This window comes from Streptomyces sp. RLA012 (genome assembly GCF_056270325.1).
Genome location: NZ_JBWDPA010000002.1, coordinates 1026059 through 1083729, shown reverse-complemented (window position 1 = coordinate 1083729; position 57671 = coordinate 1026059). Strand labels below are relative to the sequence as shown.

51 protein-coding genes and 1 pseudogene (2 of these 52 running past the window's edge) are annotated in these 57671 nt (G+C 68.6%); 38 read left to right on the top strand and 14 right to left on the bottom strand.

Annotation, left to right across the window (positions count from 1 at the left end):
- On the top strand, positions 1-966 hold the 3' portion of the coding sequence (locus tag RV986_RS05375) for an acetyl-CoA hydrolase/transferase family protein (RefSeq protein WP_475916279.1). 306 nt of this gene lie to the left of the window's left edge; 966 of the gene's 1272 nt are visible here — the last part of the coding sequence; its start codon lies off the left edge, out of view; its stop codon occupies positions 964-966.
- A gap of 14 nt (positions 967-980) precedes the next feature.
- On the opposite strand, the gene RV986_RS05370 is transcribed toward RV986_RS05375, so the two are convergent.
- The 3 genes from RV986_RS05370 to acuI form a co-directional block, all read right to left on the bottom strand.
- Positions 981-2648: a class I adenylate-forming enzyme family protein gene (locus RV986_RS05370; RefSeq protein WP_475916278.1), complete on the bottom strand. Its 1668-nt coding sequence runs from the start codon at positions 2646-2648 to the stop codon at positions 981-983.
- Positions 2649-2798: 150 nt separating this feature from the next.
- Positions 2799-3995, bottom strand: a complete 1197-nt coding sequence (locus RV986_RS05365; protein ID WP_475916277.1) for an FAS1-like dehydratase domain-containing protein — start codon at positions 3993-3995, stop codon at positions 2799-2801.
- 63 nt (positions 3996-4058) lie between these two features.
- Positions 4059-5042, bottom strand: coding sequence for an acrylyl-CoA reductase (NADPH) (acuI, locus tag RV986_RS05360; RefSeq protein WP_475916276.1), 984 nt, complete (start codon positions 5040-5042; stop codon positions 4059-4061).
- A 194-nt stretch (positions 5043-5236) separates the two neighbouring features.
- On the opposite strand from acuI, the gene RV986_RS05355 reads away from it, so the two are divergent.
- The 12 genes from RV986_RS05355 to RV986_RS05300 all read left to right on the top strand — a co-directional run bounded on the left by RV986_RS05355 (position 5237) and on the right by RV986_RS05300 (position 20652).
- Positions 5237-6385, top strand: a complete 1149-nt coding sequence (locus RV986_RS05355) for an acyl-CoA dehydrogenase family protein (RefSeq protein ID WP_475916275.1) — start codon at positions 5237-5239, stop codon at positions 6383-6385.
- Positions 6382-7344: an acyl-CoA dehydrogenase family protein gene (locus tag RV986_RS05350; RefSeq protein WP_475916274.1), complete on the top strand. Its 963-nt coding sequence runs from the start codon at positions 6382-6384 to the stop codon at positions 7342-7344. The genes RV986_RS05355 and RV986_RS05350 overlap by 4 nt, the downstream gene beginning before the upstream one ends.
- A complete protein-coding gene (locus RV986_RS05345) occupies positions 7338-8117 on the top strand; it encodes an enoyl-CoA hydratase/isomerase family protein (protein ID WP_475916273.1) in 780 nt (259 codons plus the stop codon). Before RV986_RS05350 ends, RV986_RS05345 begins: the two co-directional genes overlap by 7 nt.
- Positions 8118-8119: 2 nt before the next feature.
- Positions 8120-9382 (top strand): acyl-CoA dehydrogenase family protein, encoded by a 1263-nt coding sequence (locus RV986_RS05340; RefSeq protein WP_475916272.1) that lies wholly within the window; start codon positions 8120-8122, stop codon positions 9380-9382.
- Positions 9382-10578, top strand: coding sequence for an acyl-CoA dehydrogenase family protein (locus RV986_RS05335; protein ID WP_475916271.1), 1197 nt, complete (start codon positions 9382-9384; stop codon positions 10576-10578). The genes RV986_RS05340 and RV986_RS05335 overlap by 1 nt, the downstream gene beginning before the upstream one ends.
- Before the next feature lie 175 nt (positions 10579-10753).
- Positions 10754-12361 carry an SMP-30/gluconolactonase/LRE family protein gene (locus RV986_RS05330; protein WP_475916270.1) on the top strand — a complete coding sequence of 536 codons (1608 nt, stop codon included), beginning with the start codon at positions 10754-10756 and terminating at the stop codon, positions 12359-12361.
- Complete coding sequence (locus RV986_RS05325; RefSeq protein ID WP_475916269.1) at positions 12361-13206, top strand: SDR family NAD(P)-dependent oxidoreductase; 846 nt, start codon at positions 12361-12363, stop codon at positions 13204-13206. Before RV986_RS05330 ends, RV986_RS05325 begins: the two co-directional genes overlap by 1 nt.
- Before the next feature lie 18 nt (positions 13207-13224).
- Positions 13225-14652, top strand: a complete 1428-nt coding sequence (locus RV986_RS05320) for an aromatic ring-hydroxylating oxygenase subunit alpha (RefSeq protein WP_475916268.1) — start codon at positions 13225-13227, stop codon at positions 14650-14652.
- A gap of 65 nt (positions 14653-14717) precedes the next feature.
- Positions 14718-16544, top strand: a complete 1827-nt coding sequence (locus RV986_RS05315; protein WP_475916267.1) for a flavin-containing monooxygenase — start codon at positions 14718-14720, stop codon at positions 16542-16544.
- A gap of 42 nt (positions 16545-16586) precedes the next feature.
- Entirely contained in the window at positions 16587-17510 is a 924-nt protein-coding gene (locus RV986_RS05310; RefSeq protein ID WP_475916266.1) for an SDR family NAD(P)-dependent oxidoreductase, read from the top strand.
- Positions 17507-19213, top strand: coding sequence for a thiamine pyrophosphate-binding protein (locus RV986_RS05305; RefSeq protein ID WP_475916265.1), 1707 nt, complete (start codon positions 17507-17509; stop codon positions 19211-19213). The genes RV986_RS05310 and RV986_RS05305 overlap by 4 nt, the downstream gene beginning before the upstream one ends.
- A gap of 2 nt (positions 19214-19215) precedes the next feature.
- Positions 19216-20652, top strand: coding sequence for an aldehyde dehydrogenase family protein (locus tag RV986_RS05300; protein WP_475916264.1), 1437 nt, complete (start codon positions 19216-19218; stop codon positions 20650-20652).
- Positions 20653-20697: 45 nt separating this feature from the next.
- On the opposite strand, the gene RV986_RS05295 is transcribed toward RV986_RS05300, so the two are convergent.
- Together RV986_RS05295 and RV986_RS05290 are read right to left on the bottom strand one after the other, a co-directional pair.
- A complete protein-coding gene (locus tag RV986_RS05295) occupies positions 20698-21393 on the bottom strand; it encodes a type 1 glutamine amidotransferase domain-containing protein (protein WP_475916263.1) in 696 nt (231 codons plus the stop codon).
- Positions 21394-21537: 144 nt separating this feature from the next.
- Complete coding sequence (locus RV986_RS05290; RefSeq protein ID WP_475916262.1) at positions 21538-22101, bottom strand: PadR family transcriptional regulator; 564 nt, start codon at positions 22099-22101, stop codon at positions 21538-21540.
- 93 nt (positions 22102-22194) lie between these two features.
- On the opposite strand from RV986_RS05290, the gene RV986_RS05285 reads away from it, so the two are divergent.
- Positions 22195-22632, top strand: a complete 438-nt coding sequence (locus RV986_RS05285; RefSeq protein WP_475916261.1) for a nuclear transport factor 2 family protein — start codon at positions 22195-22197, stop codon at positions 22630-22632.
- A 65-nt stretch (positions 22633-22697) separates the two neighbouring features.
- A complete protein-coding gene (locus RV986_RS05280; RefSeq protein WP_475916260.1) occupies positions 22698-23078 on the top strand; it encodes a four-helix bundle copper-binding protein in 381 nt (126 codons plus the stop codon).
- A gap of 319 nt (positions 23079-23397) precedes the next feature.
- On the opposite strand, the gene RV986_RS05275 is transcribed toward RV986_RS05280, so the two are convergent.
- Positions 23398-23976, bottom strand: coding sequence for a histidine phosphatase family protein (locus RV986_RS05275; RefSeq protein WP_475916259.1), 579 nt, complete (start codon positions 23974-23976; stop codon positions 23398-23400).
- 241 nt (positions 23977-24217) lie between these two features.
- Here RV986_RS05275 and RV986_RS05270 point away from each other — a divergent pair, with 241 nt between their 5' ends.
- Complete coding sequence (locus tag RV986_RS05270) at positions 24218-24439, top strand: CbtB domain-containing protein (protein ID WP_475916258.1); 222 nt, start codon at positions 24218-24220, stop codon at positions 24437-24439.
- A gap of 164 nt (positions 24440-24603) precedes the next feature.
- Complete coding sequence (locus tag RV986_RS05265; protein ID WP_475916257.1) at positions 24604-25794, top strand: acyl-CoA dehydrogenase family protein; 1191 nt, start codon at positions 24604-24606, stop codon at positions 25792-25794.
- A 68-nt stretch (positions 25795-25862) separates the two neighbouring features.
- On the opposite strand, the gene RV986_RS05260 is transcribed toward RV986_RS05265, so the two are convergent.
- Complete coding sequence (locus RV986_RS05260; protein WP_475916256.1) at positions 25863-26369, bottom strand: hypothetical protein; 507 nt, start codon at positions 26367-26369, stop codon at positions 25863-25865.
- Positions 26370-26778: 409 nt separating this feature from the next.
- Positions 26779-28031 (bottom strand): IS3 family transposase gene (locus tag RV986_RS05255; RefSeq protein WP_475916255.1). Its coding sequence is split into 2 segments (ribosomal slippage): positions 26779-27749 and positions 27749-28031, totalling 1254 coding nucleotides; the frame shifts between segments, so codons are not numbered across the junction.
- Here RV986_RS05255 and RV986_RS05250 point away from each other — a divergent pair.
- Positions 28030-28881 (top strand): class I adenylate-forming enzyme family protein, encoded by an 852-nt coding sequence (locus RV986_RS05250; RefSeq protein WP_475916254.1) that lies wholly within the window; start codon positions 28030-28032, stop codon positions 28879-28881. The genes RV986_RS05255 and RV986_RS05250 overlap by 2 nt on opposite strands.
- Before the next feature lie 376 nt (positions 28882-29257).
- Here RV986_RS05250 and RV986_RS05245 read toward each other — a convergent pair whose 3' ends face one another.
- The gene (locus RV986_RS05245) at positions 29258-30061 is read right to left on the bottom strand and encodes a maleylpyruvate isomerase family mycothiol-dependent enzyme (RefSeq protein ID WP_475916253.1); all 804 of its coding nucleotides are present in this window, start codon (positions 30059-30061) and stop codon (positions 29258-29260) included.
- Positions 30058-30672 carry a TetR/AcrR family transcriptional regulator gene (locus tag RV986_RS05240; protein WP_475916252.1) on the bottom strand — a complete coding sequence of 205 codons (615 nt, stop codon included), beginning with the start codon at positions 30670-30672 and terminating at the stop codon, positions 30058-30060. Before RV986_RS05240 ends, RV986_RS05245 begins: the two co-directional genes overlap by 4 nt.
- 72 nt (positions 30673-30744) lie before the next feature.
- Between RV986_RS05240 and RV986_RS05235 the strand changes: the two genes are divergently transcribed.
- The 4 genes from RV986_RS05235 (at position 30745) to RV986_RS05220 (ending at position 37169) form a co-directional block, all read left to right on the top strand.
- Positions 30745-31533, top strand: a complete 789-nt coding sequence (locus RV986_RS05235; RefSeq protein WP_475916251.1) for an SDR family NAD(P)-dependent oxidoreductase — start codon at positions 30745-30747, stop codon at positions 31531-31533.
- An 85-nt stretch (positions 31534-31618) separates the two neighbouring features.
- Positions 31619-33046 (top strand): coniferyl aldehyde dehydrogenase, encoded by a 1428-nt coding sequence (locus RV986_RS05230; RefSeq protein ID WP_475916250.1) that lies wholly within the window; start codon positions 31619-31621, stop codon positions 33044-33046.
- 1091 nt (positions 33047-34137) lie between these two features.
- Entirely contained in the window at positions 34138-34869 is a 732-nt protein-coding gene (locus RV986_RS05225) for a flavin reductase family protein (protein WP_405512525.1), read from the top strand.
- Between the two features lie 608 nt (positions 34870-35477).
- On the top strand, positions 35478-37169 hold the full coding sequence (locus RV986_RS05220) for a GMC family oxidoreductase N-terminal domain-containing protein (RefSeq protein ID WP_475916249.1): 1692 nt from the start codon (positions 35478-35480) through the stop codon (positions 37167-37169).
- Between the two features lie 211 nt (positions 37170-37380).
- Here RV986_RS05220 and RV986_RS05215 read toward each other — a convergent pair whose 3' ends face one another.
- Genes RV986_RS05215 through RV986_RS05205 form a run of 3 tightly spaced genes read right to left on the bottom strand, consistent with a single transcriptional unit; the run spans position 37381 to position 40375 of the window.
- Positions 37381-38148: an SDR family NAD(P)-dependent oxidoreductase gene (locus RV986_RS05215; protein WP_475916248.1), complete on the bottom strand. Its 768-nt coding sequence runs from the start codon at positions 38146-38148 to the stop codon at positions 37381-37383.
- Positions 38145-39185: a phosphotransferase family protein gene (locus RV986_RS05210; protein WP_475916247.1), complete on the bottom strand. Its 1041-nt coding sequence runs from the start codon at positions 39183-39185 to the stop codon at positions 38145-38147. Before RV986_RS05210 ends, RV986_RS05215 begins: the two co-directional genes overlap by 4 nt.
- On the bottom strand, positions 39182-40375 hold the full coding sequence (locus tag RV986_RS05205) for an acyl-CoA dehydrogenase family protein (protein WP_475916246.1): 1194 nt from the start codon (positions 40373-40375) through the stop codon (positions 39182-39184). The genes RV986_RS05210 and RV986_RS05205 overlap by 4 nt, the downstream gene beginning before the upstream one ends.
- Between RV986_RS05205 and RV986_RS05200 the strand changes: the two genes are divergently transcribed.
- The 12 genes and pseudogenes from RV986_RS05200 (at position 40374) to RV986_RS05145 (ending at position 51974) form a co-directional block, all read left to right on the top strand.
- A complete protein-coding gene (locus tag RV986_RS05200) occupies positions 40374-41087 on the top strand; it encodes a TetR/AcrR family transcriptional regulator (protein ID WP_475916245.1) in 714 nt (237 codons plus the stop codon). The two genes, RV986_RS05205 and RV986_RS05200, sit on opposite strands and share 2 nt — an antisense overlap.
- A 401-nt stretch (positions 41088-41488) precedes the next feature.
- Positions 41489-41977, top strand: coding sequence for a DUF6841 family protein (locus tag RV986_RS05195; RefSeq protein WP_475916244.1), 489 nt, complete (start codon positions 41489-41491; stop codon positions 41975-41977).
- Positions 41970-42875, top strand: a complete 906-nt coding sequence (locus tag RV986_RS05190; protein ID WP_475916243.1) for an alpha/beta hydrolase — start codon at positions 41970-41972, stop codon at positions 42873-42875. Before RV986_RS05195 ends, RV986_RS05190 begins: the two co-directional genes overlap by 8 nt.
- Complete coding sequence (locus RV986_RS05185; RefSeq protein WP_475916242.1) at positions 42872-43708, top strand: alpha/beta fold hydrolase; 837 nt, start codon at positions 42872-42874, stop codon at positions 43706-43708. The genes RV986_RS05190 and RV986_RS05185 overlap by 4 nt, the downstream gene beginning before the upstream one ends.
- 147 nt (positions 43709-43855) lie before the next feature.
- On the top strand, positions 43856-44740 hold the full coding sequence (locus RV986_RS05180; protein WP_475916241.1) for an MBL fold metallo-hydrolase: 885 nt from the start codon (positions 43856-43858) through the stop codon (positions 44738-44740).
- 57 nt (positions 44741-44797) lie between these two features.
- Positions 44798-45226, top strand: coding sequence for a PaaI family thioesterase (locus tag RV986_RS05175; protein WP_475916240.1), 429 nt, complete (start codon positions 44798-44800; stop codon positions 45224-45226).
- 53 nt (positions 45227-45279) lie between these two features.
- Positions 45280-46269: an LLM class flavin-dependent oxidoreductase gene (locus RV986_RS05170; RefSeq protein WP_475916239.1), complete on the top strand. Its 990-nt coding sequence runs from the start codon at positions 45280-45282 to the stop codon at positions 46267-46269.
- Between the two features lie 103 nt (positions 46270-46372).
- Positions 46373-47062, top strand: a complete 690-nt coding sequence (locus tag RV986_RS05165; RefSeq protein WP_475916238.1) for a winged helix-turn-helix transcriptional regulator — start codon at positions 46373-46375, stop codon at positions 47060-47062.
- A 42-nt stretch (positions 47063-47104) separates the two neighbouring features.
- Positions 47105-48613: a long-chain-fatty-acid--CoA ligase gene (locus tag RV986_RS05160; protein WP_475916237.1), complete on the top strand. Its 1509-nt coding sequence runs from the start codon at positions 47105-47107 to the stop codon at positions 48611-48613.
- Between the two features lie 151 nt (positions 48614-48764).
- Positions 48765-50513: an AMP-binding protein gene (locus RV986_RS05155; protein ID WP_475924182.1), complete on the top strand. Its 1749-nt coding sequence runs from the start codon at positions 48765-48767 to the stop codon at positions 50511-50513.
- Positions 50416-51207, top strand: a pseudogene (locus tag RV986_RS05150) (transposase); the annotation flags it as partial. The gene RV986_RS05155 and the pseudogene RV986_RS05150, both read left to right, overlap by 98 nt.
- On the top strand, positions 51204-51974 hold the full coding sequence (locus tag RV986_RS05145; RefSeq protein ID WP_475916236.1) for a transposase: 771 nt from the start codon (positions 51204-51206) through the stop codon (positions 51972-51974). The pseudogene RV986_RS05150 and the gene RV986_RS05145, both read left to right, overlap by 4 nt.
- A 148-nt stretch (positions 51975-52122) precedes the next feature.
- On the opposite strand, the gene RV986_RS05140 is transcribed toward RV986_RS05145, so the two are convergent.
- On the bottom strand, positions 52123-52740 hold the full coding sequence (locus RV986_RS05140) for a TetR/AcrR family transcriptional regulator (RefSeq protein ID WP_475916235.1): 618 nt from the start codon (positions 52738-52740) through the stop codon (positions 52123-52125).
- A 151-nt stretch (positions 52741-52891) separates the two neighbouring features.
- On the opposite strand from RV986_RS05140, the gene RV986_RS05135 reads away from it, so the two are divergent.
- The 4 genes from RV986_RS05135 to RV986_RS05120 all read left to right on the top strand — a co-directional run.
- Positions 52892-54298, top strand: a complete 1407-nt coding sequence (locus RV986_RS05135; RefSeq protein ID WP_475916234.1) for an aldehyde dehydrogenase family protein — start codon at positions 52892-52894, stop codon at positions 54296-54298.
- Positions 54299-54468: 170 nt separating this feature from the next.
- The gene (locus tag RV986_RS05130) at positions 54469-54882 is read left to right on the top strand and encodes a YhgE/Pip domain-containing protein (protein ID WP_475916233.1); all 414 of its coding nucleotides are present in this window, start codon (positions 54469-54471) and stop codon (positions 54880-54882) included.
- A gap of 271 nt (positions 54883-55153) precedes the next feature.
- On the top strand, positions 55154-55993 hold the full coding sequence (locus RV986_RS05125; protein WP_475916232.1) for a TnsA-like heteromeric transposase endonuclease subunit: 840 nt from the start codon (positions 55154-55156) through the stop codon (positions 55991-55993).
- Positions 55990-57671: the 5' portion of a transposase gene (locus RV986_RS05120; RefSeq protein ID WP_475916231.1), read on the top strand. Its footprint extends 592 nt past the window's final position; the window shows 1682 of its 2274 coding nt (coding positions 1-1682); it begins with the start codon at positions 55990-55992; its stop codon lies beyond the right edge, outside the window. The genes RV986_RS05125 and RV986_RS05120 overlap by 4 nt, the downstream gene beginning before the upstream one ends.

Below are 57671 nucleotides of genomic sequence, written 5' to 3'. Positions count from 1 at the left end.
GAAGCGGGGGTCATCGGGTGCGATGTCGCCTTCGTACAGGTCAGTCCGGCCGACGCGAGCGGAGACCACAGCTTCGGTCTCGTCAGCGACTATGTGCGGGCCGCCGTCGCGAAGGCCCGGGTCGTCATCGCGGAGGTCAACGACCGGATTCCCTTCACCCACGGTGAACTGCTGGCCGCGGCCGAGATCGATTGCGCGGTGCATGTCTCGCGTCCTCCCGTGGAGGTGCCACCAGGGAGAATCGGCGCGACCGACGTGGCCATCGCGGAGCACGCGGCCGCGTACATCGAGGACGGTTCCGTCATCCAGACCGGGGTCGGCGCTGTGCCGGATGCCCTTCTTCGTCTGCTGCACGACCGCAAGGACCTCGGCGTGCACTCCGGAATGCTGGGTGACGGCCTGGTCGAGCTGGTCGAGGCGGGCGTCGTCACCAATGCGCGCAAACGCATCGACCGCGGGGTTTCGATCAACGGCGCCCTGATCGGCACCAAGCGCCTGTATGAGTTCGCCCACCGAAATCCGCAGATCCGCATGTGCGCCACGTCGTACACCCATGACGCGGCCGTGCTCGCACAGCTGGACAAACTGGTGACCATCAACTCGGCGATGGAGGTCGATCTGACGGGCCAGGTGAACGCCGAACAGAGCGGTTCGGCCTACCTCGGCGGCACGGGCGGCCAGGTGGACTTCGTTCGCGCGGGTGCCCGCTCACCCGGTGGTCACGCCGTCATCGCCCTGCCCGCCACGGCCAAGGGCGGCACGATCAGCAGGATCGCCGTCACTCTGTCGGGACCGGTCACCACCGCGCGCAGTGACGTCGACGTCGTCGTCACCGAATACGGGGCGGCCGAGCTCAAGGGCCGGACGCTGGCCGAGCGCACCCACCGTCTGATCGCCATCGCGCACCCCGATTTCCGGGAAGAGCTGGCGCGGGCGGCCCGTACCGTTCAGCAGCGAGGTTTCTAGGTTCTGTGCCGCCCTCAGGCCCGTTCCCGCAGCCGCTCGGCGGCCAGTTCGCGAAGATCGCTGGTCTTGATCTTCGCGCTGCCGGTGAGTGCGAGTTCTTCGTCGCGGAAGAAAAGCACATGGCGCGGCACTTTGTAGCTCGCCAGGCGTTCCTGCAGAAAGGCGCGTATCTTCTCCGGTTCGAGGACCGCGCCTTCATGGGGGACGACGCAGGTGGTGACGGATTCACCGAGTGTTGCGTGCGGCACGCCCACGGTGCGTGTCACTTTGATGCCGGGATGGCCGACGAGGGCCTCGTCCACCTCCAGCGGTGAGACATTCGCCCCGCCCGTCTTGATGATGTCGGTGAGCCTGCCCTCCCAGAAGAGCCGGCCGACCGCGTCGAGATGGCCGCCGTCACCGGTGTGGAAGAAGCCTTCGGCATCGAGGGTCTCATCGAGCGGTTGGCCGAGGTAGCCCAGCATGAGGGTGGGGCTCTTGACGCATATCTCGCCGCGCTCGCCGCGTGGCACGACGACGCCCGTGAGCGCGTCGACGATTTCGACGGTCACGCCCGGCAGCGCCGCGCCACTGCTGCCCGCGGTCACCTGCGGCGGGGTGTTGGCGGGGAAACACGTCGTGATCGTGAAGGTCTCCGTGTTGCCGTAGGCGCTGCCGGGCTCGGACCAGGTGGTCGACACGGTGGGGTGGCGTGCGACGGAGGTGGTGAGATCCGCGAACCGTATGGCGCTCAGGTCCACCTGGCCCCAGTTGGGCGCGCTCTCGAACTGCGCCCACTGGTGCGGCCAGGCGAGCGGGAAGTTCACCCGCTCCTCCTGCATGAGTTCGAGCGCCTCCGTGGCGACGAAGGTGGATTGCAGCACCAGGGTCCCGCCGCTGGCGAAGGTCGTACCCAGACCCATGGCGAAGTTCCCGGACCAGAAGAAACCGTTGGCCGTCCAGCAGCGGATGTGGTCCTCCGGGCCGAATCGGTACATGCGCCTGAAGCGCCACAGCTGGATGGCGACACCGCGATGCGCGCTCAGGATGCCCTTCGGCCGGCTCGTGGAGCCCGACGAGAAGAAGAGCACGGCCGTGTCGCTCGGCCGCACCGCCGCGGCCGTCTCCTCGACCAGTTCGCGCGGCTCGGCATGGCCGCGTTCCAGGAAGGCGTCCCAGGTGTCGATCGTGCCGCCCGGCACGGCCTCGCCGACCAGGGCGAGACGGCGCAGGAACGGGAACCTCGCCGATCGCAGGGTGCCGGGCGCCGCCTTGCCGATCTCCGGCTCCAACTCGGTGAGAACGGCGGCGATGTCCTTCTTCAGCACCTTCCGCTCGAACAACAGCACAGAGACACAGGACTCCTGGAGCAAGTGCTCCAGCTCGGGCGGCGTCGAGAACGTGCTGAGCGTGACCGCCACCCCGCCGGCGAGCGAGGTGCCGAACACCGCCGCGATCCATTCGGCGCGATTGGTCATCAGCACGCCCACGCGGCTGTCCTTGCCCACGCCGCACGCGCGCAGCGCGCGTGCCACGTCGACGGCGCGCTCCCAGAGTTCGGCGTACGACCAGCGGACGGTACCGTCCGCCGTGCGCATCACGAGCGCCTCGCGCTCGCCGTACAGGGCTGTCACCTCGCGCAGGAAACCGGGCAGGGTGAGCTGCCCGAGCCCCGCTTCGGCGCTCAGCGGTGGGCCCGACACGATCGAAAGGGTTCCCCCGGATTCGGCGTTCGTCCCGGCGCCCATCGCTTCCCGCCCCATCGCTCCTCGCCCCCATCACCTCTGGTTCGCGCCGAAGCGCCCGTCACTCCCGAGCCGTTGCCGGCCCGGCGCCCGTCTCCCGAGCCGTTGCTAGTACGGCAGCTCGACCTCGGCCGTGCAGGTCACCAGCAGGCCACCGTTCTGGTCGGTGAGGCGCAGCTTCACCTGGACGAGCGGCACGCCCCACGTCGATTCCGGTTCCTTGCCGACGACCTCGGCGTCGAAATAGGTGGCGTCGCCCTCGAAGGCGGGGCCGCGGAAGTCCGCCTTGGAATGGCGCACCATGCCGTCGTGGCCGGCCCAGTAGGAGAGGTGGTCGGTGCACCAGGCGCCCAGGGTGGCGCCGTAGCCGTAGGCGCGTCCCATCCCGATCTCGCCGGCCTTGTCGCTGTCGATGTGGCCGCGCGAGGGGCCGACGTAGAGCCCGTCGCGCTTGCGCGGGTCGATCTTGGCGCCTTCCTCGTCGAAGCCGAAGCCGTCGACCCACCCGGGGTCCTGGTTGATCCAGGGATCCTTGACGCCGGGCGGCGCGACCCAGTGGAACGTGCCCCAGATGTTGAAGAGGAAGGCACGGTACTCGGTGGTGAAGCTGGCGATGCTGTGCGGGCCGATCACCCGGCGGGGCAGCTTGTCCCCGACGCGTACCTCCTCGAAGTGCGGTGAGACGCCCAGCCGGTTCGACAGGAGCCACTCGTGGCGCAGCTTCTCGATCTCGTTCAGCTCGCTGTCCGACCAGCGCTTCACCACCATGCCCTGGTCCTGGTACATGCCGCGCTTCTCCGCTTCGAGGGCGAGATAGCGGATCGCGGTGGACCGTTCACGTGCCACCAGTGTGCCGTGCTGGTTGGTGTGGGTGGTGTCTCCGCGCGAGAACATCGTGGGCCCGGCGAACTTCGTCTCCGTCACTTTGTAGTCGTGGAAGCGCCGCTCCTGGAAGAGCTTGTCCCCGGCGCGCACCGGGCAGCCGTAGAACCACCATTCCTCGCCGCCGAAGATCAGATGGCTGCCGGGGATGTGTCCCACGCACGCGGGCTGGGCGCCGTGCCCGTAGTCGAGGCCGACCGCGATGGACTGCGGTGCGACCAGGCCCCCGAACCTGGACGCGCGCGCGAACTCCTCGTCCCAGTGCAGCGGATTGGGATAGTCCATCGCCATCACCCAGCGGCGGATGTCGGAGGTGCTGCACGGATCCCACAACTGCCCGCCGCCGACCGGCTTGCCCACGCGGTGGTCGACGTCGGAGAGGTCGAGTTCGGTGATCTCTGCTTCGGTGGACTTCTTGCTCACGCCTGCTCCCGATTCTCCCGGTCGTCGATGTGACGTCGGCCTCGTCTGTTCATGCGCTTTTGGTCATCGACGGACGTCGACGACGACGCGGCCGCGCACCTTGCCCTCCATGAGCCGGCCCGCGGCGGCGATCGCGTCCCCCAGACCGATCTCCTGGGCGATCGCGTCCAGCGCGTCCCCGTCGAGGTCGCGTGCGAGGCGCTCCCAGGCGGCCAGTCGCGGCCTGCTCGGTGCCATCACGCTGTCGATGCCGAGCAGGGAGACCCCGCGCAGAATGAACGGGGCGACCGACGCCGGGAAGTCCATGCCCTGGGCCAGACCGCATGCGGCGACCGTGCCGCCGTAGCGCGTCTGCGCACAGGCGTTGGCCAGGGTGTGGCTGCCGACGGAGTCGACGACACCCGCCCAGCGCTCCTTCTGCAGCGGCCTGCCCGCCGCGGAGAACGCGGCGCGGTCCAACACCGTCACGGCGCCGAGCCGGTGGAGGTACTCGGACTCCGAGGCCTTGCCGGTTGCGGCGGCCACGGCGAAGCCGGCCTTCGTCAGCAGGGCGATCGCGACGCTCCCGACTCCGCCCGTCGCCCCCGTCACGAGGATCTCGCCCTGCTCGGGACGCACACCATGGTCGAGCAGCGCGTTCACGCACAGGCTCGCCGTATAGCCCGCCGTGCCGATGGCCATCGCCTGCCGGGCGGTGAAGGCGGCCGGCAGAGGCACGAGCCAGTCTCCGCTCAGGCGTGCGCGTTGCGCGAGTCCGCCCCAGTGGGTTTCACCCACGCCCCAGCCGTTGAGCACGACGCGGTCGCCCTTCTGCCAATCCGCGTGGGTGCTTTCGGTGACGACACCGCAGAGATCGGCGCCGGGCACCATGGGGAATGCGCGCACCACGGGTGACGCGCCCGTGATGGCGAGGCCGTCCTTGTAATTCAGGGTGGAATATTCGACGTCAATACTGACATCGCCGTCGGGCAGATCCGCCTCATCCAGATTCGTGAGCGAAACCGTCTGTCCCGACTCGCCCTTCTCGATCAGGAGTGCCGAAAACATCGCAGAACTTGTCCTTACCTCGGCTCGCTCTGGCACTGACGTATAACCACATCTCGCGAATGAGAATGGCATTCTCCGTATGTGAGCATGATGCTTGCACGGTGACGTGGCGGCGTCAACCTCCGGGGATGATCGTCAGCCTGTTCGTTTGCAAGGCTAGCAATCATTGCAAGGATTGAAATACCGTGGGGTCCATGGACTTCAGGTTGGGGGAGGACGCCACGGCGCTGCGTGCACAGCTGCGCGGCATGGTGCGCGAGCACGTACCGGACGACTTCCTGGGCGCGTTCACCGAGGATCCGGCGGATCTGGAGGTCGCCCAGCGGTTCTGCCGACTGCTGGCCGAGCGCGGACTGCTCTGCCTGGCCTGGCCCGAGGAGTTCGGCGGCCGGGGCGCCTCGGTGTGGGAGCAGACCGTCGTCCGCGAGGAGATGTGGGCGCACCACGAGCCCCGGGGGGCCCAGTACATGGGGGTCAACTGGGTGGGGCCGGCCATCATGCGGCACGGCACTGCGGAGCAGCGCCGCCGCCATCTGCCGCCCATCGCCCGTGGCGAGGTGATCTGGTGTCAGGGCTTCAGCGAACCGGACGCCGGATCCGACCTCGCGTCCCTGCGGACCGCGGCCCGCCCGGACGGGGACGGCTGGCAGGTCTCCGGACAGAAGATCTGGACCTCCTACGCCACCATGGCCCAGTGGTGCTTCCTGCTCACCCGCACCTCCCGCGGGGCCAGGAAGCAGCAGGGGCTCACGATCTTCCTGGTGCCGATGGAGCGCGCGGGCATCGAGGTCCGGCCCATCCGCTCCATGATCGGCCCGCACCATCTCAACGAGGTCTTCCTCGACGAGGTCCGGGTCGGCCCGGCCGACGTCCTGGGCACGGTCGACGACGGCTGGAAGGTCGTACAGGAGGTGCTGGCGTTCGAGCGCGTGGGCATCGCCCGGTACGCCCGTTGCGAGCGCCTGCTGCAGTCCGCCCCGTCGGCCCTCGGGGACCAATGGGACACCCTGCCCGCGGAGTTGCGGGGCCGCTGGGCCGGGATGCTGGTGCACTGCCGACGGGCCCGGCTGCTGGCCTACCGGGTGCTCGCGCTGCAGAGCGAGGGCAGGGTGGGCCCCGGTGACACCGCCGCCTACCGGATCGCCGTCACCCAACTCGACCAGGACAGCGCCGAGGTGCTCATGGAGATCGTCGGGCACGGCCGGCTCACCGGTCTGGACGGGCGTCGCTTCCAGCGTGCGGTGCAGGACCACTGGCGGTACGCGCAGGCGTCCACCGTCGCCTCGGGAAGCATCGAGATGCAGCGCATTCTGCTGGCCCGGGCCCTGCTGGCGGCCGTGTGAACATCGACCTGAGCAGGGAGGCGACGGAGTACGGCCGACAGGTGCTGCGGGCCCTGGAGGCGGCCGGTGGCGACCGGCTCGTACAGCAGGCCGAGGAGGAACCGGACCGCCGCGAGAAGCTCGTGGCGCCGGTACTGGCCGAACTCGGTGCCTGGGAGCTGGATGTACGGGGCAGCGCCGACGAACTGGAGGCGGCGGCCGCGGTCTGCCGGTCCGCGGGCCACTGGGCCCTGGCCTACCCGGTCGCCGAGCGGCTGTGCCGCCCCGCCGACCTCGACGCCGACGGACTGCTGGTCGTCGGCGACGCCGCTCCGGCCGGCGCGGTGGCCGAACTCGACCTGAGCTGGGTGGCCGTGACACCGGGCGGCGAGCGCAGCCGCGCGGTGGCCCGGCCGCAGGACTCGCCGCCCCGCCGGTCGGCCTTCGTCGCCGACCTCGACCTCACCCGCATCGACGGCGACGGCACGGCCGACGCGGCGCTGGGACTGGTCCTGCCGTGCTGGACGCTGCTCGGCATGCTCGACCGCGCGATCGACCTCACCCGCGCGCACGTGGTCGTCCGCACCCAGTTCGGCCAGCCCCTCTCGGCCTTCCAGGCGGTGCAGTTCCAGCTCACCGACGCCGAAGTCGAGCGCGGCGGCGTCGAGATGCTCGCCAAGTACGCGCTGTGGAGCCTGCGGGCCCGCCCGGCGGACGCGCTCGCCGACGCCCTGGCCCTGCGACTGGCCGCGCTGGAGGCGGCGCAGACCGTGTTCCGCGTCGCACATCAGCTGCAGGGCGCCACCGGGTTCTGCGACGAGGCGTTCCTGTCCTGGCTGTCGCGCTACAGCCAGCCGATACGCCGGCTGCCGCTCGGCCTGTCCGCCACCCGGGACCAGTTGGCCCGACTGGTGGACCGGCGCGGCCTGACCGGGCTGTTCAACGATGCCGACGACCGACCTGGACGGCCGACATGGTGAAGTACGACCTCCCCGAGGAGCTGATCGTCGAGGCCGACGGGCCGATCAGGATCGTCGTCATCAACCGGCCCGACCAGCACAACGCCGTCAACCAGGACCTGCACCGGGCCCTGTCCGTCGTCTGGCAGCAGCTGGCGGCGGACGAGGAGGCGAAGGCGGTGATCCTCACGGGCGCCGGGCGGTCGTTCTGCGCGGGTGGCGACCTCGACTGGATCACCTCCTTCCTGGAGGACACCGCCGCCCGGGACGACAGCATCCGCGAAGGCGCCCGGATCATCGACGAGCTGCTGCGCTTCCCGCTGCCGGTGATCGCCGCCGTCAACGGCCCGGCCGTCGGGCTGGGGTGCAGCATGGCGGTGCTCTGCGACGTCGTACTCATGTCGCGGACCGCCCATCTGGCCGACCCGCATGTCTCCGTCGGCCTGGTGGCGGGGGACGGTGGCGCCGCCTTCTGGCCGCTGCTCAGCCCGATCCTGAGGTCCCGGGAGTACCTGTACACCGGCGACCGGATTCCCGCCGCGACCGCGGTCGATCTCGGCCTCGCGACCCGTACGACCGCGCCGGAGGACCTGATGGCGCAGGCCCGACTTCTCGCCGAGCGGTTCGCCGCCCAGCCGGCGTCGGCGCTGCAGGGGACCAAGCGGGTGGTCAACATGTATCTGACCCAGGCGCTGAGCGGTGCGGTGCAGGCGGGTTTCGCCGCCGAGGTCGCGACCATGCAGTCCGACGAGCACCGGGAACGGCTGCTCGCGGTCCTGCGGAAGGAGCGGTGACGATGCCGTCCCCACCGCCTCGCCACGGGGGCACACCACGCCCGGCCGTGCTGTCCCCGGCCGTGACCTCCTGGCCCGACGACCTCGGTGAGTTCCGCTTCGCCGTACGGGACTGGTGTCGCCGGCATGTCCCGGCGCAGTGGCGGCGTGCGCAGACCGGTGTGTCCGACGCGGAGTTCGTCGGCTTCCAGAAGGAGTGGTTCCGGCAGCTGCGAGCGGCCGGCCTCGCCGTCCCGCACTGGCCGCGGGAGTGGGGCGGCGGGATGTCGGCCGCCCAGCAGATCGTGCTCCACCAGGAGCTGGCCGCGCAGGACGCGCCGCGGCTGGTCCTGGCCTTCGTCGCGATCCACCATGCCGCCTCCACACTGCTCGTCGCGGGCACCGACGAACAGCGCCGACGCCACCTCCCGGCGATCCTGGACGGCGAGATCTGGGTCCAGGGCTTCTCCGAGCCCGAGGCAGGGTCCGATCTCGCCGCCCTGCGGACGACCGCCCGCAGGCAGGGCGACGCCTACCTCGTCAACGGCCAGAAGCTGTGGGCGAGCGGCGCGCTGCACGCCGACCGGTGCCTGCTGCTCGCCCGGACCGACCCGCGCGCCCCGAAGCGCCGCGGTATCTCCTACTTCCTGCTGGACATGCGCAGCCCCGGCATCGACGTACGGCCGATCCGTCAGGCCACCGGCGGCGCGCACTTCTGCGAGATCTTCCTCGACGACGTCGTCGTGCCCGCGGCCGACCTCGTCGGCCCCGAGAACGAAGGGTGGCGGGTGGCACAGCAGACGCTGGGCGCCGAGCGCGGCATGACGATGCTGGAACTGGCCGAACGCTTGGGCAAGGCCGGCTTCCGGTGGCTGGTCGAGGCCTGCGGCAGGCCCGGTCCGCGGGGGCGGCGTCCGCTCGACGACCCGCTGGTGGCCGACCGGTTGGCGGCTCTGGAGACCGAGATCACCGGCCTGCGGGCGCTCTGCCGTGACCTGGTGGAGCGGCACGAGAGCGGCGGAGTAGGGCCGGCCGACGCCTCGATCGTCAAGCTCTACTACAGCGAACTGCTGCAGCGCACGATGGACTTCGGAGTCGAGATCGCGGGACCGGCCGGGCATACGGTGCTGGACAAGCCCGCCTCCAGCGGCTGGGAGTCCGGCGCCTGGGTGCTCGACTTCATCGGCTCGTGGGAGTGGACCATCCCGGGCGGGACGAGCGAGATCCAGCGCACCATCATCGGCGAGCGTGGCCTGGGACTGCCCCGAGAGCCGGTGGGGACCTGATGACCACGCCGGAGACCGAGGTGCGCGAGGTACGCGAGGCGCGCGGGGCGGGAGAGGCCCGTGGTGAGGCGCGCGACGAACTGCGCGCGGTCGCCCGCGAACTGCTCGCGAAGGGCCGGGCGTCCGACGGGGTGCCCCGGTGGCAGTCGGCCGCGGCCGGGTGGCTCGGCCTTGAGGTCCCCGAGGAACTGGACGGCGCCGGTGTCACCTTCGCGGAGACGGCGGTGGTACTGGAGGAACTCGGCCGGGCGGCCGCCCGCACCGACTGCCTCGGCACCGTCGTACTGGCCGCGGGGACACTGGCCGCCCTCGAACCGGGCGTCGAACGGGACGAGTCGCTGCGCCGGACGGCGAACGGGACGCAGGCGCTGACCGCCGCCCTGGTGGACGGCACCGACGACGCCCTGGTGGACGGTGCCCCGCACGGAGTGGACGGCGGCCCGTACGGAGGTGACAGCACCCCCTTCGCCCTGGACGGTGCCGTGCCCTTCCGGATCGAGGAGTCCCCGGCGGGGCCGGAGCTGCACGGCCACGCGGGCTTCGTGCCCGACGCCGCCGAGGCGGACCGACTGCTGCTCCTGGCGCTCGACCCGGCCGGTACACCCGTCGTCGTACTCCTCGGCCCGGAAGCCGAGGGGCTGACGGTGACCGGGCAGCCGGTCCTGGACGCCACGCGCCGGTTCGGGCTGGTGCGGGCCGACGGGGTGGCCCTGGCCGAGGGGTCCGTGCTGCGGTTCGACGGCGATCCGCGGGCCGCGGTACGGCGGTTGCTCGACCGGGCCGCGGTCGCGACGGCGTGCGACAGCCTCGGCCTGGCCGAGGCCATGCTGGCGGCGACGGTCGCGCACACCCGTACCCGTGAGCAGTTCGGCCGGCCGATCGGTTCGTTCCAGGCCGTGAAGCACGCCTGCGCGGACATGCTGGTGCAGGTCTCGGTGGCCCGGCAGCTGGTGTCCGGGGCCGTGCGGGGGATCGCCGAGGGCCACGCCGAGGCGGGGGCCGCGGCCTCGATGGCGAAGTCGTACACCTGTGCCGCCGCGGTCGACGTCGTGGGCAGAGCGATGCAGCTGCACGGCGGCATGGGCTACACGTGGGAGAGCGGAATCCACCTCTACCTCAAGCGCGCCACGCTCAACCGCGCGCTGTTCGGCTCACCCGCCGCGCACCGCCGACGGCTGGCCGGGCGGTACCGATGACCGGCCCGGCATCGACGACGAAAGGCATGTGCCGGCCGGCGGGCGTAGTGGAGCGAAATTGCATAACGGTCCATTGCCTACGCCCCTAACAAACGCTAGATTGAAATGAGAGTGTGATTCTCACACCAGAGAAGGGCATTCACCTCAACGACGAGGTTTCCGGGAGTCCGTCACCATGTTGCTGCCAGGGGCGCGCCATACCAGCGCCACATCGATAAACCTCGCCGAGGGGTGGAGTCTGGAACGGCTCACCCCACCCAGTCGGCTGTTCGGCGCGAATGGTCTGCGCACCGGTCCGGACGGCCGCGTCTATGTGGCACAGGTGACCGGCAGTCAGATCAGCGCGATCGACGTCGAGACGGGCCGGCTGGAGACCATCAGCGCCAAGGGCGGCGACATCATCGCGCCGGACGACGTGGCCTTCGGCCCGCAGGGCGACCTCTACGCCACCGAGGTCATGGACGGACGGGTGAGCGTGCGCGGCGCCGACGGCCGTTCGCGGGTCCTGCGCGACGACCTCCCCTGCGCGAACGGCATCACCGTGCACCAGGGACGTCTGTTCATCGGCGAATGCCGCATCGGCGGACGCCTGTTGGAGCTCGATCCGAACGGCGGCGCGCCCCGCGTGATGCTGGAGAACGTGGCGATGCCCAACGCCATGGAGGTCGGACCCGACGGTCTCCTCTACTACCCGGTGATGGGAACCAACGACATCTGGCGGATCCATCCGGACGGCGGCGAGCCCGAACGGGTCGTGGGGGACCTCGGGGTCCCCGACTCCGTGAAGTTCGACTCCCAGGGGTACATCGTCTCCACCCAGGTGGCGACGGGCGAGGTGCTGCGCATCGATCCCCGCAGTGGTGAGCGCACGGTTCTGGCCGCTCTGAACCCCGGCCTCGACAACTGCACCTTCGTGGGCGACCGGCTCTTCGTGTCGAACTTCACCGGGGAGATCACCGAGATCCTGAGCGGGGGAGAGACCCGTACGACGCTGCCGGGTGGCCTGAACTGGCCGCTGGATCTGACCGTGGGCGACGACGGCACTCTCTACATCGCCGACGGGACGTTCTTCTACGCCCTCCGTCCCGGCGGTGAGCTGCGGACGCTCGGGATGCTCTTCACCCCCGGCTACCCCGGCTTCGTCAGAGGGGTGACCGCAGTGGGCGGGGGCGAGTTCATCGTCACCACCTCGGGCGGTCAGGTCGCGCGCTACTCGCCGGAGAGCCGGGAGAGCGAGGTGCTGGCCCAGGAACTCGACCAGCTCTACGGCGTGGTGGTCGCACCCGGCGGGGCCGTCGTGACCGCGGAGTTCGGCACGGGCCGTGTGCTCTCCCTCAGGTCCGGCCAGGTCGAGGAGCTGGCCTCCGGTCTGAACGAACCGCTCGGCGTGGCCTTCGGCCCCGACGGCACCTGTCTCGTCTCCGAATCCGGCGCGGGACGGATCGTCGCCATCACCGGCGCGGGCGTCGACACGGTGGTCGACGGTCTGGAGAAGCCCCAGGGGATCCTGGTACGCGGTGGACGCCTCTACATCGTCGACACCGGTCTCAAGGCGCTGATCGGCGTCGATCTCGACAGCAAGGCCCGGCACACGATCGCCCGTGAGCTGCCGGTGGGCGCCCCGCCCGGTGTGACCCCCAAACCGCTGCGGGGACTGCCGCCGTTCTCCGGCCCCCAGGGCCCCTTCGCCGGCATCGCCGCCGGACCGGACGGCACGCTCTACGTCTCCGCCGACGCCGACGGCAGCGTCCTGGCACTCCGCGAGACGGGGGGAGCCGGGTGATGAGCCACGACCTCCTCGGGCTGGACGGACGCATCGTCGTGGTCAGCGGCGCGGCTGGCGGTGGCATCGGCACCGCGGTGACCGGCATGGTCGCCCGCGCCGGGGCGACGGTGATCGCGGTGAGCCGTTCCCCGCAGAACCTGGAGAAGCATGTCGCGCCCCTGGCGGCCGAGGGCCTCTCGGTCGTGCCGGTCGCCGCCGACGCCTCCACCGACGACGGCATCGCGCTCGTGATGAAGGAGGTCGGCCGGACGAACGGCGAGCTGTACGGGCTCGTCAACGTCGCCGGTGGCGCCGCCCCCTCGACCTGGATGCCGTCCACCCGGGTGACCCGGGCCGACTGGCGCGCGCTGTTCACCCAGAACCTCGAAACGATGTTCTTCATGAGCCAGGCGGTCGCCGCGGACCTGAAGGCCCAGGGCCGGCCCGGGTCGATCGTCTCGATCTCCTCCATCAGCGGCATGAACTCGGCGCCCCTGCACATCGGTTACGGCACGGCCAAGGCGGCGCTGGTGGCGGCGACCCGCACGATGGCCGTCGAACTGGCCGGGGACGACATCCGGGTGAACGCCATCGCGCCCGGCGTGACCGAGACCCCGGCCTCGGGCACGTACGTCGACGAGGACCCCGAACGCGACCGCCGTGCCATCGCCATGGGCAGACGCGGACGGCCGGAGGAACAGGCGGGCGCCATTCTGTTCCTGCTGTCCGACCTGTCGACGTACATCACCGGCCAGACCCTGCTGGTGGACGGCGGCCTCGATCTCAAGTGGACCCATCTGGCCGCCGACAACACCTCTCTCTTCCTCAAGGACGAGTCGTTCCGAGCCGCCATAACGCGCTGACGCGGGCTGGAGAATGTCATGAGCGAAACCGTCGAGAACACCCGGGCAACGGACCCCGCGACGACAGAAGCCGCACCTACGGAGACCACACCGGCCGAGGCCACGCCGCCCGAAGCCCTGTCGCAGCCGCTGACGATCGGTGTGGAGGCGTACATCTCGCAGGAGTACGCCCGGGCCGAGCGGGACAAGCTGTGGACCAAGGTGTGGCAACAGGTCGGGCGTGTCGAGGAACTCCCCAAGGTCGGTGACTACCTCACCTACGAGATCCTCGACGACTCGGTCATCGTCGTCCGCACGGCGCCGGACACGCTCCGCGCGTACCACAACGTCTGCTCGCACCGGGGGCGCCGCCTCCTCGACATCCCGCCGGGCAAGAGGGACGCCCGCGGCTGCGGCAGGCAGTTCGTCTGCGGGTTCCACGGGTGGCGGTACAACCTGGACGGCCGGTGCACCCATGTGCCCGAGCGGGAGGACTGGCCGCGGGGGCTGTCCGAGGGGAACACCGGCCTGGCCGACGTCGAGGTCGACACCTGGGGTGGCTGGATCTGGATCAACATGGACCCGGAGTGCGAACCCCTGCGCGACTACCTGGAGCCCGCGGCCACCCTGCTCGATCCCTTCCAGTTGGAGAACATGCGCTACCGGTGGCGTCGCTGGCTCGTCTTCGACTGCAACTGGAAGACCGCCCTTGAGGCGTTCATGGAGACCTATCATGTCCCGTACACCCACCCGGAGTTCATGAAGTTCGGCAGTTTCCTCGGGTGGTCCAGGGCCCAGGGCAAGCACAGCAACATCGGCTACGACGCGCCCAAGGGCCTGGACGAGAACCAGGCGAAGCTACGGCTCGGCGGTGGCAACGACCCCCGCGAGTCCACGGCCGAGCTGCAGAACTTCACCTGGGCGAACGCGAACACCAACACCACCCGGACCCTGGTCGACGCGGCGAACCGGCTGGTCGAGGAGGTGCCGGAGGACGCCACGGCCGCCGAGGTGCTCAGGCACTGGCTGGACACGGCCCGGCGCACCGACGCCGAGCGCGGTGTGAGCTGGCCGACCGTGGAACCCGCGCAGGTCGCGAAGAGCGGCACCGCCTGGCAGATCTTCCCGAACTTCCAGATCGGCCACGCGCTGAACAACATGCTCTGCTACAGCGCCCGGCCCCATGGCTACGACCCCGACAAGTGCGTCTTCGAGGTCGCCGTGTACGAGCTGTACCCGGCCGGCGAGGAGCCGGTGACCGAGTGGGTGTACACGCCGGAGGACGACCCCAACTGGCGCACGGTCCTGCCGCAGGACTTCACCAACATGGCCGCTGTCCAGAAGGGCATGAAGGCCCGCGGGTTCTCGGGCCCGAAGCCCAACCCGTACCGCGAGCGCAGCATCGTGAACCTGCACCACAACCTGGCCATTTACATGGGTACCGGCGAGCCCCGCGACCTCGCCTGAATCCCGCCCCCCTGTATGCCCCGAGGACGAACGACCCGAGTCACCGCCCGAGCCGAGGACTTCGCATGCCGAAATGCGCACCGACACAGACGCCGGAGACAGATCACGCGGCCCTCAGGGCGAAGTACCTGTCCGAGCGCGACAAGCGACTTCGTCGTGAGGGGCAGAAGCAGTACCTGGAGGCCGAGGGCGAATTCGAGGAGTACTACGAGGCCGATCCGTACACCCCGGTCGTGCCGCGCCCGCCGATCTCGGAGGACATCGACGTGGCGATCCTCGGCGGCGGCCTCTCGGGTCTGATCACCGCGGCCCGCGTCAAGCAGTCCGGTGTCTCCGACTTCCGGGTCATCGAACTGGCCGGTGACTTCGGCGGTGCCTGGTACTGGAACCGCTACCCCGGGATCCAGTGCGACACCGACTGCTACTGCTACCTCCCGATGCTCGAAGAGGTCGGTTACATCCCCAAGCAGAAGTACTCCTTCGGGGACGAGGTCTTCGAGCACTGTCAGCGCATCGGGAAGCACTTCGGCCTCTACGACAGAGCGATCTTCAGCACCCTGATCCGCTCGCTGGAGTGGGACGACTCGATCAAACGCTGGCGGATCGGCACCAACCGGGGCGACGACATCCGGGCCCGCTTCGTCATCATGTGCCAAGGGCCCTTCAACCGGCCGAAGTTGCCCGGAATCCCCGGCATCACGGACTTCCGCGGGCACACCTTCCACACCGCGCGCTGGGACTACGCGTACACCGGCGGCGACATGAGCGGCGGCCTCGACGGGCTCGCGGACAAGCGGGTCGCCGTCATCGGCACGGGAGCGAGCGGCATCCAGGTCGTCCCGCACCTCGCCAGGTCCGCCCAGCACTTGTACGTCTTCCAGCGCACACCGTCGTACATAGACGAGCGCGGCAACGTACCGACCGATCCCGCCTGGGTGAAGACGCTGGAGCCGGGCTGGCAGAAGGAGCGGCAGCGCAACTTCCACACCGCGGCGTTCGAGGCCTTCGCCCCCGGTCAGCCGGACCTCGTGTGCGACGGCTGGACCGAGGTCAGCCGCAACCTGGCCGCGCATCTGGACGCCACCAACGGGTGGGCCGCGCTGGCGGATCCGGAGAAGTTCATGGAGCTGCGGGAGCTTCAGGACTACCAGGCGATGCAGCGGCTGCGTGAGCGCGTCGACGCCGTCGTCGAGGACAAGAGGACGGCTGAGGCACTGAAGCCCTACTACCGCTTCCTCTGCAAGCGGCCGTGCTTCAACGACGAGTACCTGCCCGCCTTCAACCGCCCGAACGTCACCCTCGTCGATGTGTCGGACACCAAGGGCGTCGAACGCATCACGGAGAAGGGCATCGTCGCCCACGGCGTCGAACACGAGGTGGACTGCATCATCTTCGCCAGCGGCTTCGAGATCACCACCGACCTCGACCGCCGCCTCGGCATCCGGCCGTTCGCCGGCCGCGAGGGCCTGTCGCTCTACGACCACTGGGCCAAGGGCTATCGCACCCTGCACGGCATCATGAGCCACGGCTTCCCCAACCAGTTCTTCACCGGCTTCCTGCAGGGCGGCGTGACCGCGAGCACGACGGCGATGTTCGAGCAGCAGGCCCACCACATCGCGTACGTCGTCAAGGAGACCCTGGCGCGTGGCGCCACGACCGTCGAACCCACCGCACAGGCACAGGACCAGTGGGGCGCGACCGTCCGGGAGACCGCGGTCGACAACACCGACTTCCAGCGGGAATGCACGCCCGGCTACTACAACAACGAGGGCGAGCAGATGATCCGGTCGCATCTGGGCGAGCCCTACTGGCCCGGCTTCTACGCCCTTGAGGACCTGCTCCGGGCATGGCGCGACTCGGGCGAGATGCAGGGCCTCGTTCTCGACAAGTGACGAGCACCCGCCCCGTGAAGCGCGTCGTGAGAGGAACACCCCATGGCTGAACTCAGATTCGACGACCGGGTGGCCGTGATCACCGGCGCCGGCCGGGGACTGGGGCGTGCCTACGCCCTGTTGCTCGGCTCGAAGGGTGCCAAGGTCGTCGTCAACGACCCGGGCGGCAGCCTGAGCGGAGACGGCGTGGACACCGGTCCCACGGACGAGGTGGTCCGGGAGATCAGGGCGGCGGGGGGTGAGGCCGTCGCCTGCACCGAGTCCGTGGCGACGGCCGAGGGAGGAGGGGCCGTCATCGAGTCCGCGCTCGACCACTACGGCCGCCTCGACATCCTCGTCCACAACGCCGGAATCGTTCGGCACGCGTCGTTGACGGAGATGACGTACGAGGACTTCGACGCCGTCCTGGACGTCCACCTGAGGGGCGCCTTCCACGTCGTGCGGCCCGCGTTCCCCCTGATGTGCGAGGCGGGCTACGGCCGAGTCGTGCTGACCTCGTCGATCGGCGGTCTCTACGGCAACCACCGGGTCGCCAACTACGGCGTGTCCAAGGCGGGCATGATCGGGCTGTCCAACGTGGTCGCGCTCGAAGGCGCCGCCGAGGGCGTGCGGTGCAACGTCATCGTGCCCGGTGCCGTGACACGCATGGCCGAGGGGATCGACACATCGGCCTATCCGCCGATGGGGCCGGAGCTGACGGCACCGGTCGTGGGCTGGCTCGCCCATGAATCCTGCTCGATCACCGGGGAGATGCTGGTGTCGATCGCGGGCCGGGTGGCGAGGGCCTTCGTCGCCGAGACGCCGGGCGTGTACCGGCCGTCCTGGTCGATCGAGGAGGTCGGCGAGGAGATCGCCGCCATCCGCGACACGACCGACCCATGGATCCTGCCGGTCGTCCCCTCGGCCCATGTCGACCACATCCGCAACAGTTTCGCGATGGCCACGAAAGGCAGCGAGCACTCATGACGGTCAAAGTGTATGAACGCATTCTGCAGCTCTTCGAGGCCGAGGGAATCAACACCATATTCGGTATACCCGACCCGAACTTCGTCCACATGTTCCATCTCGCCGAAGAGCGCGGCTGGAATGTGGTCTCCCCCCACCACGAGGAATCCGCCGGATTCATGGCGGAAGCGGTGTCGCGCATGACCGGAAAGGCCGCGGTGTGCATCGGCACGCTGGGCCCCGGTGTCGCCAACCTGGCCGGTGCCATGATGTGCGCCAAGGTGGAGAACTCCCCGGTCGTCTTCCTGGGCGGACAGCGCGCGCGGATCACCGAACAGCGGGTTCGGCGCGGCCGTATCCAGTTCGTCAAACAGGCCGCCCTCTTCGAGCCCTCGGTGAAGTACTCCGCCAGTATCGAATACGCGGACCAGACCGACGAAGTCATCCGCGAGGGCCTGCGGAAAGCGCTGTCGGGAACACCGGGGCCGGTGTACATCGAATATCCCTCGCATGTGATCCAGGAAGAGCTGGACGTACCCGCGGCACTGCCGCCGAAGGCCTATCGCCTGGTCGGCCAGACGGCCGGACCGGACAGGATCGCCGAGGCCGTGCGGTTCATCGGCGCGGCCGAGCAGCCGATTCTCCTGGTGGGGCACGGTGTCCATACCGCCCGTGCGGGGGAGTCGGTCAGGGCGCTCGCCGACGCGATGGCCTGCCCCGTCATCCAGACATCGGGCGGTACCTCGTACATCGCGGGGCTGGAAGACCGTACGTTCCCCTATGGCTTCTCGGCGGCGGCCATCGACGCGGTGGTGCGATCCGACCTGTGTCTCGCCATCGGCACGGAACTCGGTGAACCGGTCCACTACGGACGGGGGCGGCACTGGGTCGCGAACGAGGCCGACCGCAAGTGGATTCTCGTCGAGCAGGACCCCCAGGCGATCGGTGTGAACCGCTCGGTCGACGTACCGCTGGTGGGCGACCTGCGGGCGATCGTTCCCCAACTCGTCGACGCGCTCAGGGATTCACCGCGTACCGCCTCCCCGGAACTGGCGGGCTGGATCACACAGGATGCGGCGCAGCTCGCGGAACTGGCGGAGACCGCTCCTTCCGGCATGTCGCCCGTGCATCCCGCGCGCCTGATCGTAGAGGCGACCAAGGTCTTCCCGAAGGACGGCATCATGGTGCGCGACGGCGGCGCCACGACCATCTTCGGCTGGACCTATTCACAGGCGAAGCCCCACGACGTGATGTGGAACCAGAACTTCGGTCACCTGGGCACGGGGCTTCCCTATGCCGTCGGCGCCTCGGTGGCGGAGGGCGGGAAACGTCCGTTGATGCTGATCACCGGGGACTCGTCGTTCCAGTTCCACATCGCGGAACTCGAAACCGCCGCGCGCCTGAATCTTCCCCTCGTCTGCGTCGTGGCCGTCGACTACGCCTGGGGCCTCGAAGTGGGCGTGTACAAGCGGACCTTCGGCCAGGGTTCGCTGGAGACAGGCGTGCACTGGAGCCGGAAGACCCGGCTGGACAAGGTTGCCGAAGGCTTCGGCTGCCACGGCGAATACGTGGAACGCGATGAGGACATCGCCCCCGCCATCAAGCGCGCTTACGCCAGCGGTAAGCCCGGAGTGATCCACGTGGCGGTCGACCCGAAGGCGAACTCGGAAGAAATGCCGAGTTATGACGAGTTCCGGACCTGGTACGCGGAAGGGACGCAGTGACCATGCGTGAATATGTGAAGTTCTACATCGGTGGCCAGTGGACCGATCCGGCGGAGCCGGGGACCTCGGAGGTCGTGAATCCCGCGACCGAGGAGGTCTGCGGGAAGGTGGCGGTCGGCTCCGCCGCCGATGTGGACAGGGCGGTCGCGGCGGCCCGCCGGGCCTTCCCCGACTGGTCGGCGACCACGGGCACGGAGCGGGTCGAGGTACTCCAGAACATCCTCGACGTGTACCAGAAGCGTGCCGGTGACCTCGCCGCGGCGCTGACCGAGGAAATGGGTGCGCCGGCCGCGCTCGCGGGCGGCTTCCAGGTGGGGCTCGGGGCAGGTCACCTGACCACGGCGATCGCGGTGCTCAAGGACTTCGTCTTCGAGGAGCAGCGGGGCGCCACGCTGGTGGTGAAGGAGCCGATCGGCGTCTGCGGTCTGATCACGCCGTGGAACTGGCCCATGAACCAGATGGCCGTGAAGGTGTTCCCCGCGCTGGCGACCGGCTGCACCATGGTGCTCAAGCCGTCGGAGAGGTCGCCTTTCACCGGGCAGATCTTCGCCGAGATCCTGGACGCCGCGGGTGTTCCTGCCGGTGTGTTCAATCTCGTCCAGGGCGACGGACCGGGCGTGGGAGTGCCGCTGTCCTGTCATCCCGACGTCGACATGGTCTCCTTCACCGGTTCGACGCGCGCGGGCATCGAGATCGCGAGGAACGCCGCCCCCACCGTCAAGCGGATCACACAGGAACTGGGCGGCAAGAGCCCGAACATCGTCCTCGACGACGAGGCCTTCGCCGAGAACGTCGGCAAGGGCGTGGCCACCATGATGGGCAACTCCGGACAGACCTGCAGCGCGCCCTCGCGCCTGCTGGTGCCGAGCGCCCGGATGGAGGAAGCCATCGGTGTCGCGCGGGAGACCGCGTCCGGGATCACCGTCGGCGATCCCCATGGCGACTTCGTCATGGGGCCGGTGGTTTCGGCGGACCAGTTCGAGAAGATCCAGGCGCTGATCCAGAAGGGCACGGACGAGGGAGCCACGCTGGTGGCCGGCGGTACCGGACGCCCGGAAGGACTGGAGAAGGGCTACTACGTCAAGCCCACCGTCTTCGCCGAGGTCACCAACGACATGACCATCGCCCGGGAGGAGATCTTCGGGCCGGTGGTCACGATTCTCGGCTACGACAGCGTGGATCACGCCGTCGAGATCGCGAACGACACGGAGTACGGCCTCGCCGGATATGTGGCGGGCGCGGACCTGGAGAAGGCCCGTGCCGTCGCCCGCCGCATCCGGGCAGGGTGGGTCGCCATCAACGACGGCTTCGACTTCGGCTGTCCCTTCGGTGGCTACAAGAAGAGCGGCAACGGTCGTGAGTGGGGCGAGTTCGGCTTCCACGACTACCTGGAGATCAAGGGGATTCTCGGTTACGCCCCCGATGAAGCCGCTTCATAGGGGGCGTGGCGATGTCGTCGTCGAGCCGGTCCGAGCCTCTGGAGATCAGGTCAGCTTCTTCAGCAGCTCGACCGCGAGCGGGGCGGAGGACGCCGGGTTCTGCCCGGTGACCAGGTTGCGGTCGACGACCACCTTGGGAGCCCACGGCTCGCCCACCTGGAAGTCGACGCCCGCCTCGACGAGCCGGTCCTGGAGCAGCCACTTGGCCCGGTCGGCGAAACCGCCCTGCGTCTCCTCGGCGTTGGTGAACCCGGAGACCTTGTAGCCCGCGAAGGCGTTGGTGCCGTCCTCCTTCGTCGCGGCGAGCAGCGCGGCCGGGCCGTGGCACACCACACCGAGCGGCTTGCCCGACTCCAGCGCGAGGGTGAGCAGCCGGCCGGAGTCCGCGTCGACCGCGAGGTCCTCCATCGGGCCGTGGCCGCCGGGGTAGAAGACGGCCGCGTAGTCGGCGAGGTCGACCTCCTCCAGCTTGATCGGCCGCTGGAGCTCGGTCATCGAGTCGAGGGCGTGCGCGATCCGGTCGGCACCGTCCCGGCCGCCGTTGACCCCGGGCGCCAGGCTCCCCCGGTCCACGGTGGGCACGACGCCGCCCGGCGTGGCGACGACGACCTCGTGGCCGGCGGAGGTGAACGCCTCGTACGGGGCGACGGCCTCCTCGGCCCAGAAGCCGCTGGGGTGGCGGGTGCCGTCGGCGAGCGTCCAGTGGTCGACGCCGGTGATCACGAAGAGAATCCTCGACATGGTGCGTTTCTCCGGGGGTGCGGGGGCGGGGCGATGTCCTCGACGGTATTGCGGGCCCGGCACGGGTGACCAATAGGGAACCCAGGAGGAGCCATTGGACATCCGATGGGCCCTGGGGAATACGGGGTGCGCGGCTGGAGCGGGCTATCGCGGTACGGAGGCCCGCCGTTCCAGGACGCGCAGGGCCTGTTCGGCCCAGCGGATGGTGCCCTGTTCGAAGGCGCGTCCGCCCATCAGCGTCAGATACGGGCCGACGCGCTCGGCCGTGGCCAGGTACTCGTCCTCGGTGCGCCCGTCGAGGAGCCGGGCACGGATCCGGTCGTAGCGGGCCAGTTTGGCGCGGGCCCACTCCAGCCGTTCGGTGATCGCCGCGCGTACGGCCCGCTCGTCCCCCTGGTCCAGGGCATAGACCTTGACCAGCAGTTCGTCGCGGATGGCCGTGGGCTTCGGCGGCTCGGCCGTGAAGTCGCGCAGTGCGGTGCGGCCCGCGTCGGTGAGGGAGAAGATCCGCTTGTTCGGCCTCCGCTCCTGCTGGACGAGCCGGGCCTCGATGAGTCCCTCGGCCGCCATCCGGTCGAGTTCCCGGTACAGCTGCTGAGGGGTCGCCATCCAGAAGTTGGCCACCGAGGCGTCGAACCCCTTGGCCAGGTCGTATCCCGACGCCTCGCCCTCCAGAAGCGCGGCGAGGACCGCGTTGCGCAATGCCATGGGCCAAGGGTAGACGGCGTACACCTCCATGACTAATCTGTTCCGCACTTAATCAATTAGTTGAGTACCAGAGAGATGAGAGGTGGGGCTTCGATGCATCCCTTCCGGAAAGCCGTGGAGGCGGGCGATCTCGCCGCGGTGGAGGCCTTGCTGGCCGACGACGTCGTGTTCACCAGCCCGGTCGCCTTCAAGCCGTACCCGGGCAAGGCGATCACGGCGGCCATTCTGCGCGGGGTCTCCCGCGTCTTCACCGACTTCCGCTACGTGCGCGAGATCGCCGGTGCGGACGGTCGCGACCACGCGCTGATCTTCACGGCGAAGGTGGGGGACAAGGAGCTGAACGGCTGCGACTTCCTGCACTTCGACGAGGACGGCCGGATCGACGACCTGATGGTGATGGTCCGCCCGCTCTCCGCGGCGCACGCGCTGTCCGAGGCGATGGGCGCGGAGTTCGAACAGATCTTGCGGGAGGCCGCGGGGGTGACGGAGACGACGGGAACGGCCGGGGTGGCGGAGGCGGGCGGGGCGTAACCGACGCCTGCTCGTGCTTCCCGCTTCTCGGGTTTGACGCCTTCGCCTCCGGCTACCCGCCCGTTGTGACGACAACGACATCCCAGTACGAACTCATCCGATTCCTGGAAGATCGCTTCGATTGCGCGCAGGCCTGCCTCGCGTGTGCGCGGGCGTGCGCGCTGCGGGCGAGCCTGATGGATCCGGGCGGGCTGAGGGGACAGGAACTCGTGCGGCGCAAGGGCCTCAAGTGTGTGGAGGTGTGCGATGCGACGTGCGGTGTGCTGGCCGAGGAGGCGCGGCGGGACGCGGCCGGTATCCGTGTCCAGGTCGAGTGGTGCCGCACCGTCTGCCGTGAGTGCGCGGACGTCTTCGACGAGTGCCCCGGCGGGCAGGACACCGCCAAGGCCTGCCGCGAATGTGCGCAGGCCTGCACGGACTTCCTCGCCACGCTGAGCCGCGCCTGAGGCACGGGCTCGGGCCGCCGCCGGGCGGCCCCGAGGGGCGGCCCCGACGGGCACGGGCTCTCTTGGACCGGCTCCGATCCGCTTCAGGACGGCTGAGCCCGGCTCGGAGGGTCCCGCACTGCCCCGTACTGCCCCGCCCCGCCTTGTCTCGGAGGGGTGCGAACCTGCTTGGGGTCGCTCAGACCGGCAAGACCCGTCCGGTTCCGGCCCCCGACGGTTCCACCTCGGCCTACCTCGGCGCACCTCGGCCCGGGCCGACCCGGGCCCTGTCAGGCCGGCGTCGTCACGGCCCGGTCGCGTCGGTGGCGTCCGGGTCCGGTCACGTCGGCGTCGTGAGGGGTCGTCCGGGCCGTAGGTTCCAGCGGCCGGCGCGGCCGCTGAGCTCCGTGGCGGTCAGGGGCGGCACGTCGATCCGCCAGAACGCCGACTCCGGCGCCTCCAACACCCGTACCACCAGAGCCCGTACGACCTCCGGCTCCACCACGGCGACAGTCCGGCCCGAGAACTCCGCGGCCGTGTCGAGGCATCCCGCCACCCGCTCGCAGAACGCCCGCACCGACTCTCCGCCGTGCGGCGCCGCACCGGGATCGGCCAGCCACCGGGCCACCGCCTCCGGTTCCTCGGCGCTCACCTCCTCCAGGGTCGCGCCACGCCAGCGGCCCACGTTCAGAGCGGCCAACTCGGCCACGTCCACCACCGCGTCGAGGCCGAGCGCCTCGGCCGTCTCGCGGCATCGCACGGTGGGCGAGACCCACAGCCGTTCCGCCGCGGGAACCGCCCCCGCGGCCGCCCGCGCGAGCCGCAGCCCCGTGGCGTCGACCCGGCCCCCCTCGTCGAAACGGGCCTCTCGCAGCGCCGTGCTGATCGCGGCGGAGACAAGGACTACTCGGCTGGTCATACATCCACTCTCGTGCGCGGTCCACGCGCCCTTGGCCGGGCCCGGGCTTCGCGGTACGGTCTCGATGATATTGACGACGGTTCGGCGGAAGTCCGGTGGGAATCCGGCACGGTCGCGCCACTGTAACCCCAGCACGAGCCACGCCCGCCAGGGACGGTGAAGGCCGGGGCAAGTCAGACCCGTGGCTGTCGTCCTGTGCACCACCGAGACGGGACGCGAGTTCCCCAGGAGGTCCTGCCCCATGGCGCAGTCCATCGTCCAGCCGAACGCCGACACCCCTGCCGTACCGGCGACACTGCCGATCGGCGCGATCGTCCCCTGGGCGGTCTTCTTCGGCGTCCTGATGCTCGTCCTGCTCTATTTCGTCGGCGCCGAACAGGGCGCCACCTCCCTGGTGTCCGGCGAGAACGTCCACGAGTGGGTCCACGACGCCCGCCACCTGCTCGGCTTCCCCTGCCACTGACGGCGACGAACGGGAAGCGTACGAGGACGAACGGGAAGCGTACGAGAAGGGCGGGCCCGGACCACCGGGCCCGCCCTTCTCGTACGTCCTCGGCATTCCCAATTTCTGAAACACGTTCTACGGTGTGCGCCGTCAGGTCCGGCCTTGGGGAGCCAGGAGGCGCCGTGCATCTCGAATACACGCCAGAGCAGCAGCGGCTGCGGACCGAACTGCGCGGCTACTTCGCCGAGTTGGTGCCCGACCACGCATACTCCCGGTACGGCGACCCGGCCGCCCAGAAGCGGTTCTACCGCGACACGATCCGGCGGCTCGGTACGGACGGCTGGCTCGGCGTGGGCTGGCCCGAGGAGTACGGCGGGCGCGGACTGACCCCCATGGAGCAGTTCATCTTCTTCGACGAGGCCGCCCAGGCGGGCGTACCGCTGCCCCTGATGGCGCTGAACACCGTCGGCCCGACGATCATGAAGTTCGGCACCGAGGAGCAGAAGGAGTTCTTCCTGCCCAAGATCCTCTCCGGCGAGATCGACTTCGCGATCGGCTACAGCGAACCCGACGCGGGCACCGACCTGGCGGCGCTGAAGACGAAAGCGGTCAGAGAGGGCGACGAGGTCACCGGTCACTACATGGTGAACGGCCAGAAGATCTGGACGACCAACGGCGACACCGCCGACTGGGTGTGGCTGGCGGTCCGCACCGACCCGGACGCACCGCCGCACAAGGGCATCACCATGCTCCTCGTGCCGACCTCCGACCCCGGCTACTCCTGCACCCTCATCAACACCCTCGCCTCGCACGACACCACCGCCAGCTACTACGAGAACATCCGCGTCCCCTTCTCGCGCCGGGTCGGCGAGGAGAACAAGGGCTGGCGGCTGATCACCAACCAGCTCAACCACGAACGCGTCACCCTCGCCGCGCACGGCACCATGGCGATCCGCGCCCTGCACGACGTCCAGCGCTGGGCCATGGACACCAAGCTGGCGGACGGCCGCCGCGTCGCCGACCTCCCCTGGGTGCGCCGCCGCCTCGCCCGGACCCACACCAGGCTCGACGCGATGAAGCTCCTGAACTGGCAGATGGTGAACGCCGTCCAGGAGGGCACGCTCACCCCGCAGGACGCCTCGGCGGTCAAGGTGTACGGCTCCGAGGCGCGCCGGGACGCCTACGCCTGGCTCATGGAGATCGTCGCCGCACCCGGTGTCCTCAAGGAGGGCTCGGAGGGCGCGGTCCTGCACGGCGAGCTGGAACGCGGCTACCGTTCGGCGGTGATCTTCACCTTCGGCGGCGGGAACAACGAGATCCAGCGCGAAATCATTTCGTGGATCGGACTGGGGATGCCGCGGGTCCGGCGTTAGCCTGATGTGACGAGGATTTTTAGTTGGCACAAAAGAGGGATAGTTGGCATCAAGATCACCGCCCGTTCTCAGAGGTGACGGCGCATTACTTCAATGCATGCCGCGCGGGCGGCTGTTGATCCGTCACGGGGGTAGGCCGCGCCGAGGTTCATCCCCTCGTCGGTCCTGATGGGCGGCTGCTGCCAGGCAAGACTCATTTGCGCGCCGGCTTCCGCGCGGGCCGTGGCGACGAGATTCGAGTACGGCCCTGCGACGGACGACGCTTCGATCTGGAGCCATGCCTGGTGGAACGCCATGCGCGCCAGCAGACTGCTCACCTCGTCCGTGAGCTGCTGTCGCATGGAGGCCGAGGACTCCGGACGGCGCCGTATGCGGTACGGCATCTCCAGGTACTCCTCGACCGCTGTCAGGGCTTCGGCGAACGTCTTCGCCTGGTGCTCTCGTCTCGCCGCCCGCTGGTTGAGGGCGTACGTGAGGAAGGCGCCGAACACGGCGATGAACGGGACGATCAGCGCGGTGGTCTGGGACCAGGTCCACCCGCCGCTCGTCGCCGCTGTCGCCGCGATGACCTCCATGCACCACTCCCCGGCATGCTGTGCGGGGCGTCCTCAATCAGCCACTGACCGTCGTGCTCACCACCGGTGAGCCGCCAGTAGTGTTCGAGGAACAAGTGTGTGCGAACAATCTCGATGAGGTCCAGGAGTCCCTTCGAACTCGTCCACCGTCGCTCTTCCGAATCGAGCGGGTTCCAGAGACAGAGGGCGTCGTCGCCCGAGTACCGGTGCTTCGAGGGTGCCCCCGGTTTGGCGTGGATGCGCGGGAAATCCTGGGGCTTCTGGCCAAAGGTCGGGTAGAGCGGGTTTTCGGAGAACGTGATGCCTACGTCGATCGGTTCGTGCTCGCCGATGACGTCGAGTCCCGTGAGTTCGTATGTCAGTGAGCCAGGGCGGTACGTATTGAACCGCCCCGGGTTCGGTAGAGATCTCAGATTGTGGTTGTGACCTGGGGTTTCGTGGATTCCATGTAGTGATTGGCCTCGTACTCGACGGGTGGAACGTGGCCTATCTCACCGTGGAGGCGCCGGTGGTTGTACCAGTCGACCCACTCGGCGGTGGCCAACTCGACCTGGGAGAGCGACTTCCAGGGACGTTGGGGTTTGATCAACTCGGTTTTGTACAGACCGATCGTGGACTCCATCAGGGCGTTGTCGTATGCGTCCCCGACTGATCCAATACTCGCCGCGATGCCGGCCGCGTCGAGGTGTTCGGCGAGGCGGAACGACGTGTATTGCGACCCGGCATCGGAGTGGTGGATCAGCTGCCCCGGAGTGTGCCGGCGGTCCTCGCGGTCGCGCTGCCACAGGGCCATCTCCAGTGCATCCAGGACGAGTTGGGTCTTCTTGGAGGTGGAGGCGGACCAGCCGACGATGCGCCGGGAGAAGGTGTCCACGACGAAGGCGACGTAGACGACACCGCTCCAGGCGGCGACATGCGTGAAGTCGGCAACCCAGCAGCGGTTCGGGGCACGGGCGACGAAGTCGCGGTCGAGAAGGTCCGGGGCCCGCCCGGCGGCCGGATCGGTGATCGTCGTGATCACCTTCTTGCCGCGGACGGCGCCGGTGATGCCGAGTTCGCGCATGAGACGCTCGATGGTGCAGCGGGCCACCGTATGTCCCTGCCGGTTCAGCTCGCGCCAGATCTTCCGGGCCCCGTAGACACGGTAGTTGGACGTGTAGACCTCCTGGATCCGTTCTTTGAGTTCCTCATCGCGCACGGAACGGGCGGAGGGAGTTTCAAGGCGTTTCTTGTGGGCGTAATACGTGGAAGGGGCGATCTTGCAGTCGTGCTCGGTGAGCGTCCTGCAGATCGGCTCGACGCCGCCGAAGCGGTCCCGGTGCTCTTCGATGAACGCTACGAGCGTGTGTGTGGCCGGTCGAGCTCGGCCGCGAAGAAACTCGCCGCGGCCTTCAGGATCTCGTTGGCCCGCTTGAGTTCGGCGTTCTCCTTCTTCAACGCCTTGAGCTGGGCGGACTCCTCCGTCGTCGTCCCCGGACTCTGGCCCGCGTCGATCGCGTGCTGCTTCACCCAGTTCCGCAGCGTCTCGCGCGAGCCGATGTCGAGCTTCTCGGCCACCGCCTGCAAGGCGGCCGTCTCGGTCGGATAGTCGTCGCACACCTCGGCGACCATGCGCACCGCACGACGGCGGAGCTCAAGCGGGTAACGGGAAGGTCGTGCCATGACTCGATCCTTTCACGAAATCGAGTCTCCATTCGAGCCGGGGCGGTTCAAGCGCGAGCGCCCCACCTTCTTCAGCGCCGTCCCCACTATCTACAACATGCTGGCGGCCCTGCCGGATGCCGTACGGCCCGACACGTCGTCCGTGCGCTACGGCATCTGCGGCGCGGCGCCGGCGCCCGCCGAGCTGCTGACTCGCTTCGAGGCCCGGTACGGGTTTCCGCTCATCGAGGGGTACGGGCTGTCCGAGACCTCCTGCGCCTGCACGGTCAACCCCGTTGCCGGTCCTCGACGCGCCGGGACCGTGGGACTGCCCTTCCCCGGGCAGGACATACGCATCGGCGGTGACAACGGCAGCGAGGCGGCTCCGGGGCAGAACGGCGAAATCCTCGTCTGGGGTGCCAACATCATGCGCGGCTATCTCGGGCGCCCGGACGAAACTACCCGGACCGTCGTCGACGGCTGGCTGCACACGGGCGATATCGGCCACCTCGACGCGGAGGGATACCTGACGCTGGTCGGGCGCTCGAAGGACATCATCATCCGCGGTGGGGAGAACATCTACCCCAAGGAGATCGAGGACGTGCTGGCCGGTGACCCGTCCGTCCTCGAGACCGCTGTGATCGGCGTCCCCGATGAGAAATGGGGGGAAGTCGTCGTCGCGTATGTGCAGCCACGACCAGATCTGACGGTCGATCCGGCAGCGCTGGAAGCCCTCTGTGCGAAGAGCCTCAGCGGCTACAAGCGGCCGACCTCCTACGTCGTCGTGGAGGCCATCCCCAAGAACGCGGTCGGCAAGATCGACAAGATCGCGGTGCGGGCGGCGCATGCCGCGGCGGCTGCCGGTGCCTGACCGCGAGCTGCGCGGGCGGCGCTCACCCGTGCCATGAGTCGCCGACGGCGCGCAGGAGACAGGGCTGTAGGCGGTCGGCCGTCTTCACTGCGGACGTCGCGTCGACCTCCTCCGGCGGCAGCAGCGCCGCGGCGACGGAGGGTAAGAGTGGACACGCCCGCCCGGACCGCCAAGACGCCGGTGTGAGTCCGCCGTCCCCGCGTGCCGCCGACTCCCCTCGGCCGCTCGTGCGGGGAGCGCGCCCCATTCCTGTGACCGGGCTCTCTCCCAAAAGAGTGTGCTCGGAGCCGAGGCACCCCGGCCGGAACTCGCCGCCACCAGAAGTGGCGGACAAGCGGTCCGGGGCTGCCTGGGAGGCGGGCCTCTGGTGCTCCGGTCAGATGACGTTGACGGTGTCGAGGAAGCGGGCGGCGAGTTCGGCGTCGCCGGTGACCGTCACGTCGCTGTCGCGCCAGGCGGAGCGCTGCGTGCCCCAGTCGGGGAAGGTCAGCGCGGGGGCGGTGACGTGCGCTCCGACGGCGCCGTCGGAGGGAGCCAGGCCCCCGGCCTCGTCGATCCACCAGGTCCCGCCGCCTGGGCCCGTGAGCGTCAGTGCGACGCGGGCGTCGAGCCCGGCGACCGGTGCCTGCGCGACCTGATTGTTCAGTACGGCGATCATCCACGTCAGGACCGCGCGCATCCTGTCCGCATCGGTGGACGGCACGGGCCGGCCGAGCGCTGGGGCCATGTCGTGACGCAGGTGGGTGTGGTGGTCGAAGACGAGTGCGCCGCCGATCATCAGACCCAGGGGGTGGCGGCCGAGTTCGGCCATCTGTGCCCGTACTCGCGCGGCGGGTGTGCGCCTGACGACGTCGAGGAGCGTGGTGGCGCGCCGGCCGGCGCGCTGATACTCGGCCATGACCTTGGCACGGCTCCAGTCTCGCCGTCGATCGACGGGGTCTTCGTTCGCCTGTTCGAGGCTGGCGGCGAAGCTCGTACGCAGCCCGGCGGGCGTGTAGAAGCTGCGCGCCGTCGCACCGATGTGGGCGACGACGTCGGCGATGCGCCATCCGGCTGCGGCGCTGGGCGCGGTCCATTCGTCGTTGGTGAGGCTGCTGGTGAAGTTCAGCATCTCGGCGCGTTCGGCGCGCAGGGCGGCGGCCATGTTGTGCAGGTCGGCGGGGGGCAGGCGCTTGCTCATGTCGTTGTCTTCTCTGGTGATGAGGCGGGGCGGCGGATGGCCTGTACGGCCGAGTCGTAGAGGTCGAAGATGTCGGCCTGTCCGCCCAGGCGCATCCACTCTTCTGTTGCTGCCTGGAGGCAGGTGATCGCCGCGGCCGCGATCGCGCGGGCCTGCAGGGTGCGATGGTCGGACTCGGGCAGTCGCGGCTCGATCAGCGGTGCGAACAGGTCCTGCCAGCGGGCCTGCTTCTCGGCGTGGCCGGCGCGCAGGGATTCGTTGCCGAACAGCAGCGTGGTCATCTCGAGCCGGCGCTCGGCGGTGAGGTCCATCTCCTCGAGCACCTGGAACGCCGCACGCAGCGACGTCCACGGGTCCTCGTCGGCCGGGCGCTCGGCGAGCCGCGCGGCTATCAATTCCCCTTGCTCGGACAGGCCGTTGAGCGCGAGGTCCTCCTTGCTCCGGAAGTAGTTGAACAGGGTCCGTTTGGAGACACCCGCCGCCGCGGCGATCTCATCGAGGGTCGTGTCGTCGTACCCCTTGGCCGCGAACAGTTCGAGGGCGGTCCGGGCGAGGAGCGCGCGAACCACCGAGCGGGTCTGTTCCCGGAGGGGGGCCGGTTTCTGAGTCATGCACCGATGGTACATCTCTTCGCCAGATGCAATTGCTTGCACTCAGTGCAAACATGTGCGTAGAGTGCAGGCATGAGCAAAATCGACTATCGCCGCCAGACCGTCATCGTCACCGGAGCCAGCTCCGGGCTCGGCGCGGAATTCGCCCGCCAACTGGCCCGTCGCGGCGCGGATCTCGTACTCGTCGCCCGCCGCGCGGACCGGCTCAAGGACCTGGCCGACGAACTCACCCGCGTCCACGGCGTCACGGTGACCGTCGTCGCCCGCGACCTCGGCCAGCCCGACGCCGGCCGCACGCTGCGCGCCGAACTCGAATCCCGCGGCATCCACGCCACCGGACTGGTCAACAACGCCGGCTTCGGCACCCACAACGCCCTCACCGACGAGGACCCGGACCGCCTGCAGAGCATGATCGCGCTGAACGTCAGCGCTCTGGTCGACCTCAGCCGCGCCTACATCGACCCGCTGACCTCCGCCGACACCGGCATCCTGATCAACGTCGCCAGCCTGCTGGGCTTCCAGCCGACCCCGTACCTGAGCGTCTACGGCGCCACCAAGGCCTTCGTCCTCAGCTTCACCGAATCGCTGTGGGAAGAAAACCGTGGCACCGGCCTGCGCGTCCTCGCCGTGTGCCCCGGCGCCACGAAAACCGAGTTCTACGACGCCGCCGGCAGCGAGACGGCCGACTACGGCGCGAAGCGAGTCACCACCGACCACGTCGTCAAGACGGCCCTCGACACGCTCGACCGCCGCTCCGCGCCCCCGTCGGTGATCACCAACGGCCGCCCGATCGCCCTCGCCAGCAAGATCCTGCCGCGCCGCCTGATCGTCCGGTTCATGGGCCGCATGGCCCGCCCCTGACCGGAGGGCGCCGCTCTCGGCGACCCGCTCCACATCCCAGGCACTGCTCCTCCGTCGTCCCCACCAGCAGCAAAGGACCACCATCGTGACCATCACAGAAGTCACCCCACAGCCCACGGACGCGGAGCGCTTCGGCCACATCCTCGCCGTTCAGCGCGCTGCCTACCGCCGCGACGGAGCGCCCTCACTGGCGGCGCGGCGCAGCGATCTGAGCAGGTTCAAGGCGGCACTGATCGCCCGGCGGAGCACCATCGAGGAGGCGATCAACACCGACTTCGGAAATCGCTCGCGCCACGAGACCGCGATGATGGAGCTCGGCGGCGTCGTCCAGGGCATCGACTACCTGGAGCACAATCTGCGGCGGTTCATGCGCCCGACCGGCCGCCACACCGCCTTGCACATGCGTTGGGGCACCAACCGCATCGAGTACCAGCCGCTCGGAGTGGTCGGGGTCATCTCACCGTGGAACTATCCCGTCATCCTGTCGCTGATGCCGGTCGTCACCGCGATCGCCGCCGGCAACCGAGTCATGCTCAAACCGTCGAAGTTCACCCCGGCGACGAACACCGTGCTCGCGTCGATACTGGGCGAGCTCTTCCCACCGGAGCAGGTCACGATCGTCAGCGGTGACGGTGCCGCGTTCTCCTCCCTGCCCTTCGACCATCTCGTCTTCACCGGCAGCACCGAAGTCGGACGAGCCGTGATGAAGGCGGCGAGCGAGAACCTCGTCCCCGTCACGCTGGAACTGGGCGGCAAGTCTCCGACCATCGTCGCCAGGGGACACGTAAAAGACCGGACCGTGTCCGACATCGTCTTCGGCAAACTCCTCAGCGGCGGGCAGACCTGCATAGCCCCCGACTACGCCCTGGTGCACGCATCCGAGATCGACACCTTCGTCGACAGCTACGACAGGCTGGTGAAGGCCGCCTACCCCGGTGGTCCGACGAGCAAGGACTACACCTCGATCATCAACGACAAGCAGTACGCGATCCTCACCGACCTGATCGAAGACGCCCGTAGCCGTGGGGCACGGATCATCGAGGTCGGTCACCGGCCGGGCGAGGCCGCCCACCGCCCGCACACCCTCGCGCCGACCGTCGTGCTCGGCGTCACCGACGAGATGCGGATAGCCCACGAGGAGATCTTCGGCCCCATCCTGCCGATCTTCCCCTACCGCGACATCGACGAGGCCATCGACTACGTCAATGCACGACCACGACCGCTCGCGCTCTACTACTTCGGCAGCAACGACGCGGACCGGCGCAAGGTCCTCGACCGCACGACCTCCGGCAACGTCACCGTCAACGGCACCGTCATGCACGTCGGGCAGGACGACCTTCCCTTCGGCGGCGTCGGCGCCAGCGGGATGGGTCAGTACCACGGGATCGAGGGGTTCCGGACGCTCAGCCACCCCAAGGGCATCTGCGTGCAAGGCCGCTTCAACGCCGTCCGCCTCCTCTATGCCCCCTTCAGCAAGCGCACCGACGCTCTCCTCAACTTCTTCCTTCGATGACCGGTGGCTCCCGCCGTCAAAGCCTCACCCGCGTCGAAGCACGGGCCCGCGAGTAATCCGCAGCCATGCGGTGCCGGCGTCCCAGGACGCCTGTGGCCTGCCTTTCCCGCCGGTTTTTCGCGGAGGACAGCGTTCTCGGCGAGGAGGGCGACGAGGACTGTCGCTGGGGCCTGCTGCTGAAGTCGTTGGCGCTCTTGCCGGTCGCCTCTCAGTTGTCGGCGGAGGCGGGTGAACTCCTCCTGCTGATTTTGGTCGCGCACGCCGACGCGGTTGTCCTACTCCCCTCGCCAGAAGGTGTTCTTGGTCGGGGCGGGTGCAGCGAACGGACAAGGGCCGCCCGTGCCGTTGGAGCGGTGGCCGGCCTTGTCGGACGCGATGAACTCGAGGACCGATATCGACCACTGGTACCCGGTAGCCCGAGGCAAGGTGACCTTGTCGTGGCCCTCTTCTCGCCGCAGCGCAGTCGGTGGAGATCACGGAACCGTCCGGGCCCGCCAAGTCAGCTTCGCCGGAGTCCGCGCTGCCTTCCCTCCCTCGGCGTCGGCCGTCAGTGCGACGGCGTCGAGCCTGGTTTTTAGGGCGCTGCTGCAAGGGTTCCTGGCGATTGACGCCGAGAAGAGACGGGCCGGATGAGGGTACGCCGCCTGGCCCATGCGGTTTTCGATCTTGGTCTCCAGTCGGCACCCGCCGCTACCGAGCCGCGAGCGCCAGGTCTGAACCATCTCATCGAGACTATACATCTCGTATAGTCACTGCTAGCTTTCTCGTTGAGAACGAAGGAGTCTCTCGAGGGCCTGCCTTGCCTGGAAGGAGAACTGCGTGCCCTGATCTCCTGCGTGGTGTCCCGCCCAGGGCTCGTGGCTCGTTTGCGGTACCCAGGACATGCGGAAGAGGTCCCCTCCGCAGGGCTTTCGAAATGGACTTCTCTACTCGATCTGCAACTACCGTTGCCGGGTGGTTGAGCAGTGCGCCCACAAGGTGGCGAAGAAGAGAAATCGTGTGAACGAACAACGGGATTGTTCGAGTCATCGCACTCATGGAGCCGAGGTCAAGCTTGGCGGTTTGGCCGAGTTGCTGAAGGGATCGCTAAGTTGTACATCGACGCCGAGAATCTCACCGCTGAATCAGCGTACAAGTTGCTGATCGGCAGCGTCATCCCGCGGCCCATCGCCTGGGTCAGCACTCTGTCGACCGACGGGGTCGGGAATTTGGCACCGATCTCGTTCTTTACTGTGGTGGGGCGCAAGCCGCCTATGGTCTCATTGTCCATCCAGCCCCGGTCCGATGGCGTCACGCTCAAGGACAGTTTTGTCAATATGCGCGACACCGGGGAATTCGTGACTCACCTGGCCACGCTGCCGCAGGCGCTGCCTCTGCATCTCAGTGCGAATGAGTTCGAACCCGACGAGGACGAGTTCGACATGGTTGGGCTGGAGAAGGTGCCGAGTGCTGCCGTGAAGCCGCCGCGTATTGCCGGTGCGCCGATCGCGTTCGAGTGCGCGGTCGAGATGATCGTCCCCTCGCCGGACGGGCTCAACCACCTTGTGGTCGGGCGGGTCGTGCAGTTCTACGTCCGCGACGACCTTTACCTGTCACGCGGACGGATCGACACCGGTGCGATTGCTCCCATCGGCCGACTGGCCGCCGAGTACACGGTGGTGGACAACGCGTTCGTTCCACCGCTGGACAGGGAAACTCTTGAGCGTTTCGAAGGACGTCGGATGGAGCGGCTCGACAAACGACCTGACGACTACTCGATGATCGAAACCTCGGAGTGGTCGCCGTCCGGATCCGTCATGCGCCCAGAAGACGACGCCGGCTGATCGACTCTTCGACGGCCGCTCGCCCTGAGTGAGGGGTCCCCAGGTTCCATGGGTGTCGCCTTGATGATTTCCGGCGGGCGGCCCGGACTCGGCACCGCGCGCCGGATTGGCGACTGCAAGGGCCGGGAGCTCTACGCGCTGCTTCCCGCAATCCTCCATGAGGACAAGGACGGCCGCGCTGCGCCGCCCGATCGGCTAGGTCCTGATCAACGTCGGTACCGACGCCGGGGGTTGGGAGCGGAGGCCTGTCGCGATGACTCCATGCGGTGCCGGCCTGCTGCCGTAATGGCCGGGCACAAGACGTGACCCGCCCGATGTCCGTCAATCGTCGAACGGACCCCTGAAGCCGTTGCGAGATGGGCAAGGCCGAGTGGCCACAAACACCGCACGCCGGTTACTGACGCAATGATCGCCTGCCGCCGGAACCGCTCGATGTCGGCTTGCCACTGCGCGCACGGCCTCCTCGGTACCCGCTTTCCGCAGTGACCGCGGACGAACCAGACTGAGCTAGAGACAAGAGGCAGCACATGGCACAGCCCTTGCCCGGCAGATCCTCCGACCGAGACGGATCGACGAACGCGAGTAACAGCGGTGCGCCCTACGGCGAGATGACAGCCGATTACGACGTGATCGTGGTCGGGTCGGGCTTCGGGGGCAGCGTCGCGGCCCTCCGGCTCATTGAGAAAGGCTATCGGGTCGCCGTGATCGAGGCGGGGCGTCGGTTCGCCGACGACGAGTTCGCCAAGACGTCGTGGGATCTCAAGAGCTTTCTATGGGCGCCCGCGCTCGGTTGCTTCGGCATTCAGCGCGTCCACCCGCTCAAGGACGTCATAGTGGCGGCGGGTGCCGGTGTCGGTGGTGGTTCGCTCGTGTACGCCAACGTGATGTACCGGCCGCCCAAGCCGTTCTACACGGATCGGCAGTGGGCGCACATCACCGACTGGGAGTCGGAATTGGCCCCTTACTACGACCAGGCCAGCCGCATGCTGGGCGTGGTCACGAACCCGACCGTGACGGCCTGCGACAAAGTGATGCGTGCGGTCGCGACTGACATGGGTGTGGCGGACTCCTACCAACCGGCGCCGGTGGCGGTGTACTTCGGCGAGCCCGGCAAGGCCGCCGACGATCCGTTCTTCGGCGGCGCCGGGCCGCGGCGCACCGGCTGCACCGAGTGCGGCTCCTGCATGACCGGGTGCCGGGTCGGCGCGAAGAACACCCTCGTCAAGAACTACCTGTACATCGCGGAGCGCGCCGGCGCGGAGGTCATCCCGCTGACCACGGTGGACGCGGTGCGACCGAGGCAGGACGGGTCGTTCGTGGTGGACGTGCACAGGACGGGCAAGCGGTCGCGTCGCTCCCGGCGGAGCCTGACGGCATCCCGGGTTGTGCTGGCTGCCGGCACCTGGGGTACGCAACGGCTGCTGCACCGCATGCGGGACAACGGCGTGCTGCCGGAACTCTCGCCGAGGTTGGGCGAACTGACGCGCACGAACTCGGAGGCGATCATCGGTGCGAGCCGGGCCGTGGCCGACCCCGAGCGTGACTTCACCCGCGGTGTGTCGGTCACCTCGTCGATCCACCCGGACGAGAACACGCACATCCAGGCGCTGCGCAACGGCAAGGGCAGCAACGGGATGAGCCTGATGCAGACCATCGCCACGGACGGCTCGCTGTCCACGCCGCGGTGGCTGCAGATGCTGCTGACGGTCCTGCGAGAGCCGGTCAAGTCGATGACGTTGTTCAACGGCTACCGGTGGAGCGAGCGGACGATGATGCTGCTGGTGATGCAGAGCCTGGACAACTCGCTCACCACGTACACCAGGCGAGGCCTGTTTGGGCGCCGCAGATTCACTTCGAAGCAGGGACGCGGCGAGCCGAATCCGACGTTCATCCCAGCCGGGCACGAGGCGAACCTGCGCACCGCCGAGCACATCGGCGGTGTCCCGGGCGGGATGTGGGGCGAGATCTTCAACAGGCCGATGACCGCCCACTTCTTCGGTGGAGCGCCCATCGGGACCTCGTCGGAGGACGGCGTGATCGACCCGTACCACCGGGTGTTCAACTACCCGGGACTGTCCATCGTGGACGGAACAGCGCTGACCGCGAACCTCGGGGTGAACCCGTCGCTGACCATCACGGCCAAGGCGGAGCGTGCCTTCTCGTTCTGGCCCAACAAGGGTGAGGGCGATCCGCGGCCTGCTCAGTCGCAGCCGTACCGTCGGCTGGACCCGGTTGCTCCGGTCGACCCTGCTGTTCCCGCGGAGGCCCCGGCGGCACTGCGGCTGCCCATCGTGGGCTGAGCCGCCGCGCACTGCTGACACACGGGGAAACGTGCCGGGCATGGCGCTCTTGAAGGATCGACAGGTGCGATGCCCAACGCGAGGACGCCCCGCCCGACGTCACCGAACGCGTGGGCAGTTGTCGAGCGTAGGACGAAGAAGCTCCCGGCCGACTGGCTGTCGGTCGGGAGCTTCGTTCTTCGGGTGTCGTGCTGCACAGGCACGCCCGCCGTCAGTGACCGGACATACCGCCGTCGACGGCGAGCGTGATGCCGGTGATGTAGGACGAGGCGGGGCTGGCGAGGAAGACGACCGCGGCGTCGAGCTCGCGCTGCAGCCCCACTCTGCCCAGCGGGCTGGTCTGCTGGACGAACGCCATGACCTGGTCCTGGGGGATCTCGGAGGTCATCTCGCTGGCGAAGTATCCCGGGGCGATGGCATTGACCCGGATGCCCCGGCGCCCTGTCCATTGCTGGGCGAGATCACGGGTGAGGCCGATGAGGCCGGCCTTGCTGGCTGCGTAAGCTGCCTGTGGGGCGTACGACTTGATCAGACCGAGCACGCTGGCGATGTTGACGATGCTGGAGCCGGGCTCCATGACGCGGGCGCATGCCTGCGCCGCCCAGTAGGCGCCGTTGAGGTTGATGTCGATGACGCGGCGGAACTCTTCCGGACTCTCCTTGAGGGCCGGAACCGCGGTGCCTACGCCGGCGTTGTTGATCAGGATGTCGACGCGGCCGAACTCGCCGACTGCCGATCGGGCCAGCGCCTCGCACTGCTCCGGATCGGCGACGTCGGTGGGCACCGTGAGGGCGCGGCGGCCGGTCTCGTGCACCTGCTTCGCGACATCTGCCAGCCGGTCGGCGCGGCGGGCGGCAAGGACGATGTCTGCGCCCGCTTCGGCGAGCGCCTGGGCGAACCCGGCGCCGAGACCGGAACTCGCCCCGGTGACCACGGCAACCTTGCCGTCGAGCCGGAAGAGGTCGAGGACGTTGCTCATAGCGGCTCCTGGTGCGACAGCGCTCGAAGTCCGGCGGCGGTGAGTGGCGCGACGGCCTGCCCTACCGTGTCGAATCCTGTGCCGCGGGTCAGCCCCTGCTGGAAGCGGGCGTGGATCCCCTCGGCGATGACGGCGATCTTGAAGTAGCCCAAAGAGAGATAGAAGCCGAGTTCGCCAAGATCCCGCCCACTGGCCTCGGCGTAGCGCTGGGCGAGGTCGGCCGCTGCGGGAAGCCGTTCGCTGGTCGATGCGGCCGATCCGCTGAGCACGGGAGCGAAGGACGGGTCGGCGTAGACAAGGTGCAGACCGAGATCGGCGAGGGGGTCGCCGAGGGTGGCCATCTCCCAGTCGACCACCGCACGAATGGTGCCCGGGTCGGCGGGGTCGAGGATGGTGTTGTCGATGCGATAGTCGCCGTGCACGATGGACGCGCCGCTTTCCGCCGGGCAAGCGGTGGCGAGTCGATTGTGCAGCAGCTCCATGTCGCCGAGCTCCCGGGTCCGAACGCGTTGCCACTGGTCGTACCAGCGCTGGACCTGGCGCGCCAGATAGCCCTGCGGGCGTCCGAACCCGGTCAGCCCCACCGCGTCCGGATCGACGGCGTGCAGGCGCGCGAGTACGTCGACCAGGCCGTAGGCGCAGCGGGTGATATCGCTGTCCTGCAGTGCGTGCAGCTGCTCGACCGTCCGGATCACCGTCCCGTCGACGTACTCGACCACCGCGAAGGGCACGCCGAGCACCTCGGCGTCCGCGAGGGTCACCGCACGTGCCACGGGGACGGCACTGTCGGCGAGTGCGGCCACCATCCGGTACTCGCGCCGCATGTCGTGCGCGGAGGGGGTGAGCCCGCCGAGCGGAGGACGGCGAAGAACCCACCGCGTCCGCCCGTCGGTGACGAGGTAGGTCAGGTTCGACCGGCCGCCCTGCAACGGTTCGGCGGTGAGCCGGCCCCGGAACTCCGGCACGTACTCGTCGAAGTACCGCTCGAGTGCGGCCAGGTCGAGACCGTCCACTGCGGTGTGACCGGCGGAGCTCACTGTGCCGCCGCCTCGGTGTGGCGGCGCATGACGCGGCGGGCGATGGCCCAGCGGTGGGTTTCGGATGGCCCGTCGTAGATGCGGAAGGGCCGGACCTCCCGCAGGAACCGGCCGAGCAGGATGTCGCCGGACACACCGAGCGAGCCGCAGATCTGCAGCGCGCGGTCCACCACCCGCCACACCGCTTCGGCGCAGAAGGTCTTGGCCATCGAGGTGGACTGCGAGGCCGAACGCCCCTGATCCAGCTCCCAGGACGCCTGAAGGATCAGCCCCCGGGCGGCGGCGATGTCGATTTCGTTGTCCGCGATCATCTGCTGCACCATGCCGAGATCGCCGAGCCGTGAGCCGAACAGCCGGCGGTCGGCGGCCCGGCCGACGGCGATGTCCTGCGCGCGTCGGGCGATGCCCAGCCATCGCATGCAATGCGTCATCCGCGCGGGCCCGAGCCGTACCTGCGCGTAGCGGAAGCCCTGGTCGACTTCGCCGAGCACCGCCTCGTCCGGTACGACGCAGTTCTCGAAGAGCAGCTCGACGTGCCCGCCGTAGAGGCTCTCGTCGAGCGTCTCGATGTGCCGGACCCTCTTCATGCCGGGGTTGTCGGCGTCGACCAGGAACATGGTCGCGCCCCCCTGGTCCCCGGGTTCACCCGACGTCCTGGCCATGCAGATGGCGAACTCCGCGCCGTCGGCACCGGTGATGAACCATTTGTGCCCGTCGATGCGCCAGCCGCCCCGAACACGTGCGGCGCGCGTCGCCAGCGCACTGGGGTCGGAACCCGCGCCCGGCGCCGGCTCTGTCATCGCGAAGCACGACCGTACGGCCCCAGCCGCGAGCGGGCGCAGATACCGGTCCTTCTGCTCGGCGGTGGCGATGGCTTCGAGCATGTGCATGTTGCCCTCGTCGGGGGCGGCGATGTTCAGCGCAAGCGGGCCCAGCAGGGAGTACCCCGCTTCCTCGAAGACGGCAGCCCTGCCCCGCATGTCCAGCCCGTGCCCGCCGAACTCCTCGCCGACGTGCGGCGCGAACACGCCGGCATCCTTCGCGGCCCGCTGCAGCCCGAGCCGCACGTTCTCGGTGCGCGCGACGCCACGGTGCTGTTCCTCGGCCGGGATCACCACCTCGCGGACGAAGTCGGCAGTGCGGCGCGCGAGGTCCGCGACGACGGGCTCCTGGGTGAGGTCGACTGTCATGGCGCATCCCATCCGGCTACTGAGTATTAGCCAGGACCCTAAGCGAGCGCTTGGCAACCTGCAATCCTCCATGGCGCAGCTCACAGTTGCCAGCGTGTTCAGCTATCATCTGTTAGCCCTGCATGTGGAGGCGAAGATGGGCCGATCCGACGACATCCGTGCGGCGGCGCTGGAGCTGTTCACGCGCCTCGGCTACGAGGCGACCACGATGGCCGACATCGGGGCCGCGGTGGGTATGCGCGGCCCGAGCCTCTACAAGCACGTCGCGTCCAAGCGGGACCTGCTCGCCCAGATCATGACCGCCACGATGGAAGACCTCCTCAGCGCGCACCGTGCGGCCGTCGCCAGCAGCGAAGGTTCGGTGGCACGCCTTCGCCGCGCCACCGAGGCGCACGTTCGTTACCACGCCCGGCACCGGCTCGAGGCCTTCGTCGGCAATCGCGAGATTCGCAGCCTCGTCGAGCCGCATCGCGGTCGTGTGCTGGCCTTGCGCGCGGAGTACGAAGCCGGCTTTCGTCGGATCGTCAACGCTGGCGTAGCCGAGGGGTGCTTCAAGGTGGCCTCGGCACGGCTGGTCTCCTACGCCATCCTCGACCTCGGTATGGGGGTCGCGGCGTGGTATCGCGAAGACGGCGAGCTTGCAGAGGATGCCATCGTCTGGCAGTACAGCGACTTCGCCCTGCGCCTTGCCGGCGCGAGCTCTGAGGGCTAGGTCACCCCCAAGCCCACCCGGTAGGCCGTGGATGACGGCTGGTGATCTCACTTTCGGAGGCAGGTTCAAGGCGGGTGTCCGGGTCACTGACATCTCGCAAGGTCTTGACGCTATACATCTCGTATAGTCGCTGCTAGCGTCCTCGGTCATGACGAAGGAGTCGCTCGGTGAAGGGCGCTTCCCGATCGCCGATGCCGCCTCGGTCCTGGCGCAGCGAGCGACCGAGAGACCGCTGGGTGCCGGCCACTGAACGGCGGGCTGCCGCCGAGGGTCGGCTTCCGGATCAGTCGCCGGGCGGTGCCCGCCCGATGCAACCCCGGTCAGGGTGCGTGAAGAGGGTCCCCCCTCTCGGTTTCGAATTCATCGACCGCTGAAATCCTTCTCGGAAGGAATCTGCCGTAATGTCCAATGATCAAATCGCTGCCACTCGGGCCGAGGTGACCGAATGGTTCTTCGAGGACTATCTGCCGCGATGGGTGGCCGTGGCTGCGGGCACGTCAGACGAGGGTCCCGAGTTCATTCATGACTACTGGGGCACTCCGTTGCACGTCACGGGACTGGAGCAGTCCTTCTGGTGTCTCGATGACGCGAGCGTGCGCGGCTTCCTGGACCTCAATTACGCGCCGCTGCGCGAGTCCGGATACAGCCACACCGTGGTGCCCGACCGGCGTGTGCTTGTCTACAACTCCGTTGGTGCCGCCATTGAGGTGATCTGGTCGCGGCGCCGCGCCGACGAGACCGAGATCCAGCGCTGGGCGGTGCAGTTCAGCGTCGCCAAGTCCGATCGGGGCTGGCGTGTGGTCGGCATCCACTCGGCGGCGACGGACAAGGACAGGCTCGCTGAGGTCTGGCCCGCCGAATCGACCCTGGAGGAGGCGAGCCATGGCTGAAAAGGTCTATCCGCCGCTGGTCATGCCCGACGGGGTCGGCCGGCAACAGGTCACCGTGTGGAGCAATGGCATCGCGCTCGACGCGGACGTGTACCGACCGACGATCGTCGACCCCGAAGCCGCCCTGCCCGCTGTGGTGTTGTGTCACGGGTGGGGTGGCAGCAAGCTCACCGCCGAACGCTACGCGGCGCTCTTCGCCGCAGCAGGCATGATCACCCTGACGTTCACCCAGAGCAGCTGGTTCGGCTCCGGATCTCCGCTGCAGCTGGTCGGAGACATCCCCGACCTCGATGACAGCAATGAGGCACTCACCCGGGTGCGGTTCATCCGGGAACTGGTGGATCCCGTCGCATGGACGGCGAACCTGCGCTCGGCCCTGGACTACATCGAAGGTGAGCCCAACGTCGATCCCGCCCGGATCGGGCTGTGGGCCACCAGCTTCGGCGGCGGTGTCGCCGTGCATCTGGCTGCCAACGACGACCGGGTCAAGGCGTTGTCGGTGCAGGTGCCCGCCATCGCCCCGCTGAGTGGACCAGTGGCAGACTTTGCCCGCAAGCGTGCGATCGACACCGCGCGCGGTGACGCGCCCGCGATTCCCCAGGGTGTCGATCCCTGGCCGAACATGGCGGGCACCCCGTACATGGCCACGTTGGCGCACTTCGACCCGCTCGCCCAGGTCGAGCGGCTCCGGATCCCCACCCTGATCATCGATGCCGGTGACGAAGACCTGTTCCCCATCGCCGACAACGGCGGCCGCGCGGCGAAAGTACTGGAGACCATTCCGGGCAGCGTCGTCGACTATCAGGTCATCCCCGGCATCGACCACTACGGCATCTATTTCGACGGCTACGAGCCGGGCAGTCGTGCTGCCCTCGCATGGTGGGGACGTTACTTGTGACGCCGCCGACCTCCCGCAGCCTCTTCGTGCCGACCACGCTGGGCCGGCTCCACGTCCAGGACGCCGGATCCGCCGACGGCCCTGTGGCGCTGTTGTGGCCGAGTGTGTTCATGGACGGTGAGACCAGCTGGGGCGCACAGCTTGCCGACCTGCACGCTCAGGGCCGACGGACCCTGCTGGTCGACCCACCCGGTACTGGCCGCAGCGAATCGGTGTCGCGGTTGTTCACCATGGAAGAGTGCGGCGCCGCCGCCGTTCAGACGCTCGACGCCGCCGCCGTCGACCGGGCCGCCTTTCTCGGGCTGTCGTGGGGCGGCATCGTCGCGCTGCGGGTCGCGATCATCGCCCCGGACCGGGTCACCGCGCTGGTTCTGTCCAACACCACCGCGCGCAGCGTGGTCCTCCGCGAACGTCTGGCAGTCCGCCTGAACGCCCTTCTCATACGTTCCGGGATCGCCCCGGGTGGACTGGGCCGGCTGGTCGTGTCCGGAATGCTCAGCGAGCACTCCCGCGACCGGAACCCCGAGTTCACCACGCACCTCGCCCAAGCAGTCGACGCACTCGACAAGGCAGGACTGGCGCGCGTCGTACGGTCGGTGCTGGCCGGCCGCAGCAGCGTGGTCGATGCCCTCGGCAGAATCACCGCGCCCACCCTGGTGATCGGCGGCGCCGAGGACCGGGCGTTGCCGCCGGACCCCCATTCCGGCGAACTGGCCGAGCGTATCGCCGGCGCACAACTCGAGGTGGTGCCGCGTGTCGCACACCTGGCTCCCCGCGAAGCGCCCACCGAGGTGGCGGTTTTGATCAGGAAGTTTCTCGCGCCGCTCGGTTAGCCGTGCTCCTGGCCACCGGCCCTGCCAGCGAAACGTTCGCGCCGTCCCCGGTGATCCACCGGCGCGCCGTCTGCTTGTGCCGCTGCCGGATGGGCCACGCGCTCCTACGGCATAGCAACTCGAAGTAAAACAAGGGAGACGAAAGGTATGACTGAGCTGAGCTACGACGTGTACGTCTGCGACGGGGTCCCGCGCAGCCGACCCGAGAGGCTGCCCGACGGCAGCGGCATCGTGTCGTCTCCGCTGGCCTCGACGCTGATCGTCGGTGAACGGGAGGCCGTGCTGGTCGACCCGCCGTTCACCCGCGAGCAGACGCAGGCGGTCGGTGACTGGGTGGAGCGCTCAGGCAGGCGTCTGGCCTACATCTACGCCACGCACGGCCACGGCGACCACTGGTTCGGCACCGGCCAGCTCCTGGAGCGCTTTCCCGACGCCGTCCCGTACGCCACGGAAGGCACCATCGGGATCATGCGCCGCAACGTCGAAGGGCGCGAGAGGTTCTGGGACGCGGACTTCCCCGGCCTGATTCCCGACACCCCACTCGTCTACCGGCCGATCCCCGCCGGCGGGTTCGAGCTGGAGGGGCACCAGATCACGGCGGTCGAGGTCGGGCACACCGACACCGACGACACGACGGTGCTCCACGTCCCCTCGATCGGCCTGATCGTCGGAGGCGACGTCGTCTACAACGGCGTACACCAGATGCTGCTGGAGACCCCTGGCGGCGGATTCGAGTCATGGCTTGCGGCGCTCGACGTCCTCGAGTCCCTCAACCCCCGCGCCGTGGTGGCCGGGCACAAGAACCGTGACCTGCCCGACGACCCGGCGATCATCGACCAGACCCGCCAATACCTTCGCGACGCGCAGCGGCTGCTCGCCGAGAAGCCCACCCCGCAGCAGTTCTTCGACGAGATCACCACCCGCTATCCCGACCGGCTCAACGTGGGCCCCGTCTGGTACGGCGCGCACGGTCTCCTGGGAGTCCCGATGCCCGTCCCGGCCGCGGGCCAGCACGATTACGCGAACGAGTAGGCCCGGCACATGGCACAGCACACAACTGATGCAACCGCTGACCCGGGCGGGGCCCCGATGTCAGGCTTTGACGTGTTCCGGAGCGCGTTCGTGGCGGCCGTAGGTCTGCGTTTGACCGAGGTGACGTCCACGCGGGTGCGAGGGGAGATACAGCTGGGCCCTGAGCACCACACCCCCTGGGGAGTGGTGCACGGCGGGGTCTACGCCACCGCCGTGGAATCCGCTGCCAGCGTCGGCGCGTCGGCCGCGGTAGCCGATCGCGACCAGGTCGCCGTGGGGGTGGCCAACAGTACGGACTTCCTCCGACCCATCACCTCCGGGACGGTGGAGGTGGTGGCCGAACCTGTCCAGCAAGGGCGCGGCCAGCAGTTGTGGCAGGTCACCGTCACCAGCATCAGCAGCGACAAGCTCATCGCCCGCGGCCAGGTGCGCCTGGCCAATGTGCCCGCCACCGGCCTCCCGAGCACCTTGGGGCAGCAACTATGACCACTTCCACCTCTCCTGCAGCCGACCAAGGCCGAAGCGCAGCAGGCTTGGACGTGTCGGCAGCGTTCGCGACCACGCTGGAAACACCCCAGCACGTCCAGATCGCCGAGGAACTCGGCTTCCGGCGTGCGTGGTTGTACGACACACCGCAACAGAGTCCCGACGTGTGGATGTGTCTGGCGCTGGCCGCCGAACGCACACACTCCATCGGGCTCGGTCCCGGCGTTCTCGTCCCGGCGCTGCGCCACCCGATGGTCAGTGCGAGCGGGGCGGCGGCCCTCGAGCGTTTGGCCCCCGGACGGGTCGCGGTGGCCTTCGGCACCGGTTACACCAGCCGGCGGGCCATGGGGCAGATGCCCGCCTCGTGGACGTACATGACGCGCTACATCACGACGTTCCGCGCGCTGCTCAGAGGCGAAACGGTCGAATGGGAGGGCAGCTGGGTGCGGATGCTGCACCCCGATGAGTCGCTTCCGAGTGCACCGGACGCCATTCCGGTCTACATCGGAGCGATCGGTCCCAAGGGCATGGAGATAGCCGCGTCGCTGGGGGACGGCCTGTTCGTGGCCGGAGCGCCCGTGCCCGAGCAGGCCAAAGAGTTCTCGCACGTCTCCTACCTGGCCCTCGGGTCCGTGCTCGATGACGGTGAAGCTCTCAACAGTGACCGGCTCCGCACGGCCGCGGGCCCCGGACTGGCGCAAGCCTTCCACGTCTCCTACGAACTCGGCGGCGAGGAAGCTGTCAAGGCGCTGCCCGGAGGGCCGGAGTGGCTGGCCGTCCTGCAGAACACACCGGAGGACCAACGTCACCTCGCCGTGCACAACGGACACCTGCTGCATCTGAACGACGCCGACACGGCTGCCTGGAACGCCGGGGCTCACACACTGGTCGAGCACGTCACGCTCACCGGCACTGCCGACGAGGTCCTGGCCAAGGTCCAGCAGCTGGCGGCGAGCGGTGTCACCGAGATCATGTACCAACCCGCCGGCGACATCCGCCGTGAGCTCGAAGCGTTCGCCGACGCGGTGGGACTACGACGATGAGCACGACTTGCATGCGCATGGCGCAAGCCCAGCTGCGCATATCGGGCACGAGCGGAGTGTACAAAGCGTATAGCGAGAAGTTATAGAGCCGTACAGTAGATTCATGACAACCGCAAGAACATACGGTCAGATGTGTCCGCTCGCCCGCTCCATGGACCTTCTCGGCGAGCGATGGACGATTTTGATCCTGCGCGAGCTGTGCCTTGGGCCCAAGCGATTCAAGGACCTCCTCGACGTACTCCCGGCCATCGGACCGAACCGCCTGACTGCCCGCCTTCGCAGCCTTGAGGCCGCGGGGGTCGTTCGCCGGAGCACGCTTCCGCCTCCCGCGGGTGTGGCTGTCTATGAGCTCACCGAGCGAGGCGAGGGACTGCGAGCCCCACTCATCGAGCTTGGGCGATGGGGCCTTGGGCTCCCGCCGTCGGAGGAAATCGATCCGGCGACCACCCGCGCGGACCTGATCGCCCTCAGCGTTTCCACCTTTGCCGCGCCGGAGAAGCTCGTCGGCCTCAAGGAGATCTACGAGCTGCACGTGGGCAGGGAGACGTTTCATGTCGAGATCGCCGAGGGCCGAATGTGGACCAAGAGCGGTCCGGCGCCAGTTCGCCCCGACCTTGCAGTGACTTGCCGTTTGCGCACGTTCCTCGCCGTGGTCTTCGGCCGCACCCAGGCGATCGACGCAGTCGAGTCGGGCGACCTGACGGTGACTGTCGGATCCGGCGAACTGGCCGAGCGCGCGTTTGACCTTTTGTCCGCTTCCGATCTTGGTTATCCGGTGTACCTGGGGGTGTAGCGCGCGAGCGCTCCTGCCGCCGGAACGTGAAGGAGAGATGCCATGAGCTTCAATCTGGCGGCGATGCTTGTTGAGGCAACGCGCGCACAACCGCTGAGCCCGGCCCTCTGGGCGGGTGATGACAGGTGGGACTATCAGCGGCTCGACACGGAGTCGATCCGCTTCGCGAACGGACTCCTGGAGAGCGGCTGTTCAAGGGGCGATGTGGTGGCGATTCAGTCGCCCAACGTCCCGGAGTTCCTGGTCGCCTACTTCGGGACGTTCCGCGCCGGCATGGTCCTGCTGCCACTCAATCCCCTGCTGACCGCAACGGAGACCGCGTTCCTCCTGGGCGACGCCCGTGCGGTGGTGCTCTTCGCGCACGAACTCGCCGTCGGTGCCGTCCTCGGGGCCAAGGAGGCTGGCATCCCACTCGTGACGATTCCCGCAGGGATACGTCACGACGGTGACGACGGCAGGCTCTTCTCGGACTTCCTGTCGGATCACGACCATGGTGGAGCGGACGTTGCCGCCACGGCACCCGAGGACACCGCGGTCCTGCTCTACACGAGCGGCACCACAGGGAAACCGAAGGGAGCCGAACTCACCCACTTCCAGCTGTTCATGAACTGCACTGCCAGTGCTGACGTGTTCGAAGCGAAACAGGATGACGTCATCCTTCTCGCCTTGCCGCTGTTCCACGTTTTCGGCCTCTCCTCGCTCACGAACTCCGCGATCCGGCGCGGCGCCTCGCTCGCACTCGTGCCCCGTTTCGAAGCCTCTGCCGTACTCGATGTCATCGAACTCAGACGCGTCTCGATCGTGGCCGGTGTGCCCACCATGCTGCACGCCCTGCTGGAGACCCCCGACCGTGACCGTGATCTCAGCAGCATGCGTATGGCGCTGAGTGGAGGTTCACCGATCGCCCCGGATGTCGTCACCCGGTTCGAGGAGAGATTCGCCATCCCGGTGCTGGAAGGTTACGGGCTGACCGAGACGGCCAGCGCTGTGACGTTCAACAGAGCGGCCGGACGCAAGCCCATGTCCGTGGGCCGGCCTCTCTGGGGGACCGAGATGCGCGTGGTGGACAGCGACGGCAACCAGCTTGCGCCGGGTGCCGACCATGTCGGCGAACTCCTCGTCCGCGGACACTCGGTGATGAAGGGCTACTTGCGTCGCCCTGCCGAAACCGCCGAAGTCATCCAGGACGGCTGGTTCCGCACGGGAGACCTGGGCTACGTGGACGGCGACGGCTACTACTTCGTCGTCGACCGGATCAAAGACTTGATCATCCGCGGCGGATACAACGTGTACCCGCGCGAGATCGAGGACGTGCTCTACGGGCATCCCGACATCCGTGAGGCCGCCGTCATCGGATCACCCGACGACCGGCTCGGGGAGGAGGTCGTCGCGGTGGTCGCCCTGCGCGAGGGGAGCGAGATCAGCGCCGAAGACGTCATCGGCTACTGCAGGCAGCGCCTCGCCGCCTACAAATACCCGAGGGTCGTGCGATTCGTCGAGACGCTCCCGAAGGGCCCCACGAACAAGATCCTCAAGAGCCGGCTGCGCTGATTCCCTCTGGAACTGCTACGCGCCTCGGGCCAGATCGTCGGTCCCCAATGGCAAGGCATCGGGTGCGGCCGAGCCCTTGCTCATGATCCCGCCGACCAACCGAACGGAAAAGGCCGTGAATCCCGCCCTGTCATTCGAGCCATTGAGTCCCGTGTCGTTCCTGGACCGGTCGGCCGCGGTGTTTCCCGAGCGCACGGCTGTGATCGACGGGGACCAGCGTTTCACGTACGCACAGCTGCACGACCGGTGCCGTCGGCTCGCCGGCGTTCTGGCCCCGCTCGCGAACGGCGACCCGGTCGCGGTACTGGCACCCAACACGCACATCATGCTCGAGGCCCACTACGGAGCCCCGTGGGCCGGTGCGCCCCTGGTCACGATCAACACCAGACTCTCCGCTCCCGAGGTGCGTTACATCCTCGAGCACTCGGAGAGCGCGGTGCTCCTGCACGACCCGCAGTTCGACGACCTCGTGGCCACGGCGATCGACGGGATGCCGCATCCGCCCCTGATCGTGCGCGCCGGCCCCGGCGACGACGGCGCCTACGAACAACTTCTCGCCGCCGCCGCGCCGACGGCCGTCCCCTTGCCCGATGAGGGCGCGCTGCTGTCCATCAACTACACCTCCGGAACGACTGGTCGCCCCAAGGGCGTCATGTACCAACACCGTGGCGCCTATCTCCAGGCACTCGCGATGGTCACGCACACTCAGCTGAGCACAGCGTCCGCCTACCTCTGGACCCTGCCCATGTTCCACTGCAACGGCTGGTGCTTCCCGTGGGCGGTGACCGCCGCCGGCGGCACACACGTATGCCTGCCGAAGGTGGAGGCTTCCGAGATCTGGCGGCTCATTCACGACGAACACGTCACACACCTCTGTGGTGCCCCTGCCGTGCTCTCCATGGTGGTGAACGCCCCGGAGGCCAAGCGCGACACGGACGGCGTCATCCGGTTCCTGACCGGCGGGGCGCCACCGAGCCCCACCCTGCTCGCCGCCGCGGAGGCACTGCGCTTCGATGTCACGCATCTGTACGGGCTCACCGAAACGTACGGGCCGTCGGTGCTGTGCGACTGGCACCCCGAATGGAATGGCCTCGCCCCCGAGGAACAGTCCCGGCTTCGCGCCCGGCAGGGCGTGTCCAACATCGTCGGCCTCACCGCCCGCGTGGTAGCCAACGGAGTGGACGTACCCGCGGACGGCACCACGATCGGTGAGATCAGGTTGCGCGGCAACAACCTCATGCTGGGCTACCTCAAGGACGCCGCCGCCACGGCCGCGGCCGCACCGGACGGCTGGTTCCGGACCGGCGACCTCGGTGTTCGCCACCCCGACGGATACATCGAGCTCAGGGATCGCAGCAAGGACGTCATCATCTCCGGTGGAGAGAACATCACCTCGATCGAGGTCGAGCAGGCTATCGCCAGCCATCCGGCAGTCCTCGAAGTCGCCGTGGTCGGTGCCCCGGACGACCGCTGGGGCGAGGTGCCGGTCGCGTACACCGTGCTGCGCCCCGATGCGGTCGCCACCGAGCAGGAGATCATCGACGACCCTGTTGCCTATTGGCAGTTGAAGGCTGACAGCGGCTTGGTGGTGCTGGCAGGGTTGGTGGTGCGGTCGGTTCTTTCCTGGTCCCCGGTCGTGGGGTGGGATGGGCGTGTCGATGGAGCCGCGGTCGTGGCCGGAGCCGGATCCCGTGGTGGCGCGGGCGGTACGGGCGAAGAACTACGGGCGGCAGGTGCCGTTGCCGGTGGCGGTGCGCGACCGGCTGGGGGAACTGTTCCCGGACGAGGAGTTCGCGGAGGCTTTTGGCGCGACAGGGCCGGCGGGCTGGTCCCCGGGTCGGCTCGCGTTGGTGACGGTGTTCCAGATGGCGGAGAACTTGACGGACCGCCAAGCCGCTGAGGCGGTGCGTGACCGGCTTTCGTGGGCCTACGCGCTCGGGTTGGAGCTGACCGACACCGGCTTCGACTTCACCGTGCTGTCCCAGTTCCGTACCCGGGTGGTCGAGCACCATCTGGAGGAGAAGGTCCTGGACCTGCTGCTGGCCAGGCTGACGGAGCAGGGTCTGGCCGGTGCCGGGGGCAAGCAGCGCACCGACTCCACCCATATCGTCTCCGCGGTGCGGGACCTGAACCGCCTGGAGCTGGCAGGGGAGAGCGTGCGGGCGGCGGTGGAGGCGTTGACGGTGGCCGCGCCGCACTGGGTCGCCGGCGTGCTGGACGTGCCCGGCTGGTCGCGCCGCTACGACACCCGGATCGACACCTGGCGCATGCCTTCCTCCGCCACCAAGCGCGACCAGCTCGCGCTGACCTACGCCCGCGACGGCTTCGCCCTGCTCAGCGCCGTCTACGATCCACGCTCCGAACCCTGGCTGCGAGAGCTGCCCGCGGTGCAGACCCTGCGCACCGTGCTGCTGCAGAACTACACCCGCACCACCGCACGGGGCGGGCGCGAGGTCGTGGCCCGGCGCACCAGGACCGAGGAGGGTGGTGACGGGCTTCCGCCCGGCCATCTGCGCATCGCTTCCCCTACGACCTCGACACCCGCTGGTCCGCCAAGCGCGACACGTTCTGGAACGGGTTCAAGCTGCACGTGAGCGAGAGCTGCACGGGCGCGCCTGAAAAGGAGCGCACCGCCCCGAACCTGATCACGAACGTGGCCACCACCGCCTCCACCGTCCCCGACACCAAGGCCCTGGACGGCATCCACCAGCAATTGCAGCGCCGCGGCCTGCTCCCGGGCGAGCACTACCTCGACTCCGGCTACCCCAGCGCCGACCTGATCGTGAAGTCCCGCCAGACCTACGGCATCGCACTGATCACCCCGGTTCTGCTCGACCAGTCCCGCCAGGCCCGCGAGAACGCCGGCTTCCAGGCCGACGCATTCACCATCGACTGGAAGTACCAGCAGGTCACCTGCCCCCAGGGGCAGACCAGCTCTTCCTGGAGCCCGTGCACCCAGCACGGCTATCCGATGATCGTGGTCGCTTTCACCAAACCGGCCTGCGGCCCCTGCCCGGTCCGCGAGTTGTGCACCACCAGCCGCCGGGGCTTCCGCCAGCTCACCTTGAACCCGCGCCCGCTGACCGAAGCCCTGCGTACCGCCCGCGCCGAGCAGGCCGACCGGCACTGGCAGGACGCATACGCCCTACGCTCCGGCGTCGAGGGCACCATCCGACAGGCCCTCGCCGTCACCGACAGCCGCCGGGCCCGCTACCGCGGCCTGGCCAAGACCCACCTCGAACACGTCCACAGCGCCGTCGCCCTCAACCTCATCCGCCTGAACGCCTGGTGGAACGGCAAACCACTCGACCGCCGCCACACCAGCCACCTCGCCCGACTCGAACTCAGCCTCGCCGCGTAGCCGAATGGGCAACAGGGTCATCGACCACGTCAAAGACCGCATCGCACGATTCAAGGCGCCCAAGCGGGTCGTCTTCGGGGAACTGCCCCGAACCTCCACCGGGAAGATCCAGAAGTACCTGCTCCGCGAAAACGAGCGGGCTGCCGGCTCACTGGCTCCCCTGGCCTCCGATGGCGCGGAGTAGGAACGGCAATAGGCGGTCGGCCGTCTCCGCCGCCGAGCCGGCGTCCACTTCGTCCGGCGGCAGCGGGGTGAGGAAGAACCTGCTCATCATGGGACCGATGACCAGGTCGCCGAGCAGATCGGCGTGCTCGACAGGCGCGATTTCACCCCGGTCCACCGCACGTTGCACGATCTCCTCCATACGTAGGCGAACGGGCAGCACGAACGCCTTCGTGAGGGCGTCGGCCAGGGCGGCGTTGTGCCCACCCTCGGCGATCAGGGACCGCAACACCCCTCCCTCCTTCCCGGTCATCGAGGCTGCCTTGTCCCGGAGCAGGGCACGCAGGTCCCCTTCGAGGGTGCCGGTGTCGGCAGGTGCCGTGAGCTCCTGGGAGTAGGCCGCGGCAGCGTCGACGACCAGGAACTCCTTGGACGGCCAGCGGCGGTAGAGGGTGGCGGTGGACACTCCGGCGCGGGCCGCCACGGCGGCGGTGGTCAAGCCGCCGTAGCCGCTCTCGCCCAGGACGGCCAGAGTCGCATCCAGCAACGCCCGGTCCCGGTTGGCATCGCGGGGGCGGCCCCGGCGTGCCGCCGACTCGGTCATCGGTCATCCCCCGAAGAGACACGGCGAGCCACATGCGGGCCGGAGCGCTGGACGGGTCGTTCGAAGAGTTCAGGAAGCGTGGGAGGGGTCACACCGGAAAGCGTACATCAATACGAAACGAAATGCTTTCGTTTCGTATATGCTTCGGGGCATGCCTACCGACAACGTGGACCTCGACTCCACGACAGACCACGCGGCACAAACCGTCACCCGCCTGCGCGCCACCTTCAACACCGGACGCACCAAGCCCCTCTCGTGGCGGAGGCAGCAGCTGCACGCGCTGCGGCAGATGCTGGCCGAACATCAGGACGTGTTCGCAGACGCGCTGTACACCGACCTCGGCAAGAGCGCGACCGAATCGCACGTCATGGAGATCGGTTTCCTCATCAAGGAGATCGACCACACCCTGCGCCACCTTGACCGGTGGACGCGCCCGAGCAAGGTCTCTGTACCTCTGGTGCTCGCGCCGGCCCGGGCCTGGACCGTCCGCGAGCCGCTAGGCACAGTGCTGATCATCAGCCCCTGGAACTACCCGCTGAATCTGGCGCTGGCGCCCCTCGTCGGCGCACTGGCCGCCGGCAACTGCGTCATCCTCAAGCCCAGTGAAGTCGCCCCCGCAACCTCGGCCGCGCTCGCCCACTGGCTGCCCCGGTTCCTGGATCCGGAGGCCGTGGCCGTCGTCGAGGGGGGCGTACCCGAGACGACCGCCCTGCTGGAACAGCGGTTCGACCACATCTTCTACACCGGCAACGGCACGGTGGGACGCATCGTCATGGCTGCCGCGGCCCGCCATCTCACCCCGGTCACCCTGGAGTTGGGCGGCAAGAGTCCCGCCGTCGTCGAACCCGGCGCCGACCTCGCGACGGCCGCCCGTCGCATCGTCTGGGCCAAGTTCATGAACGCCGGCCAGACCTGCGTCGCGCCCGACTACGTGCTCGCCGTCGGACAGGCGGGCGCCGACATCGAGTCGCACCTGGCCGCAGCCATCCGGGAGATGTACGGCACCGATCCGGCCCGGAGCGCCGACTACGGCAACATCATCAACGAGCGCCACTTCGACCGGCTGGCCGGTCTGCTCAACGATGGCCGGACCGTTGTCGGCGGCGACCACGACCGTCCCAGCCGTTACATCGCCCCAACCGTTCTCGCGGACGTCGACCCCGACTCGGCCGTGATGCGTGACGAGATCTTCGGCCCCATCCTGCCCATCGTCCGCGTCCCGGACCTGGACGCGGCGATCGCTTTCATCAGCGGTCGGGACAAGCCGCTGGCTCTCTACGCCTTCACCGCATCCAAGCGCTCCAAGCAGCGGCTGATCGCGGAGACGTCCTCCGGCGGCTTGGTCTTCGGCGTCCCGACCGCTCAGCTCGGCGTGCCCGGTCTCCCCTTCGGCGGCGTGGGCGAGAGCGGCATGGGCCAGTACCACGGCGCACACTCCTTGGACACCTTCAGCAACATCAAGTCAGTCCTCGACAAGCGGCTCACTCCGGACACCATGGGCGTGACCTATCCGCCCTACACCCGCCGCAAGGACCGCATCCTGCGACGGATCACGTGACGGCTTGCAGCACGTGCTGGTCCGAAGCCGTTGCGATGGCGCCGACGGCCTTCTGCAATCTGACCGTGGCCATGCCCGGAATTGCTCATGAAGCGCGAGGCCAGGTCTAGGCCTGAGATGACGCTGTCCGCCCCCCTCTCGGCAAGTCCTTGCGAAAACTGGAGTTCATCATGGATGGGTTTCATCCCTTCCGCGTATTGCGGGCCCGAGGCCTGTGGATCGTCAACGGCGTCGTCACGGGCGTCCTGGCCTTGTTGTTCGCGGTCCTCTACATCGGTGCCAACGTCGATCCGGTCGGCCACCTTCACAAGCTGCCCGTCGGCCTGGTCAACGCAGACAAGGGCGCGAATGTCGGCGGCGAACACGTCAACCTGGGGGCGCGGACAATCGAGTCGATCACGAAATCGAATGCCGGTGGAGACGCGATCGACTGGAAGTGTGACGGAGCACGACAGCTTGCGAGTGGTGCACGAAAGCTTGCGAGCGTGTTGCTGCCGGTGACTCTCTGCACGACAGCTCGGAGGAGCGAACCAATCCTGGTTCGCAGCTCGGTAGCTTCGCCTGAAGGTGAGGACGTGACGTAGCGGGCAGGGGCCAGCGAGGATGCCCGTTCGTGCTCGGCGCCCACCTCCGCTTCACCATGGTCATGGCCGCGGGCTCGATCGCGGGAGCTCTGCTGGGCGGGCTGCTGCTCGGCGTGTTCTCGGAGCTGGCATCCCCGCCCTGGCCGTGATCCTGCTCGTCTTGGCGGTCAAGCTCGCCCGCCACGGCTGAACTTCTGCGTCGCTGGTGAGCAATTTCGAATACTTTCGGTGATCGCGCCACGGTACAGGGCGTGGCTGCTCCTCTGGATGCATGGCTTCTGCGACCAGACCGGTGGTCCGGTCCGACTCATGCGTCCTGGACATGCTGATCGTGGGGCATGCAGGTGACGAGACGGCACGGGGTCGGCTGACGCTGTCCGAGGGCTGGCAGCGGCGATGGGTCACGTCGTGGCGGGTCGACGGTGGGTCGGTGGCATGGCCGGTGAGCGACGTGGGCTCGGTGCCGGTCGGCTCGTCGTCTCCGGTTCGAGGGTTCACCTGGAGAGCGAGGCAGGGGCACCGGCCAGGGCTGCAGTTCATGGTGTCGACCGGCCGCCACCACGGGTTCGAGTCGCTGGAGGAGCAACGTCTGCTGCTCGCACTGGACTTCGTCCGGGTCGTGGATGTGCTGGTCCAGCCGTTTGAGCTGGACTTCGAGCATGAGGGGGTACGCGCACGGCACACCCCAGACTTCCTGGCGGTGATGCCGGGCGGGGGCGGGTGGTTGTTCGACGTCCGGCCAAAGCGGCTGATCGCGTCGCTCGACGCCCTGAAGTTCGCGGCGGCCCGGCACGTGGCGGAGACCGTCGGATGGCGGTACGCCGTGGTGGCTGGCTGGCGTCCGCACGTCCACAGCGTCCTGGATTTCCTGTCGTCCCAGCGTCGCCCGTTGCAGGACCCGATGCGGCTCCAGGGTGAGCTGCTGGCCGCCGTCGAGAATGCGGGGACGCTCACATTCGGCGAGATGGCCGGGGCGACGACGTTGCCGGTGGTCGCCCGCGCACACGCGACGCATCTGCTCTGGCACCGGCGGCTGGCCACAGATCTGGGCAGTCCCTTGAACGACGGATCGCCGGTCTGGCTCGGTGCCTCACTGCGGGGGCGTCCGTGACGGCCGGGGGCAGGCTTCGCGATCTAGCCGTCGGCGGCCGCCTGCTGCTGAACGGGGTCGAGTGGAGGGTCGAGTTGATCGAGCCGCAGCTCGGCCGGTTCCGCCTGCTGCATGAGGACGGGCGGAGGGAGAAGCGGACGATCCGCTGGCTGATCGAGCACCCGGACGTCCGTCAGGTCGGGTGCGGCTGGCCGGACCAGCGGGAGCGAGTCGCGGGACAGCCCGGCAGCCGGGCCGATCTGACGGAAACCCGCCTGAAGCAGGCCATGATCAGGGCCGAGCATGTGAGGGAGGCCGCGACCGGCTTCCGCGACGGTCGCCCGTCCCGGGCGCGGCCAGGTGAGCCCAGGCCCGCCTATGATCCCGACCGGACGACGCTGACTCAGAGGCGGCGGGCCAAGGTCGAGGAGCTGGGGGCGATGCCCGCGCACGAGGCGGAGATGCTCGGGTTGAAGGGCCTGGGGCTGCGGACTCTGCAGGGCCTGACCGCGCTGGAAGGCGAGAGTCTGCTGCTGGCCTGTGCAGACGGCCGTTGGACCCGGCGCCGGATCGGTCATCCAAGCGTCACCGAGGAGATCCGCCAGGCGATCTTCGCGGTCAGGAAGGAGTGCGGGCCCCGGTCCCGGATCGGGATGAGGGCCAAGCACCGCCTGCTGCACCAGTATGTCCGTGAGACGTTCCCCGACTTCCCGGTCGACAAGATTCCCTCGCGCTGGACCCTGACCCGGGTCTGGGAGGAATGGTTCGGACCGGGCGGCGGCCGGCAGCGCTATCTGCGGACTGCCGAAGCCGCGGCGGAGGCCGGTGTCGGGCACCGGTTCGTGGTCCACCGGCCGGGGCAGGTCCTGGCCCTGGACTCGACACCGCTGCCCGTCCAGCTGCGCGAGACGGTGTTCGGCGAGCCGGTCGCGGCGACGCTGACATTGGGCCTGGACCTGTTCACTCACTCGCTGCCCGCGTTCCGGCTCACCCTGGGCTCGGACACATCGGTCGACATCGCAATGTTGCTGCGGGACGTGATGATGCCGTTGCCGATGCGCGAAGGCTGGGGCGAGGACATGGCCTGGCCCTATCCGGGCGTCCCGGCGGAGATCATCACCGAGTTCGCCGGCCACGAGGTCGCGGGTCTGCCGTTCTTCGCGCCGGAGACGGTCACCACAGACCACGGCGGACCCTACAAGAATCACGCCCTGGTGGAGGCGGAACGCGAACTGGGCTGCAACATCCTGCCCGCGCGAGTCCTGCGGCAGACCGACAAGTTCGCCGTCGAGCGGGTTTTCGGCGCGATCAAGACGCTGCTGTTCGAGCACCTGCTGGGGTTCACCGGCACGGACGTCGCCGACCGCGGCGCCGATCCGGAAGCCGCCGCGGTGCTGACGCTCACGCAGATGGAGCACTTGATCGCGACGTGGATCGTCCGGATCTGGCAGACGCGCAAGCTCGGCGAGTACGCCCCTGTCTGGGGGCCGGGCGAGGACCACAGCCCCAACTCGCTGTTCGCCGTCGCGATGCAGCAGGGCGGCTGGTCCATGCAGATCCCCGCACCGGAGCTCTACTACAAGGTCCTGCGCAAGCACCACGTGAGGATTCACCCGCGACGCGGGGTCAAGATCCTTGGCCTTTGGTATCACACCGACGTCCTGGAGCAGGACCGCTTCCGCGGCCCGTCTGGGCGCGG

What these genes read in the sequence shown, in the direction of transcription:
- acuI (WP_475916276.1), bottom strand. Translation starts at nt 5,042, where the DNA reads ATGTTTTCGGCACTCCTGATCGAGAAGGGCGAGTCGGGACAGACGGTT.
- RV986_RS05355 (WP_475916275.1), top strand. Translation starts at nt 5,237, where the DNA reads ATGGACTTCAGGTTGGGGGAGGACGCCACGGCGCTGCGTGCACAGCTG.
- RV986_RS05345 (WP_475916273.1), top strand. Translation starts at nt 7,338, where the DNA reads ATGGTGAAGTACGACCTCCCCGAGGAGCTGATCGTCGAGGCCGACGGG.
- RV986_RS05340 (WP_475916272.1), top strand. Translation starts at nt 8,120, where the DNA reads ATGCCGTCCCCACCGCCTCGCCACGGGGGCACACCACGCCCGGCCGTG.
- RV986_RS05335 (WP_475916271.1), top strand. Translation starts at nt 9,382, where the DNA reads ATGACCACGCCGGAGACCGAGGTGCGCGAGGTACGCGAGGCGCGCGGG.
- RV986_RS05330 (WP_475916270.1), top strand. Translation starts at nt 10,754, where the DNA reads ATGTTGCTGCCAGGGGCGCGCCATACCAGCGCCACATCGATAAACCTC.
- RV986_RS05325 (WP_475916269.1), top strand. Translation starts at nt 12,361, where the DNA reads ATGAGCCACGACCTCCTCGGGCTGGACGGACGCATCGTCGTGGTCAGC.
- RV986_RS05320 (WP_475916268.1), top strand. Translation starts at nt 13,225, where the DNA reads ATGAGCGAAACCGTCGAGAACACCCGGGCAACGGACCCCGCGACGACA.
- RV986_RS05315 (WP_475916267.1), top strand. Translation starts at nt 14,718, where the DNA reads ATGCCGAAATGCGCACCGACACAGACGCCGGAGACAGATCACGCGGCC.
- RV986_RS05310 (WP_475916266.1), top strand. Translation starts at nt 16,587, where the DNA reads ATGGCTGAACTCAGATTCGACGACCGGGTGGCCGTGATCACCGGCGCC.
- RV986_RS05305 (WP_475916265.1), top strand. Translation starts at nt 17,507, where the DNA reads ATGACGGTCAAAGTGTATGAACGCATTCTGCAGCTCTTCGAGGCCGAG.
- RV986_RS05300 (WP_475916264.1), top strand. Translation starts at nt 19,216, where the DNA reads ATGCGTGAATATGTGAAGTTCTACATCGGTGGCCAGTGGACCGATCCG.
- RV986_RS05295 (WP_475916263.1), bottom strand. Translation starts at nt 21,393, where the DNA reads ATGTCGAGGATTCTCTTCGTGATCACCGGCGTCGACCACTGGACGCTC.
- RV986_RS05290 (WP_475916262.1), bottom strand. Translation starts at nt 22,101, where the DNA reads ATGGCATTGCGCAACGCGGTCCTCGCCGCGCTTCTGGAGGGCGAGGCG.
- RV986_RS05285 (WP_475916261.1), top strand. Translation starts at nt 22,195, where the DNA reads ATGCATCCCTTCCGGAAAGCCGTGGAGGCGGGCGATCTCGCCGCGGTG.
- RV986_RS05275 (WP_475916259.1), bottom strand. Translation starts at nt 23,976, where the DNA reads ATGACCAGCCGAGTAGTCCTTGTCTCCGCCGCGATCAGCACGGCGCTG.
- RV986_RS05270 (WP_475916258.1), top strand. Translation starts at nt 24,218, where the DNA reads ATGGCGCAGTCCATCGTCCAGCCGAACGCCGACACCCCTGCCGTACCG.
- RV986_RS05260 (WP_475916256.1), bottom strand. Translation starts at nt 26,369, where the DNA reads ATGGAGGTCATCGCGGCGACAGCGGCGACGAGCGGCGGGTGGACCTGG.
- RV986_RS05250 (WP_475916254.1), top strand. Translation starts at nt 28,030, where the DNA reads ATGACTCGATCCTTTCACGAAATCGAGTCTCCATTCGAGCCGGGGCGG.
- RV986_RS05245 (WP_475916253.1), bottom strand. Translation starts at nt 30,061, where the DNA reads ATGAGCAAGCGCCTGCCCCCCGCCGACCTGCACAACATGGCCGCCGCC.
- RV986_RS05240 (WP_475916252.1), bottom strand. Translation starts at nt 30,672, where the DNA reads ATGACTCAGAAACCGGCCCCCCTCCGGGAACAGACCCGCTCGGTGGTT.
- RV986_RS05235 (WP_475916251.1), top strand. Translation starts at nt 30,745, where the DNA reads ATGAGCAAAATCGACTATCGCCGCCAGACCGTCATCGTCACCGGAGCC.
- RV986_RS05220 (WP_475916249.1), top strand. Translation starts at nt 35,478, where the DNA reads ATGACAGCCGATTACGACGTGATCGTGGTCGGGTCGGGCTTCGGGGGC.
- RV986_RS05215 (WP_475916248.1), bottom strand. Translation starts at nt 38,148, where the DNA reads ATGAGCAACGTCCTCGACCTCTTCCGGCTCGACGGCAAGGTTGCCGTG.
- RV986_RS05200 (WP_475916245.1), top strand. Translation starts at nt 40,374, where the DNA reads ATGGCGCATCCCATCCGGCTACTGAGTATTAGCCAGGACCCTAAGCGA.
- RV986_RS05205 (WP_475916246.1), bottom strand. Translation starts at nt 40,375, where the DNA reads ATGACAGTCGACCTCACCCAGGAGCCCGTCGTCGCGGACCTCGCGCGC.
- RV986_RS05195 (WP_475916244.1), top strand. Translation starts at nt 41,489, where the DNA reads ATGTCCAATGATCAAATCGCTGCCACTCGGGCCGAGGTGACCGAATGG.
- RV986_RS05190 (WP_475916243.1), top strand. Translation starts at nt 41,970, where the DNA reads ATGGCTGAAAAGGTCTATCCGCCGCTGGTCATGCCCGACGGGGTCGGC.
- RV986_RS05180 (WP_475916241.1), top strand. Translation starts at nt 43,856, where the DNA reads ATGACTGAGCTGAGCTACGACGTGTACGTCTGCGACGGGGTCCCGCGC.
- RV986_RS05175 (WP_475916240.1), top strand. Translation starts at nt 44,798, where the DNA reads ATGTCAGGCTTTGACGTGTTCCGGAGCGCGTTCGTGGCGGCCGTAGGT.
- RV986_RS05165 (WP_475916238.1), top strand. Translation starts at nt 46,373, where the DNA reads ATGACAACCGCAAGAACATACGGTCAGATGTGTCCGCTCGCCCGCTCC.
- RV986_RS05160 (WP_475916237.1), top strand. Translation starts at nt 47,105, where the DNA reads ATGAGCTTCAATCTGGCGGCGATGCTTGTTGAGGCAACGCGCGCACAA.
- RV986_RS05140 (WP_475916235.1), bottom strand. Translation starts at nt 52,740, where the DNA reads ATGACCGAGTCGGCGGCACGCCGGGGCCGCCCCCGCGATGCCAACCGG.
- RV986_RS05135 (WP_475916234.1), top strand. Translation starts at nt 52,892, where the DNA reads ATGCCTACCGACAACGTGGACCTCGACTCCACGACAGACCACGCGGCA.
- RV986_RS05130 (WP_475916233.1), top strand. Translation starts at nt 54,469, where the DNA reads ATGGATGGGTTTCATCCCTTCCGCGTATTGCGGGCCCGAGGCCTGTGG.
- RV986_RS05125 (WP_475916232.1), top strand. Translation starts at nt 55,154, where the DNA reads ATGGCTTCTGCGACCAGACCGGTGGTCCGGTCCGACTCATGCGTCCTG.